Raw genomic sequence first — 57,208 nt, 5'->3', positions numbered from 1 at the left:
ACGGCGCAAGGCCGTAGGGCCAATATCCAAACTGGCACAAACATCGGGAACTGACTGGCCCTCGTCCAGCACCATGCTGGCGGCCTTGAGTTTGAACTCACTGGAATAAGATTTACGCATATCCAAACACCTCAGATTTGGGCGCCATCATAGCGCCCGATTGAAGTGTCCAAAATCATTAGGCCAGTTCAAGCTCGCTCCCACAAGGTTTGGTGTCGGACTCAAAAGGTGTGTACGACGCCCATCACTGTGGGAGCGAGCTTGCTCGCGATGAGGCCGGTCCAGTCGATGCAAATCCTTGGTCTAACTGCCGCTCTCACTCCGCCGACTACTCACCTCCGCCGGCACATCATCCCCGGCCATGCGTTTGCGGAACAGCGCCGCCCGGGCCAGCAGCAAGGTGGTCACGGGCACGGTAATCGCCAGCAGGATCGGAATCAGCCAGGCGTGCAAGACCGGCGCGGACTTGAGCGCCGAAAAATAGATGATCGAAGCCAGCGCCACGCACCAGGCCCCGAGCGTCGAGGCCAGGGCCGGTGGGTGCATGCGCTGGAAATAATCCTGCATGCGCAGCAGGCCCGTGGCGCCGATCAAGGCAAACAGGCTGCCGAGCACCAGCAGAATCGCCACCGGGATTTCCACCCACAACGACAAGGGCGTATTCATTCGATCACCTCACCACGCAGCAGGAATTTCGCCAGGGCGAAGGAACCGACGAAACCGAACAGGGCGATCAGCAGCGCCGCCTCGAAGTAGGTGTCACTGGCATAACGAATACCCAGCGTCAGCATCATCAGCATCGCGACGATGTACAGGTAGTCCAGCGCCAGGACCCGGTCCTGGGCCGACGGCCCTTTGAACAGGCGGATCAGGGTCAGGACCATCGTCAGGGAAAACAGGAACAGGCTCAGCAGGATCGCGTTCGCCAGCAAGGGGCTCATTCGAAGATCTCCATCAACGGACGCTCGTAGGTCGCCTTGAAGTGCTGGATGAACAGCGCCTCGTCGTCCAGGTCGAAGACGTGCAACAGCAGAATGCTGCGGTCCAGCGCCAGCTCCGACCAGACCGTGCCGGGCACCACCGTGGTGATCATCGACAGCGCGGCCAGGCCGTTGGCGTCACGCAAGTCCAGTGGCACCTTGATGAATTGCGAGCGTGGCGGACGGCGACCGGCATTGAGCACACCCCAGGCCACGGCGAGGTTGGACACCAGCACGTCACGCCCGACCAGCAGGACCAGGCGCAGGATCACCCCCGGACGACGGATGCGCACCGGTAGCGGACGCAACCTGCGCATCATCAGCGGCGCGCAGAACCCCAGCGCCGCACCCAGCAGCAGGTTGCCGGGGCTGGTCGACAGGTTCAGCAACAGCCACAGCAGGCACAAGGCCAGCGACAGCAAGGGTGCGGGAAACAGGCGCCTCATGGTTGCACCTCCTGCGGGACCGCCTTGGCCGTGGGGTTCGGTACGACGCGGGTGTCGAGTACCGCCATCACGTATTGCTGCGGGTTGTACAAGGCATCGGCGGCGGCCTGGGTGTAGCGCAGCAGCGGATCGGCCTTGAAGGTCAGCGCAATGCTCAAGCCCAGCAGCGCGAAGATCGGCACGCACTCCAGGCGTCGCAGCAGGGGCGATGGTCGTTCCGCCGGCGTCCAGAAGCGCTGGATGCCCAGGCGCGAGAAGGCGACCAGCGACGCCAGCCCCGACACAATCAACAACACCAGCAGGCCCCACGAGGCGTTGGAAATCGGTGTGTCGCCGCTGTTGCCCAGGCCCAGCGGATTGAGCAGGGCGCCGATCAACCCGAGTTTGCCGATAAACCCGGAGAGCGGCGGCATGCCGATGATCAGCAAGGCGCAGGCGATGAAGCTCAGGCCGAGAAACGCCATGGTCCACGGGATCACCTGGCCGACCACGGCTTTCTGATCGTCGTCGAGGTTGGTGCCTTTGGGGGGATGCAGGGATTCCAGAGGGCGGGGCAGCAGTTCGGCTTCATCTTCGAGCTGTATCTCGTTGGCCGAGCGCGAACGCTCGATCAGTTCGGCCAGCAGGAACAGCGCGCTCAAGGCCAGGGTCGAGCTGAACAGATAGAACAGCGCTGCGCCCACCAGGTTCGGCTGGGCGAAACCAATGGTCGACAACAGGATGCCCGCCGACACCAGAATGCTCAGGCTGGCCATGCGCTCCAGGCGTTGCGCGGCGAGGATCGCAAGGGCGGCGCAGACGATGGTCGCCATGCCGCCGTAGATCAGCCACTCCCCGCCAAAGAACGCCGATGCCCCGGCCTGGGCGGAGAACAGCAGCGTCCACAGGCGCAGCAAGGTGTAGACGCCGACCTTGGTCATGATCGCGAACATCGCCGCCACCGGCGCGCTGGCCGAGGAATAGGCCGGCACCAGCCAGAAGTTCAGCGGCCACATGCCGGCCTTGGCCAGAAACGCGACGGCCAGGATCCCCGCGCCAGCGTGCAGCAAGCCCCGGTCAGCTTCGGACACCAGCGGGATTTTCACCGCCAGATCGGCCATGTTCAGCGTGCCGGTCACCCCATAGATCAGCGCCGCGCCAATCAGGAACAGCGACGAGGCCAGCAGGTTGATCGAGATGTAATGCAGCCCCGACGACACCCGCGCCCGGCCCGAGCCGTGGAGCATCAACCCGTAGGACGCGGCCAGCAACACCTCGAAGAACACGAACAGGTTGAACAGGTCTGCGGTGAGGAATGCGCCGTAAAGCCCCATCAACTGGATCTGGAACAGCGCGTGGAAACTCGAGCCGGCGCTGTCCCAGCGGGCCATGGCGAACAGCAGGGCACTGACGCCGATGATGCCGGTCAGCACCAGCATCAGCGCCGAAAGACGATCGACCACCAACACCAGGCCGAACGGCACTTGCCAGTTGCTCGGCAGGTACACGCCGATGGAGCCGGGCACGCCGGTGGTTTGCGTCCATTGCAACAACGCCACGGCAATGCCCAGCCCGAGCAGGCTGGAGACCAGATTGATCCTGGCCTTGAGCGGCCGGTGCTTCTCGCCGAGCATCAGCATGATCGCGGCCGTCAGCAACGGCAGCAGAATGGGCGCGACGATCAGGTGGGTCATCGCCATCATTCCCTGGGCTCCCGGCCATCCACATGGTCGGTGCCGGTCAGGCCCCGGGACGCCAGCAGCACCACCAGGAACAGCGCGGTCATGGCGAAGCTGATGACGATCGCCGTCAGTACCAGCGCTTGCGGCAACGGGTCGGTGTAGTGCAACAGATCCTGCGGCACGCCGTCCTTGATGATCGGTTCCTTGCCGATGAACAGGCTGCCCATGCTGAAAATGAACAGGTTGACGCCGTAGGACAGCAGACACAGGCCCATGACCACCTGGAACGTCCGTGGGCGCAGGATCAGCCACACGCCGGACGCGGCCAGTACGCCGATGGCGATTGCGATGACTTCTTCCATCAGACGGCTCCCGTGGCGGCAACGGATTTAGGCTGGGCGGCGGTTTTGTGACCACGCACCGATTGGTGGGCGAGGGCGGTGAGGATCAACAGGGTCGAGCCGACCACAACGCCGTACACGCCGACGTCGAAGAACAGCGCGCTGGCCAGGTGAATGTCACCCAGCAGCGGCAACGAAAAATGCCAGGTATGGGTGGTCAGGAACGGATAGCCGACCAGCATCGCACCCAGGCCGGTGGCCGTGGCAATCATCAGGCCCGTGCCCATCCAGCGCAGCGGTCGCAGGCTCATTTGCGCCTCGACCCACTGCGTGCCGGCGACCATGTATTGCAGGATGAACGCCACCGACATCACCAGCCCGGCGACAAAGCCGCCGCCCGGTTGATTGTGCCCGCGCATGAACAGGTAGAACGACACCACCAGCGCCACCGGCAACAGCAGGCGCACCAGCACCGCCGGCACCATCATGAAGCCGAGCGCGGTGTCGCTGGCGTGACGCGGGTTGACCAGGTCGGTGACCACATCCGGTGCGAGCAAGCGTTGCTGGGCCGGCAGCTGCAGGCTTTCTTTCGGCGGACGGAAGCGGCGCAGCAGGGCGTAGACGGTCAGGGCCACGGCCACCAGTACGGTGATTTCACCGAGGGTGTCGAAACCGCGGAAGTCCACCAGCATCACGTTGACCACGTTGCTGCCGCCGCCTTCGGGCAAGGCGCGACTCAGGTAGAAGGAGGAAATGTCGTTGGGGGTCTGGCGCGTCAGCATGGCGTAGGACAGCAGCGCCATGCCGACACCGACCATGGTCGACAGCAGCAAGTCGCGGATCCGCCGCACCCGCGCCCGGCGCAGGCTGCCCGGCAACGGCGAGACTTCTTCGATCCGTCGTGGCAGCCAGCGCAGGCCCAGCAGGATCAGCACCGTGGTCACCACTTCGACCGCCAGTTGGGTCAGGGCCAGGTCCGGCGCCGAGAACCAGACGAAGGTGACGCAGGTCATCAGGCCGCAGACGCTGACCATGGTCAGGGCCGCCAGACGGTGATACTTGGCCTGATACGCCGCGCCAAGGGCACAGGCGATGGCCAGCAACCACAGGGTGACGAAGACGATCGACCCGGGGATCTTCGGCCGGTCGCCCCAGTGCAGGCTGCTGTGCAGCATGGGAATCAAGCCAGCCAGCACGGCGGCGAGCACCACCAGGAACAACTGCATCTGCAGGCGCCGGGTGCCAATCCGCGGCTCCAGGCGGCGGGCCAAGCGCATGCTTGCGACCAGTGCCCATTCGAACAGGTGCTTGCCGTCCAGGCGACCCAAGACGGGCGGACGGTTGAAGCGTCCGCGCTTGAATTGATTGCGCAGCAGCAGATAGAGCACGGTGCCGCAGGACAAGGCGATCAGGCTCATGATCATCGGCGCGTTCAGGCCGTGCCAGATCGCCAGGCTGTATTCGGGCAGGGCGCCGCCGACCACCGGTTGCGCCGCCGCGGCGAGCAGCGGGCCGACCACCTGCGCCGGGAAGATCCCCACCAGCAGGCAAGTGAACACCAGCAACTCGACCGGCGCGCGCATCCAGCGTGGTGGCTCGTGGGGGGTGTGAGGCAAGTCGGTCGCGGGCGGACCGAAGAACACATCCACGGTGAAACGCAGGGAGTAAGCCACGCTGAAGGTACCGGCGATCGTTGCCACGATCGGCAAGCTCAACTCGACCCAGCGCGTGGCATTGATGAACACGGTTTCGGCGAAGAACATCTCTTTGGAGAGGAAACCGTTGAGCAACGGCACGCCGGCCATCGAGGCGCTGGCGACCATGGCCAGGGTGGCGGTAAACGGCATCAGCTTGTACAGACCGCTGAGTTTGCGGATATCGCGGGTGCCGCTTTCGTGGTCGATGATGCCGGCGGCCATGAACAACGAGGCCTTGAACGTCGCGTGGTTGAGGATGTGGAACACCGCGGCGACGGCGGCCAGCGGGCTGTTCAGGCCGAGCAGCAGGGTGATCAGGCCGAGGTGGCTGATGGTCGAGTAGGCCAGCAGTCCCTTGAGGTCGTTCTGGAACATCGCGCAATACGCCCCGAGCAACAGGGTGCAGGCACCGGCGCCGCTGACGATGTAGAACCATTCTTCACTGCCCGAAAGCGACGGCCATAGCCGCGCCAGCAGAAACACCCCGGCCTTGACCATGGTCGCCGAGTGCAGGTACGCCGACACGGGCGTCGGCGCGGCCATGGCGTGGGGCAGCCAGAAATGGAAGGGGAATTGCGCGCTTTTGCTCAAGGCGCCGATCAGGATCAGGGGCAACAGGATGGGGTAGAGGGCATGGGCACGAATCAGGTCGCCGGCGGCCAGGACCTTGTCCAGGTCATAGCTGCCGACCACATGGCCGAGTAGCATGACCCCCGCCAGCAGGCACAAACCGCCCGCACCGGTCACCATCAGCGCCATGTAGGCACCGCGCCGGGCATCGGCGCGATGGTGCCAGTAGCCGATCAGCAGGAACGAGAAGAGGCTGGTCAGCTCCCAGAAAAACACGATCTGGATCAGGTTGCCGGAGATCACCAGCCCCAGCATGGCGCCCATGAAGGCCAGGAAAAACGCGAAGAAGCGCGGCACCGGATCGTTCGGCGACATGTAGTAGCGCGCGTACAGCGACACCAGGGTGCCGATGCCCAGCACCAGCAGGGAGAACAGCCAGGCGAAACCGTCCATGCGCAGGACGAGGTTCAGGCCCAGGCTGGGCAGCCAGGAAAACTCTTCGCGAATGACGCCGCCATGGGCGATCTGCGGGTACAGGAATGCGACCTGAACGCTGCCGATCAGGGCGATCAGGCCAGCCAGCAGGGATTCGGCGTTACGGGCATTGTGCGGCAACACGGCCGCCAAACAGCTGCCTATGAAAGGCAGAAGCAGTAGAACTATCAGGGACATAGGCTTCTAATCTGCGGAAGTTTGTGAAGCATCATACGTGCCAGCTCCCGGATCGCCAAACGCCAAGCTGTCGCAGAATCCTACACGGTAGACGGAAAAACCCTGATTCACATTGTTTCAGAGAGGGGGTGTCTGGACCGGCCCCTTCGCGGGCAAGCCCGCTCCCACAGTGTCCGCGTCGTACACAAGTTATGTGAACGCCTCTGAACCTGTGGGAGCGGGCTTGCCCGCGAAGGCGATTTATCTGGCGCTGCGGAAGTTGCGGTTTATCGCTGGGTTTCCTGCTCCAGTTCCCGCTCAGACGCCGCCTTACCCTTGGTCTTCAACTCGCTGACAATCACCGCCGCCACAATCAACCCGGCCCCGACCAGGGCAATCGCCGGCAGGCGTTCCCCGGCGATGCGCCCGACAATCCCGGCCCATACCGGCTCGCCGGCATAGATCAGCGTGGCGCGGGTCGGTGACACGCTTTTCTGTGCCCAGTTCATCGCCACCTGAATCGCCGCACTCGCCGCCCCAAGGCCCAGTGCGCTGCACAGCAGCAGCCAGGAGAAGTTCGGAATCGCCTCGTTGGTCGGCACCACCATCAGGAACGACAACACCGAAGTGACTGCCAGTTGCACCACCGTCACCCGGCGCACATCGACCTGGCCGGCATAGGTGCTGATCAGGATGATCTCGGCCGCAATGGCCACGGCGCTGATCAAGGTGGCGATTTCACCGGGGCTGAAGTTGAACGACGCACCGGCCGGCCCGGACAGCAGCATCAGCCCGGTAAAGGCCAGCATGATGCCGATGCTCGGCATCAACCCCGGACGCCGCCCCAGCACCAGCCATTGCAGCAATGGCACGAACGGAACATACAGCGCGGTGATGAATGCCGACTGGCTGCTGGGAATGCTCTGCAATCCGACTGTCTGCAAGCCGTAGCCGAGCATGATCGCCACGCCGATGAACGAGCCGGCCTTGAGTTCGAACAGGGTCAGGTCGCGCAGGTGACGCCAGGAAAACAGGGCGACGATGCTCGCGGCGGCGGCAAAGCGCAGGCCGACGAAAAACATCGGGCCGCTGACGGTCATCGCATGCTGAACCAGCAGGAAGGTTCCGCCCCAGACCATCGTGATCAGCACCAGCACGCATTCGGCCTTGCTGAACCTTGTGAAACGGGAGGAAGCCTTTGGGGAATTCACCGACGTCATGACCTTGCACGCTACTGGAGGGGGACGCACAATGCGCCGAATGTTGCGCAGTATACTGCCCAACCCCACTCAGTGAGCAATATAGTGCACAAAGATTCTACCCAACGGGCTTCGGTCCTCCAGCACGTCAGCCAAAATGTTCGTCGTTTGCGTCATGCCGCCGACCTGAGCCAGACCGCGCTGGCCGAAAAGTCCGGAGTCAGCCGCCGAATGCTGGTGGCGATCGAGGCGGGGGAAAAGAATGTCAGCCTGACCACCCTCGACCGCGTGGCCGAGGCCCTCGACGTTGCCTTCAGTGATCTGATCCAGGCTCCCGATGCCCGTGATCCCAGCCGTATCAATGAGCTGGCCTGGACCGGCACGATTCCCGGCAGTAAAGCGGTGTTGCTTTCCAAGGCTCAGGCCAGCCGCGAAGTCGAGCAGTGGGAGTGGTGCCTGCAACCGGGCGAGGTGTATCCCTCGGAGCCGGACGCCGATGGCTGGAGCGAGCAGATTTATGTCTTTGAAGGCTGCCTGACCGTTATGCTCGGCGACCGGCCACAGAATATTGCGGCGGGTGAATTCTTCATGTTCGCCAGCAATCAGCCGCACTGTTATCGCAATGACGGCACGGTAGCGGCGCGGTTTGTGCGTAATGTGGTGATCTGAACAGGGAGAGCAGGATGGGCCAGACCTTGAACAATGACGCCGATGTCCTGATTGTCGGTGGCGGCCTCAGTGGTGCGATGCTGGCGGCGCAGTTGATGCGATTGCCGGGCCGGCGTCGGGTGCTGGTGATCGAACCACGGACCGAGTTGGGGCGGGGCGAAGCCTACAGCGCGGTGGAGTTGGGCCATACGCTCAACGGCAACGCGGCGCGGATGAGTGTCGACCCGGACAACCCCGACGACCTGACCCAATGGCTCACCGACTACATTGCCGGCGGTGGCTGGCCGGAATCGGATCAGCAGCACGTGCCAATCAGCGAGCTGTTTCCCCCTCGGGGAATCTTCGGCCTGTACGCTCGGCAGCGCCTCGCAGAAGCCCAGGCGGTGGGTGCCTTGATCGGTTCGACGGTCGAGCATGTGCAGGCCGAGGTGGTCGATTTGCAAGCCGGTGCAGACGCGGTGCGTTTGACCTTGAGCGACGGCCGATGCTTGCAGGGCGCTTTTGCGGTGCTGGCCACCGGGATGTTCCCCGCTGCGCGCACGCCACAAACTCAATCCAGCGGATTGAATGCGGCGGCCCTCGATCCGTGGGACGTGGCAGCCATGCAGCAGCTCGATCCGCAATCGACGGTCATGATCATCGGCTCGGGCCTGACCATGGTCGACGCCGTGGTGTCCCTCGAACAGGCCGGACATCGCGGGCCGATCGAAGTGTTTTCCCGCCATGGGCTGCTGCCCCATGTGCGCCGCCAGCCTCCGGCCTGGGTGGATTTTCTCGCCGAGGATCAGGACATCCGCACACCTCGCCAGTTGCTGCGCGAATTGCGTCGACACTGCCGGGACGCCATCGCCCAGAGCATCGACTGGCAGGCGCCACTGGACACGGTTCGGGCACACATTGGACGCTTGTGGCATCAGGCAACGGATGTGCAGCGTCGGCAGTTCGTGCGGCATGTGCGGCCCTGGTGGGAAAGCCATCACCACCGCTCGCCACCCTTGAGTGCCGAACTGGTAGCGCGCTTGTATAAAGAAGGACGGTTACGTATTCACGCCGCGTCATACCAGGGCCTTGAGCCTTCGATCAATGGCGGGGTGAGCATCCGCCTTCGACGCCGCGGCGAGGCGCAGGCCTGTGTGGTCAGCGGTGCTGCCCTGATCAACTCCAGCGGTATTGAATACGACTGGCGCCGGGTCGCACGACCGCTGCCCCGGCAACTGCTCGCTCGTGGCCTGGTGCGACCGGGGCCGTTGGCCCTGGGCATCGCGGCAGAGGTCGATGGCGCGGTGCTGAACGCGCAGGGGCTGCCCGCCAGCCGTCTGTTTGCCATGGGCCCGCCGTTGCGCGGCATGTGGTGGGAAAGCACGGCCGTCACTGATGTGGCGAGCCAGGCCAAGGCGCTGGCCGAGCGACTGGTGCGCTAAGGCAGGCGAGCTAACGTTCGGCCTGATGAGTGGTGAAGAGCGTTTGTGTACGCCGATCCACTGTAGGAGCGAGCTTGCTCCGGGCGGCGTTCCGACGAAAAACCCGAGAGCACTGCGGGGTGTCAGGCTCCCCGCATCATCGTTGACCTCCATCGCGAGCAGGCTCGCTCCTACAGGCCGGGCGGCGTTCCGTTTTTCCAAAGTGACCCGCCGTACGGGCGGGACCAATAGTCGCCGTTACCTGTACACCTTCAAAAAATACCACCCGCACTGCAGATCCCCCCGATGAATATTTTTTGTCGGCCATCGCTTGCGTGTCGCGCTCGATAGTTGGGCAACGTGTCCGGGCTGAGCAAACCTGACCGGAGCCCAATAATGATAAAAAAAAGCTCGGCCACAGCCGGAGTCCGCCAACGACTTCACCGGCTTGGCCATTCCCGCCCGCAACCGCTTGCGTTGGCGATTGTTGCCATACTCACGGGGCCGGCCTGCGCCACCACCTTTGACCTCAACGAAGACTGGAGCCTGTCGACCAGGACCAGCCTGAGCCTGGGCAGCAGTTGGTCGACGCAAAACCCCGACAAAAGCCTGATGACCCGCGCCAATGCCTTGCAGGCCCAGGGCGTGAATGCCAATGGCAGCAGCGTCAGCGCCGATGACAACCGGCTGAACTTCGAGAAGGGTGATCCCATCTCGCAGCTTTTCAAGGGCCTCACCGATTTCAGTCTCGATGGCCAGGGCCAGGGCGCGTTCCTGCGTTTCAAATACTGGTACGACCACGCCTATGAAACCGGCAATGGCCGCTTCAAGGATTTCGACGATTCGGGCTGGGACGACTTGTCGAAGTTCAAGGGCTTCCAGGTCCTCGACGCCTACGTCTGGAAAGACTTCCAGGTGGCCGACCATCCGCTGAACGTGAAGGTCGGTAACCAGGTGTTGTCCTGGGGCGAGGCGCTGTTGATCCAGAACGGCATCAACGTGATCAACCCGCTGGACATCTCGGCGTTCAACCGTCCCGGCGTGGAAATCAAGGAAGGCCAGTTGCCGGTGGAGATGGTGTCCTTCAGCTTCGGTCTGACCGACACCACCAACCTCGAAGGCTTCTATCAGTACAACTGGCGGCCCAGTGTCCTCGACGGTTGCGGCACTTTCTTCGCCAGCAGCGACGTGATTCAACCGGGGTGCGGGCCGTTGTACCTGAGCCAGGTGCAGACCGATGAACAGATGCAGGCCGCGGGGTTGTACGCCACCTCTCGGGGCAATGAGTCGCCGTCCGATTACGGCCAGTTCGGCTTCGCCCTGCGCCAGATGATCCCGGCGCTGAACGATGCTGAAGCCGCGATCTACTACATCAACTATCACTCGCGGTTGCCGTATTTCACCCTCAACGCCAGGAACACTTCCTTGCCGGGCACCTTTCCCGGTGGCACCCAGGCGCCGAGTTATGCGGCGGCCTTCCCGGAAAACATTCACCTGTACGGCATCAGCCTCAACGGCGTCGAACCGGTCACCGGGATTTCCCTGGCCGGTGAGCTGAGCTATCGGCCGAACATGCCACTGGCGATCAACGCACCTGACGTCAACGTCGCCGTGATTTCCGGGCCGGGGGGCAGCTCCTGGGTGCAATTGCCGCCCGGTTTCAGCACCACCAATGGCAGTCAGTTCGATGCGTGGGAGCGCAAGGGTGTCTGGCAGATGACCGGTTCGGCCACCCAGGCCATCGACAACGTGCTGGGCGCCACGCGCCTGAGCCTGTTCGGTGAAGCCGGTGTCGTGCACATCGACGATCTGGGGGATGAGCGCCTTGGCCGTAGCGCCGCGTTCGGCCGCAGTGCTCCGCGCAACGGCACGCCGTGCAATACCGTGGCTTCCGGCGTCACCAATCAGTACTGCACCGACAAAGGCTTTGCCACCGAGTGGTCGTGGGGTTATCGCCTGCGCGCCAGCCTCGAATACAGCGATGTGTTGCCGGGCATCAACCTGATTCCGGCCGTCAACTGGCGGCATGACGTCGAGGGTTATTCCTACGATCCGCAAGGGCCGTTCCAGGAAGGCCAGCAAGCGCTTGGCGTGAGCCTGACCGGCGTCTACATGAACGATTACAGCGTGGAGCTGGCCTACAACGCCTTCTTCGGTTCCAACGACTACAGCACCCTCGACGACCGCGATTTCGCATCCGTCAGCTTCAAGGCAGACTTCTGAGGAGAACCGTTATGCGTATGCAATTGTGCGTGCTGGCCCTGGCCTGCACCGTCGGCCTGGCACAGGCCAAAGGCACCGATTCGGCAGCCCTGGGCAAGACCCTGACCCCCATGGGCTCGGAAATGGCAGCCAATGCCGACGGCAGCATTCCGGCCTGGACCGGTGGCCTGGCGAGCAACGCCGGCACCGTCGACAGCAAGGGCGGCTACAGCGACCCTTATGCGGCCGAGAAGCCCTTGTTCACTGTCACGGCGAAGAATGTGGCGCAGTACGAAAAGTTTCTCAGCCCCGGGCAAATCGCCTTGTTCAAGCGCTTTCCCGACACCTACAAGATGAACATCTACCCGACCCATCGCAGCGCCAACCTGCCCAGGGATGTGCTGGCGGCAAGCCGCGACAACGTGGCCAAGACCAGCATGGCCGATGGCGGCAATGGTCTGCATGACTACGCCAGGGGCATTCCGTTCCCGCTGCCCACCGAAGGCCTGGAGGTGATGTGGAACCACATGACCCGTTATCGCGGCGGCAGCTACGAGCGCATCAGCAGCGCCGCACTGGTGCGTGAAAACGGCGCCACCAGCTACGTGCGCAACCAGTCGCTGATCAACTTCGCCGACACCGTCAGTGGCCTGGAGGCGGGCTCCAACGTGCTGTTCATGTTCAAGAGCCGGGTTCTGGAGCCGGCGCGTCTGTCCGGCGAAGCGGTGCTGGTGCATGAGCCGATCGACCAGGTCGCCGAGCCGCGTTCGGCCTGGCAATACCTGCCGGGGCAACGTCGCGTGCGCCGTGCGCCGATGATCGCCTATGACAACAGCGCCCGTTACAGCAATGGCCTGATCACCGCCGACAACGTCGACGGCTACAACGGTGCGCCGGACCGTTTCGACTGGAAACTGGTGGGCAAGCAAGAGCTGTTCATCCCTTACAACAGCTACAGGATCGGCAGCCGCGACCTCAAGTACGACGCCGTGATCAAGCCCAACCACGTCAACCAGGACCTGGCCCGCTACGAGAAGCATCGGGTGTGGGTGGTGGAAGCGACCCTCAAGCCGGATGCCCGGCACATCTACGCCAAGCGCCGCTTTTATGTGGACGAGGACAGTTGGCAGATCGCCCAGTCGGACCAGTACGACAGCCGCGGTGAACTGTGGCGCAGCGGTGAACTGCATGCGATCCAGCAGTACGACCACGGCTTCACCTACAACGTGCTGGAAACCTCGTACGACCTGATCTCCGGACGCTACTACGCCGGCGGCCTGGCCAACGAAGAGACCGAACCGATGCGCGTGGGCTTCGCCGCCAAGACCGACGACTACACCCCGTCGGACCTGCGGCGCTGGGCCAAGTAACCCTTCGCCAAACCACCGCAAATCCAATGTGGGAGCGGGCTTGCTCGCGAAGGGGCCGTGTCAGTCGACATCATGAGTGAATGACACACCGCTTTCGCGAGCAAGCCCGCTCCCACAGTGGGCCGGTGTGCCGATGTTTATCTAAAGGAGATCTACCGTGCGCTACTGGATATCCGCTCTTGCCTTGGGCGCAAGCCTGGGTACCGTTCACGCTGCAACCCTCGATCAACCCCAGGCGAAGGCACTGGCCCAGGAGGCCTACGTGTTCGCCTACGCTACGGTCGAGCACGACAAAGTGCTCAGCGCCATCGCCGCGAAGCTGCCGTTCAACCGGCTCTACAGCGAACCGCGCTTGCTCGGCCCGCAGGACAACAAAGTGGTGTCGCCGAACAACGACACCTTCTATTCCCGAGCCTTGCTTGATTTGCGCAGCGAACCGATGGTGCTGGATGTGCCAGCCGTGCAGGGGCGCTACTACAGCTTTCAACTGGTCGACATGCGCACCGACAACCTCGATTACATCGGCACCCGCGCCACAGGTGATAAAGCGGGGCGCTACCTGATCGCCGGGCCGGACTGGAAGGGGGAAGTGCCATCGGGTTTCAGCGGCGTGATTCGCTCGCCGAGTCGCCTGGTGTTCCTGTTGGGGCGCACCGAGGTCAAGGGCGAAGCCGATCAGAAAGACGCCGCTCAAGTGCTGAAGGGCTACGCCTTGCAGCCACTGTCCACAGTGAGCGGCGGCGCGGCGCCTGAACCCTTGGCAACGCTGCAGCTTCCAGCGTATACGGACACCAAGCAGGGGGCGGCGCAGGCGCTGTTCAGCACCTTCAACGCCTTGGCGCCGCTGCATCAGTGGAGCGCCAGCGAGCAGGAAAAACTGGCCCGTTTCGCCGCTATCGGTGTGAAGCCGGGCACCACATTCCAGGCGCCGGCGGATTTGCACCAAGCCGTCGCCCAAGGCGCCGAAGCCGGTCGCGAGCAAGTGCGCGCCGCGTCCAGCCAGCTGTCGGTGGAACAGCAGGGCTGGTTGCCGTCGCCGTCCAACGTCGGCAAGTTCGGCGACGACGACCTGACCCGTGCCGCGGTTGCCTGGCGCTACATCTACGCCAACGATGCGGTGGAAGCGCTGTACCCGATGGCGCTGCACGATGCCCAGGGGCAGATGCTCAGCGGCCAGCACGCCTATCGCCTGCATTTCCCCGCCGGGCAATTGCCGCCGGTGAATGCGTTCTGGTCACTGACCTTGTACGACGGCAAAACCCAACTGCTCGCCGCCAACCCGATCCAGCGTTATGCCCTGGGCGACCGCAGCCCTGGTCTAAAATACGATGCCGATGGCGGCTTGACCCTGACCCTGCAAGCCGATGCGCCCAAGGATGCGCCGCAGGGCAACTGGCTGCCGACGCCGCAAGGTCCGTTCAACCTGCTGTTGCGCCTGTACCTGCCCAAGGGCGGGGCATTGGACGGGAGTTATCGGTTGCCGACGATTGCGAGGATCGAACCGTGAACCTGATTTTCAGTCGCCGCCGGGTGTTGGGCAGCATGGGGGTATTGGGAGGCAGCCTGATGTTTCCACGCTGGTTGCTGGCCGCTGATTCCGATGACCTTCGCCAGATAGCCAAGGAGGCGTGGATTTACGCGTACCCCATGCTCATGCATTACCAGACCATGGAAAAACAGGCGCTCAACGCGTCTGCGCCGGAGTACGTCGGCGGCTTCAACCGCTTGCGTCACTACGGCGAGTTGTTCACCCCGAGCAATCGCGACATCGTCACACCGAACAACGACACGCAGTATTCCTGGGCCTGGCTCGACCTGCGCAGCGAGCCGCAAGTGCTGAGTGTGCCGGCCGTGCCTGACGACCGCTATTACGTGCTGCAACTGGTCGACCAGTACACCCACAACTTTGCCTATGTCGGCGTGCTCAGCACCGGGCGCGATGCGGGAAATTACCTGATCGCCGGGCCCGACTGGCAAGGCCATACACCGGACGGCGTCACGGCCGTGCTGCGCAGCGAAACCGAAATCGTCATGGTGCTTGGCAGAACGGGCCTGAAAAACGCCGGGGACCTGCCGGCGGTGCGTGCCTTGCAGCAGCAATACGGTTTGCGTTCGTTGCATGAATACGTCGGCAGTGCAGCGCCCGTGGCCGCGCCAGTCATTGACTGGCAACCCTGGGACAGCAAGACCGGCTTGGGGCTTGAGTTTATCCCGGTGTTGAACCAGATCCTCAGCCTGTGTCCGACGCAACCGTCCGAGCAAGCCTTGCGCGCACGCTTTGCGCGGATCGGCATCGTGCCTGGCCAGGGCTTCGACCCGGCGACGTTGCCGCCAGCCACTCGCAAGGCACTGCTCGCCGGGATTCAGGACGCCCAGGCGCAACTGCAAACGGCGGTGAGCCAGGTCCGCACCACCCTCGGCCTGTTCGGCACTCGCGAAACACTGGACGGCAATTACCTCAACCGCGCTGTTGCGGCGAATGTCGGCATTTACGGCAACAGTGTGGAGGAGGCCTTCTACACCGGCACTCGCGTGGATAGTCAGGGGCAACCCTTGCAGGGCGGGCGAAGCTATCGCCTGCGTTTCGCACCGGGTCAATTGCCGCCCGCCAGTGAGTTCTGGTCGCTGACGTTGTATGACTTGCCGGACCGGCAACTGGTGGCCAACCCGATCAATCGTTACGGCCTGAGCAGTCGGGATCATATGCAGATGGACGCGGACGGCGGGTTGACGTTGATCTTGCAGAACACCACGCCGCCGGAGCAGAGCAACTGGTTGCCGACGCCGGCGAGCGGGGCGTTCACCCTGATCTTGCGCCTGTATGGGCCCGGGCAGCAGGTGGTCAATCAACGCTGGCAAATGCCGGTGGTTGAAGTGGTGTCTGCTTAAGCTGCACCGTCGCTCCTGCATTGGATCCCTGTGGGAGCAACTGTCTTCACCATGCCATTCGTCACCGCCTTTCGGTGCCGTCCCGCAACATGGCCTTCAGCCTGATCAGCAGGATTCGCATGCAGGCAAGAGCGTTTGTGTACGCCAACCCACTGTAGGAGCTGCCGAAGGCTGCGATCTTTTGATCTTGATCTTTCGTCCTTTCAACATCGTCAAAAATCAAAAGATCGCAGCCTGCGGCAGCTCCTACAGGGAAACCGGCCCCATCAACCAGCGTGGCTGATGGGGCGCGGGCTCAGTTGGCGATCACCGGCACCGTGCGCACGGAGCCTTGGGACGAGCTGATCGTGGCAGTCGGGTTGGCCGACGGAACCACCGTGGTGGTGTTGTTCAGCGTCAACTTCCAGCGCCCATTCACCGGTACGGAGGTGGTGCCCAGGGTGACCAGCCCGGCAGTGGTAGTGACCTTGACGGTGATGGTGTTGCCGGTGGTCACCGATGAGGTGCCGGCAAAGTCCCAGGTGAAGCGGTTGTTGGAGCGGGCTCTGACCGTTGCGGTGGTCACTGCGAAGGTTTCCGCAACAGGCCGCGGCGAGACTTGCACCGTGACCGTGGCCGGTGTCGTCGACACGGCGCCGAAGCTGTCCCGGGCGAAGTAGGTGAAGGTCGTGGTGAAGGCCGTGGGGACGGAGGCCGGTGGGGTGTAGGTGAGCACCGTGCCGCTGCTGCTGACGGTGCCGCGACCTGTCGGTGGTGGAGTGAAGCTGGCGACGGCCAGCGGCAGGTTGCCTTCCGGATCGGTGTCGTTGGCCAGCACGCTGATCGGGATCGCCACACCCAGTGTCGTGACGGCATCGGCGACCGCCACCGGAGGCCGGTTAGGCGCCACGGTAATGGTCACGGTTGCCGCGGTCGTCGAGGCCAGGCCTTTGACGTCCTGGGCCTTGTAGGTGAAGGTCGCGGTCAGCGGCGCGTTGACCACGGCGGGAGGTGTGTAGACCACCGCCGTGGTGCCGCTCAATGCCACGGTGCCCTGGCCGGCGGCCGGTGGGGTCAGCGCGGTAATGCTCAGCGGCGTGTTGCCATCAGGGTCACTGTCGTTGGCCAGCAGATTGAGGGTGATCGGCACGCCGAAGCTGGTGGTGCCGGTATCGGCGACGCTGATCGGTGCCTGGTTCGCGCCGGTGTCCGGTGCAGTGCCGACGACTGCGACCGGCTCGGTGTCACTGCCGCCGGCGGCGGATTTCACCGTGACGGTTGCAGGTGGTTGGGACAGGTCAGCCACCGTCAGACGTTGCAGGGTGCCGGTTTTCGACAGCCGTCCGTAACCCTGGGCGACCATGTCCGGTACCACCACTTCGTCTGTGGAGGTGGCCTCGATCAGCAGGCTGTGATTGCTCCAGCTATAACTGGCGGTCTGGATTTTCACCAGGTCCGAGAGCTTGCTCGACACCGTGGTCGGGCGGGTGGTGCCGGCCGGGTTGGTGGCGGTGACCACCACGACCGGCGGCACGGTGCCGTTGGCCAGCAGATGCTGGGCGAAGAATGTGCCGTTGTCATCGCTCACCATGTTGGTTTGGCATGGCGTCGGCGGCGGACCGGGCACCAGGGCGATGCTTTCGCGAAAGCACAGGGTCGAACCATTGTCGGCTTTGGCGAACACTTCGACCCGGGTGTTGTTGCCCCCCGTGCCGGCGGTGCGCCGGTAGGTGGCACGGCTCATGTCCACCGCGGTTTGCGCGCGGCTGTCGAGCACCTTGCCGGCCACGGTGAAGAGGTTGGTCTGCAGGGTCCCGGCCGGGCCCTGGATGCGTACGAAGTTGGTGTTGTTGGGGCTGCCGGTCACGGTCTCGGTGAGGTTCGGGTCGCCGATGAAGGTTTCGATGGCGCCGGTGTCCGGATTCACCGCGGTGTAGGGGCCGTTGACGCTGCGCAGGAACGGCCCGATCGCGCCGTTGACCGCACCGCTGAAAACCCCCGGTGCACCGATGCCGACGTCCCTGGTGATGTTGATCGCACGACGTCCGGGAGTGGTGACGTTGACCGTTTCCACACCATAGGGGTGGGTAATGGTGTAGGTCCCGGCAGTGGGAACATTTATCCGCATGCGAATTCGCGCGAAGCTGATCTGGTCGCCGTCGACCGGGTTGCCGCCGGCAAATGCAGCCTCGATCCCGGCGACATAAGCGTCCATGCCATAGCCGGCGGCATTGTCGGGGATGCTGGTCTCGGCCAGGTACCAGAAGGCTTCGTCCGGCCAGTTATCCGGGAACACCATCGGCTGGGTGTCGTCGAAAATCCCGGGTGTCGGCAGCAGGGTGCACATGTACGCCGGTGGCACACTGGCAGCGACCCGTGTGCTGACGGCGCGGGACTGGCACAGCTCCATCGACAGCTGATTGTTGTCCTGATACCAGATGGGGAATTTCCCGGTGGCAAAGGTGTAGGGGCCGGGATCGACGGCGGCGAGTTGCGCGAAGGCACTGCCGGACAGCAATAGAGTCAGTCCCAGGGCGTTGACCGCCAGGCGTGGCCATTTGTTCATGATGCCTCCTGATGAGGATCCGGGCATGTGGGCGTTCATTGCACGATGACCACTTCTTCGCTATCGCTGCCGCCATTGGATGACGTCACGCGAACCTGGGCTGGCGGAATCGGCGTGATGCCGGTGGCCAGGCTTTTCACGGCGCCGTCGCCACTCAGGGCGCCGATGGCAAGACCGGAGCCGGTGGTAGCGGTGAGCACCGGTGGTGAGGTTTCGTCGCTGGTCGAGGCCGTGATGCTGATTTGCCCGGTGCTCAGGCTGTACTCGGCACGTGAGATCGTCACCAGGTCGGTCAGCGGCATGGGCAAGACGGTCGGCGTGCTGCTGGTGATCGCCAGGTGGTTGTCGGCGGTCACCTGCAAGGTGCTCGGCAGGGTCGGATTGTTCGGCGACTGCGCATACCAGTGGCCGGTGGTGTTCGCTTCGGAGAAGCTCAGGATCGGGTTGTTGCTGGTCAGGGTCACACTGGCCGGTGGCGGTGGGGCCAGCACGAACACATCCTGCTGGGCCACCGGTGCGCTGGCGCCGGCATGTCGCGAGTAGGTGCTGCGTTCGGCGATCACCGGGGTCGGCCGGACCACCGATGACAACTTGCCGGAAACGGCGAAGAGGTTGGTACGCAAGTCCAGGCCATTGGGGCCTTCGATACGCACGTAGTTGGTGTTGAACGGGCTGCCGGTCACGGCTTCGTTGAGGTTCGGATCGCCGACGAATATTTCCGCCTGGCCCGTGCTCGGGTTGGTCTCGGTGTAGGGGCCGTTGACGCTGCGCAGGAACGGCCCGACGTCACCCTTGAGCGCGCCGTCATAGGTTTTTGGCGCACCGATGCCGATGTCCCGGGTCATGTTGATCGCCCGCCGGCCGGGGGTGTCAATATTGAATACCTCGACGCCATAGGGGTGGGTGATGACATAGGTGCCGGCGACGGGCACGTCGACGCGGATACGGATACGGGCGAAGCTGATCTGCTCGCCCTCCAGCGGATCACCCCCGCTGAAGGCGGCTTCGAGCGCCGAGACATAGGTCAAGTCGATGCCTCGGGCGGCGTCGACGATGGTCGTTTCGCCTGTCGCCCAGAACGCTTCGTCGGGGAAATTGGTCGGGAAGACCAACGGTTGGGTGTCGTCGAAAATCCCGGGGTTAGGGATCAAAGAGCACATGTAAGTCGGGGCGCCAGGCGCGCTGGTAACCCTGGAACTGACAGCCTTTGACAGACACAGATCAAGTGTTCGGCCGTGGGCATCTTGATACCAGGCGGCGAAATTGCCATTGGCTGGCAGGTAGGGTCCGGGGTCTACAGCAAACAGCGCTGCCTGGGCGATGCCTTGGGCTAGAGCGATCACGCCCAGCGCAGTCGCGGTTTTGCACAGAAAAGGGTGCATGGGTATTCCCTCTGTCGAAGTACCTGCCCTTTGGGGATGGGTCAGCTGACAGCGAGGGGCAACTTCCATACCAATCAGCGAAAACGCCCGGCAGAGGCCTGAACGAAGGCGCTGGCGCAGTCGCGGCCGATAGACCGGGAAGTGATCAAACGGGCGGTTGTCCCCAACATTGGGGCAAAGGAGGCGCAGGGACGCAGGGGAACCGCAGTCCCCAGGTTCGGGCAAACTGTCTTGGGTGGGCTATAAACCAATGGAGGGTTACCGGGAAGGTGTCCATGACCACAATCGCTAAAGTGCTTGCGAGCGAAAGCGAAGTCCGCTTGAGAACGCGCAAGCAGCCGTTCGATCTGCTGCGCTGGTTCTCGCTGATCAGCATGGCGGTGATCGGCACGGTGGTGGTGGCGCTGGGGGCGGTGTCCACGCGGTTCGTGATTACCGAAAGCGTGCAGCGCGATGCGCTGTTGACCTCGCAGTTCGTTCAGTCGATTGCCTTGGCCGAGGTACGTCATGTATCGATTCCCAACGTGCGGACCATGGGCGAGTTGCTCGACCCACGAACAGACAAGGACTTTCCCGACGTCGACCCGCTGGCTCGGGCCAGTGCCCGTGGTGAATTCCTCGACCATATCGAAAAGCTGCCGGACGTGATCCTGGCCAATATCTATGCCCCCGACCGCATGGTGATCTGGTCCACCAATCCGTCCTTGATAGGCACCACGATTCATGACAATGAAGACCTCGAACGGGCATTCAACTCCAGGATTTCCGTGTCGGCCAGTTACCACGATGTGGACAAATCCCGCATGGAGCAGAAGTTCGTGGTGCCCCCCAAATTCATCTTCCTCGAGAATTACATTCCCCTGTTCGACGCCGATGGCACCACCGTCACGGCGATGGTCGAGATCTACAAGGAACCGCAGGACCTGATCAACCGCATGGCGCGCGGACTGGTGCTGATCTGGCTGGCGACCGCCCTGGGTGGCGCTCTGATTTACCTGGGCCTGTTCTGGATCGTGCGGCGTGCGGCGATCCTGCTGGCGACGCAGCAGAAGCAATTGATCACCAACGAAACCTTCGTCGCGCTGGGGGAGATGTCCTCGGCGGTCGCCCACAGTCTGCGCAATCCGTTGGCGAACATCCGTTCAAGCGCCGAGCTGGCGATAGAGTTCGACGACGGTCCGGCACACGGCAACATCAACGACATCATTGGACAGGTCGACCGCATGTCGAATTGGGTACGGGAGTTGCTCCAGTCCCTGCGACCGCTCAATGACGAGGCTGAACCGGTGAACCTGGTGGCTGCACTGCACGACAGCCTGCTGGCTTACGAGCAGCAGATTCGCAAGGCCAGGGTCAACGTGGTGTTCGAGCCGGACCAGACGCCCATGGTCCTGAGCGAGCACGTGCAACTGACCCAGATCCTCAACAGCCTGCTGTCCAACGCGGTGGAAGCCATGGACAACGGCGGAACACTGACCATCCGGATCGAGCCGCGCGAAGCCCAGCGTGTCAGCGTGACGGTCAGCGATACCGGCAAAGGCATGAGCGAAGAACAGCGCACCATGGCCTTCCGGCCGTTCTTCACCACCAAGCAGGGCGGGCTGGGCGTCGGGTTGGTGCTGGTCAAGCGGATCATGGAGCGTTTTGGCGGGGCAGTGACCCTCGATAGCCGTGAAGGCGAGGGCACCACCGTCCGGCTTTCATTTAATCTCGTCCCCTGAAAATGGGGATGAACTATCCCCGTTATCGGGTCAAATCCCCAGTCATTTCCCCGGTCGTAGCGCATTGATGTTGATAAGCCATTGTTTATCAAATGTTAATGACTTTGCATAAAACAGTTACAGAACTGGCGAGATCCTTGCAAAACCATCATCACCCCCCTTCACGACATCAAGGCGGCTGGTGATGGAAAAAAAAGCGCAGTGCAGCGAAGAATTCTTCGATTTGCCTGACGGGGTCAAAGACTCACGCAACACCGCGCGGGTGCAGAACGCTCTGTTGCCTGGAGTGCAGGCCCGTTTTGCTTACCCCACCACGCCAGCGGCGCCCTTGCCGTTTCCACCGACGGCCATTGGCCCGTTGCGCCGCACTGCCAACCTTCCTCAATCGCAACGGCTTCAGTCCTGAACTTGAACAGGGAGGGTGTCGACATGAACATGAAGACGCATTCACCACGCTCACGAGCTTTGGGCATGCACCTGGTGCTGATGTTGGTGACCGGTTTGCTGGCCAGCCAGTTGCTGGTCGCCAGCCAGCCATTGTCGACGCCCGCACCGGCTCCGGCAGCCGCTGCCGAATCCGCTGTCGTTGAGGACGCCACCCCGTGGGGCGGCGACTATTTCCCCAACACCCTGCTGACCGACCAGAACGGTAAGCAACTGCGTTTTTTCGATGACATGATCAAAGGCAAGGTGGTGGTGATCAATTTCATCTTCACCACGTGCAGCGACTCCTGCCCCCTGGAAACCGCGCGTCTGCGTCAGGTGCAGAAACTGCTGGGAGACAGGGTCGGCAAGGACATTTTCTTCTACTCCATCAGCATCGACCCCTTGAGCGATACCCCCGAGGTACTCAAGGCTTATGCGCAACGCTTCCAGGTCGGGCCCGGGTGGAAATTCCTCACCGGGGAATTCGCCGACGTCACCGAGCTGCGGCAGAAACTGGGCCTTTTCATCGACGGCGTCGATAACGGGCGCAACAAGGACCACAACCTGAGCCTGATCGTCGGCAACCAGGAAACGGGCCGCTGGATGAAAGCCTCGCCGTTCGAAAATCCGTGGATTCTGGCCGACCAACTGGCCAACACCCTGCAGAACTGGAAGCAGCCCAGCGTGGAAGAAAGCTACGTCGATGCACCGGAAATTCGTCCCCCTAGTAATGGCGAAGAGCTGTTCCGCACCCGCTGCGCGTCTTGCCACAGCCTCGGCCCAACGGACGGGCAGGGCATTGGTGTGCGCAGCATCGGCCCGGACCTGATCGGCGTGACCCGTCAGCGCGATCCGGCCTGGCTCAACCGCTGGATCCGCGAACCGGATCGCATGCTGGCGGAAAAGGACCCGATAGCGATGCAGCTGTTCGAAAGCTACAACAGGATCTCGATGCCCAACCTGCGGCTGGACAAGAAGTCCGCCCAGTCCATCATCGACTTCCTGCAAGAAGAAACCGACCGTCAGCATCCGCCAGTGGCGCCACTGGCCAGTGGTAGCGAGGAACCTGAACAGCATCACTCAGTCGCGCAACCGAACGTGCCCCAAATGCAATAGCGTCGAAATAGTTTCGTGGGCCGGTCAATTGCTATCAATGTTACCTACACTGACTGGATACATGGCTGCAAAGGCTGGTTTTCAAGAACTCAGGACAGACCCCATGCAGATACTGGAACAACAAAAAGTACCTGCGCCGCAGGCCCCGGCCGCTCCGCGCAAGGGGTGGCTGCCCCAGTTCAACTTGCTGCGCTGGTTCTCCCTGGCCAGTTTTTTCATCATTGGCGTGGTGGCGCTGGGGCTGGGTTACATCTCCACGCGCTTTGTGGTCGATGAAAGCATTGAGCGCGATTCGATGCTGACCGCGCAGTTCATCCACGCCATTGGCGAGGCCGAAGTCCGTCATGCCGGGATTTCGCCGGGCAGGACCATGGGTGAAATGCTCGACCCGCGACTGGACCATGCCTATGCCGACGTCCCTCCCGAATCCCGGGCCACCGTACGCTCCGAGTTTCTCGACCATGTGAAGCATCTGCCGGACATTCTGCTGGCGACGGTGTATGCCCAGGACCGCACCGTGGTCTGGTCGACCAACTCCGAGTTGATCGGCGTGCGCATCGAAGGCGACGATGAGCTGGATGAATCCTTCGAAATGAAATCGCCGGTGTCCACCAGCTACCACGAGATCGATGAAGAGCGTCCCGAGCAGCGCCTGTTGCGCGAACCGGAATACCTGTTCGTCGAGAACTACATCCCGATGTTCAACGCCGACAAAAGCAAAGTGATTGCCATGGTGGAGATCTACAAGGAACCGGTGGACCTGGTGGGTCGCATCCAGCGTGGCTTCAAGGCGATCTGGCTGGCGACCCTGATTGGCGGGGCGGCGATCTACCTGGGGTTATTCTGGATCGTGCGGCGTGCGGCGATGCTGTTGCAAAGCCAGCAAAAACAGCTGATCGCCAATGAAACCTTTGTCGCCCTGGGTGAGATGTCCTCGGCGGTCGCCCACAGCTTGCGCAATCCACTGGCCAATATCCGTTCCAGCGCCGAACTGGCCCAGGTCATCGCCAGCCAGCCGGCACAGAAAAACATTGGCGACATCATCAATCAGGTCGACCGCATGTCGCGTTGGGTGCGCGAGTTGCTGGTGTCGTTGCGGCCGATGAATGACGATTTTGAAACGGTCGACCTGGTGCTCGCCATCGAAGACACCCTGAGTGCCTTCGAGTCCCTGATCAAGCGCTCGAACGTCGAAGTGCGTTTCTCTCCCGCCAGCGTGCCACCGGTCGTCAGCCACCAGGTGCTGCTGACGCAAATACTCAATAGCCTGTTTGCTAACGCACTGGAAGCCATGCCCAAGGAGGGCATGCTGACGATCGAGATCGATTCCTCGGTGCCCGGCTACTTGAGCATGATCCTGACCGACACCGGCAAGGGGATGTCCAAACAACAACAACAAATGGTCTTCAAGCCGTTTTTCACCACCAAACAAGGTGGATTGGGTGTGGGCCTGGCCCTGGTCAAAAGAATAATGGAGCGGTTTGACGGCTCGGTCGAACTGACCAGCCGGGAGCAGGAGGGAACCCGCGTTTGTCTCAATTTCAAAGTGGCAACGGGAGGGGTATATGGAGCACAGCATTCTGCTGGTCGAGGATGACGAGATCCTCGCCGAGAATATTCAGACTTACCTGGAGCGCAAGGACTTCGAGGTGACCGTCTGCCACTCGGCTGAAGATGCACTGGAGCAATTGGGTTCTTTCGCACCTGACGTGGTACTGACCGACAACTCGTTGCCGGGCATGAGTGGTCACGACCTGATCCAGAAGCTGCGCATCAGCGCGCCGGATCTGAAAGTGATCATGATGACCGGTTACGGCAACGTCGAAGACGCCGTGGTGGCAATGAAAGAGGGCGCCTTTCACTACGTCACCAAACCGGTGGCCCTGCCAGAGCTCAAGCTGCTGCTGGACAAGGCCCTGGCGACCGACCGCATGGAGCGCACGCTGTCCTTTTATCAGGAGCGTGAGGCCCAGAAGTCGGGGGTGCAGGCACTGATTGGCGAGTCGGCGCCGATGGTGTATCTCAAGGGCACCATCAGCCAGTTGCTCGACGCCGAACGGCGGATGGCCAACAGCGATCTGCCGCCGGTCCTGGTGGAAGGCGAGACCGGTACCGGCAAGGAACTGGTGGCCCGGGCACTGCACTTCGACGGCCCGCGCAGCAAAGGCCCGTTCATTGAATTCAACTGTGCTTCGATCCCGTCCAACCTGGTGGAATCAGAGCTGTTCGGCCACGAGAAGGGCGCCTTCACCGACGCCAAGGACCGTCGCATGGGGCTGGTGGAAGCGGCCGATGGCGGCACGCTGTTCCTCGATGAAATCGGTGAAATGGACCTGCTGTTGCAAGCCAAGCTTCTCAAGCTGTTGGAAGACCGGACCGTTCGCCGGGTCGGTTCGGTGAAGGAGCGCAAGGTCGATCTGCGGGTGATCAGTGCCACCAACTGCAATCTCGAACAGATGGTCCAGCAAGGCAAATTCCGCCGCGACCTGTTTTTCCGCCTGCGCATCATTTCAATCAAGGTGCCGCGCCTGTACGCCCGTGGCGCCGATATCCTGCTGCTGGCCCGGCACTTCCTGGGGCTGCATGGCAAACGCTACGGCAAGCCGAACCTGTATTTCAGCAACCAGGCCGAAGAGTTGCTGCTCAGCTACAGCTGGCCAGGCAACGTACGCGAACTGCGCAACATGCTGGAGCAAACCGTGTTGCTGGCGCAAAGCGACACCATCGCTGCCCATCAATTGAACGTTTGCCTGAGCCTGGTGGATGAGCCACCGATGTTTCATCACGAGCCGCAACATTTCAGCGAACAGCGTCCGCCCTACAACGGCGGCGAATCCATGAACCTGCCGGAAGTGGAGCGCGACATGGTGCGCAAGATGCTCGACAAGACAGACTGGAACGTCACCAAATCGGCACGCCTGCTGGGTCTTAGCCGTGACATGTTGCGCTACCGGATCGAAAAGCTCGGTCTTGCCCGCCCGGACAAACGCCAGTGGTAGAGAACGCCCCTGGTGTTCACTGCAATACCGGGCCCTGTCTCAGGCAGGACATCATGCAAGCGGGATTCTCGACTTCCTGGTTCACATACACGCCACGCTCCGGATCGTAGGAGCGGATAAACACCCGGACCGTGGCATCGGCCACGGTTGGCAGGCGCGAGTCGGAAAACACATGCTCGCTGGAAACCGGAATGAAATCCCCGGGCGCGGTCGGGATGTATGAGCCCGGCGGGATGAAGTTCATGGACGGTGGTGCGGGGTGGGCGAAGGGTTGGTCGGCGCCGTAATAATTGAATTCACTGCTGTATTGAGTGGTGTTTGGAAAGTCGTCGGCGTGGGCAGCAGCGGACACGCTCAGGAAGAAGGGGAGCAAAAGCGTCAGGTCGGTCTTTTTCATGGCAACACCTGCTAAATCGGTTTAACCACATTTCCCCCATGGTCATTAACTATAGCTGGCGCCGTGAGCAGGCGTCGACGCTGCGCGAATTACAAGTTCGCAACAGCTGTCAGTATGGGCTTGATCTAGACTTCGGCCGGTCAATTCGACAACCCGAACCCTGGAGCGTGCAATGGAACTGCCGACAAAAGAACAAGCCATCGCCAGCAACCGCGAGGCCTGGAATGACTCCGCCCGTCACCACCAAGACTCCAACGAATGGCACGCCTTGTTGAAGGGCGTGGAACAGGCGGATTTTTCCTGCCTGGACGACACCCTGACCGCGTTGCTGGCCCAGACCGGTGTCGACGGCAAGGAGGTGCTGCAACTGGGCTGCAACAACGGCCGCGAAAGCCTGTCGCTGTTTGCCCTGGGGGCGCGCAGCGTGGTGGGCGTCGACCAGTCCGGCGCATTTCTCGAGCAGGCACGGGAACTGGCTTGCCGCTCGCCCCATGCGCCGCAATTCATCGAAGCGGACATTCACCGCTTGCCCGCGCAACTGCAGGAGCGCTTCGACCTGGCGCTGATCACCATCGGGGTCCTGAACTGGATGCCGGACATCGGCGAATTCTTCCGCCATGTGGCGCGTACCCTGAAGCCGGGTGGCGCGCTGGTGGTGTACGAAACCCACCCATTCCTGGAAATGTTCGACCCCGAGGCAGCCGATCCTTTTCGTCCGGCCAGTTCATACTTCCGTCGCGAACCGTTCGTGCAGCACGAACCGATCGTCTACGAGGGCAAGATCGAACAGCCGGCCGCGCCGTCCTACTGGTTCGTCCACACCCTGGGCGACCTCTTCGGCGCCGCCATTGCCGCAGGCCTGCAGATCCGTCACTTCAAGGAATACCCGCACTCCAACCGCGAAGAACTCTATGACCGCTATCAGCAGCAGGTGGCGCAGTTGCCGTTGTGTTTTACCTGGGTGGTGGTGAAGCCAGTGACATAACGCGCGGAATCAAATCAGAGATTTGAGTGATTGACCGTGTGCCCTGGCTGCGCGCAGAGATCTATGCCCAGGGCATGAATGACCTTCAGGACCGTATCAAAACGTGGTTTTGCTCCGGGCGCGAAGGCTTTGTAGAGGCTTTCGCGACCCATTCCCGAGTCTTTGGCAATCTGTGTCATGCCACGGGCTTTCACCACATAGCCGATAGCGCGAAGAAACTCCTCGTTGTCACCGTCCGCCAGTACCTGAGACAGGTACTCGCTAATGGCTTCATCACTGTCGAGCAGTGCCGCCATGTCGAAATTCGTCAAAGTCTGGCTCATGGTCAAACCTCCTTTGCCATTTTTTTTGCGCGTTTGATATCGGCGGTTTGAGATGACTTGTCACCCCCGGCCAGCAAGACAATGACGACACCGCCTCGCATCGTGAAGTAAACCCGGTATCCGGCACCCACGTCCACGCGCATTTCAGAAACGCCATCACCGACCGGTTTGTTATCGCCGAGATTACCCGCAGATGCTCGGTCAATGCGACGAGCGATAGCTAGCTTGGCCCGCAAATCGCGAACTGAGGCGTGCCATGCTGCGAAAGTAGTGGTTTGCTGGACAAGATAATTCATTACTCGAATGTATCCAAATGGATACAGATGAGCAGTCAGACATTTCCGTGATCAGGTGGTTTTTTTCTGAGGAAGTTGTAGGCGACTCTTTCGCGAGCAAGCCCGCTCCCACACCGGATTTGTGAACGACACAGATCAAATGTGGGAGCGGGCTTGCTCGCGAAGGGGGCGACACGGTAAAGCGGATAACCCCGGAATCAAGCCTCGGCCTGCGCCTGCGTCACCACCGGCCGCCCCGGTTTGCGTAGCGGATCCAGGCGTGATCCGCTGTAGCGGGTTTCGCGGAAGAAGCGCCAGCGGCCGAACAGGCCGTAGACGTGGGTGACGCGGCCCTGCTCCTGGTAGCCCATGCGGATGTGCAGTTTCAGGGCCGGGATGTTGTGGGTCTCGCAGACGTCCACCACCTTGTTGCAGCCTTGCAGCGCCATGGTTTCCCAGAGGGCCACCTGGACATCCACGGACAGGCGGGTGCCGAAGTAGGCGCGGGTCATTTCGCCGCCGAATTCGAAGAACTCGCCTTCCTTGACCGGGAACAAGCAGCCGTAATAGTGACGGTCGAAATAATCCCGGGTGCTGGCCCAGATGAAGCCGATCGCATGGCCTTCGTCATCCAGGTACATGAGTCCGGTATGACCTTCGGCGGCGAGCTCGGCCATGGTCCCGACGCGGTCGCCGAAGTGCTTGGCAAACGCCGTGGCGTTTTCCGGGGTGATGGTCACCTGGCGGACGGGAGGATAGGGCCGCAGCTTGTGCGGCGGTACCGGGCTGACCAGGTCGCGCTCCATCCACAGCAACTCCCAATGGAAGAATACATAGCGCTTCCACAGCGTACTGAACGTGCGACCCAGACCCTTGCGCTTGATGTGTTCGTGAAGCTTGTCGAGTACGCTCATGAAGCCCTCCTTTAACCGAGGATTGGTGGTGTGTGGTGAAGGTATTGATGGGTATAGATCACCAGTGGCAATTGCATGGCCGTGTCCTTGCCATCAATATATTTCAAGTTGTGTATCAGTCTTGACACAGTTTTCAGGCGTCAAAATGCTGCTGATCCTGAAGGCTTTCGGAGCTTTCAAGGGGCAAGGAAAAACACCAAACCTGTGGGAGCGGGCTTGCTCGCGAAGGCGTCAGTTCAGGCATCCATGATGTCGCCTGACACGGCCCCTTCGCGAGCAAGCCCGCTCCCACAGGGGGGATTACGGTTCATTCGAGAACAGCCTCGCCAGCGGCGGTATAGGCCACCCGCGGCACACCCGGCAAACGCTGTTGCAGCAATTCACTCAACGACTCTCCCGGTTCCAGATAGGCATCGCCGAAGTCGACGCCGAGCCGGTTCGGGTGGGCGACGATTTCCAGCAGTCCGTCGGGCGGCGGCGCGGCGTTGCGCAGATCCACAGGGGTGCACACGTAGTCGGCGGTGGTGCCGGCCAGGTGGCTCAGGCGACGGTTGAGCAGGTCCTTGAACACGCGCTTGGGCAGGCTGAGGTTTTGCCCCAGGTTGCGCGCCAGACGCACGGGCACTCCCTGGCGGGCGGCGAAGCGCGCGACGATCTCGCCGATCGGCCAGATGTTGTGCACGTGTTGATGGGAGTCCAGGTGACTGGGGCGCAAGCCGTTGTCCAGGCAGCGTTGCCACTGGGCTTCGAGTTCTTCGAGCACGGCGTGGCGATCCCGGCGCCCGAGCCAGAGGCGGGTGCGGCGCAGGTTGAGGTCGAACACGCCGGCGCCGTCGCAAAAGGTCGGGCGCTGCACAATGCTCTGGCTCAACGGACGGCCGTAGGTCAGGTTGAAGTGCAGGCCGATGCGGCCTTCGAGCAACGGGTGCCGGGCCAGGACACAGGCCGCTTCGAACGCCGGCATGTTGGCCATGGCGGTGGCGGAGCTGATGAGCCCGGCCTGGAACGCGCCGAGGATCACCGCGTTTTCGCAGGCGCTGAGGCCGAAGTCGTCAGCGTTGACTATCACTTGCCGGGGCATGTTCAGCCTCCTTGAGTTTTTCCGTAGGCGCAGGCGTTTTGACAGCCGCTGTCGAGATGGGCGCCGGGGTTGCGACCGCAGTCGCCGCGCGCCGGGCGCGCCATTGCTGCAATCGGGGTTTGAAGCGTTGCCAGACCCGCAGGGCCAGCCCCAGCACCAGTCCGCCCGGGCGCCAGGAGTAAAAACTCCAGCGCCAGTGTTCCAGTTGTCCGGTCATGCGTTCGTGCAGTTGATGGCTGGAGTTTTCCAGGCTGACCCGCGACGCATCGATCCACTGCCAGTGCTCTTCCAGGCCCCAGCGAATCCACTCTTCGAGCAGCACCCGGCCGCTGCCCAGGTCGGCATATTGCGGCAGGAACGCCAGGTTGTAGTCGTACAGCCGACCCTGTTCCAGCAAGCCGAGGCGATAGCTGATGCAGCGCCCCTCCAGCTCCAGCACCACCACGCGCACCAGGCCGCGGGCGGCCAATGCGGTGAAGGCGCGGTCCATCCACTGGCGATGGCGTGCATCGGAAAAAATCCCGACCCCTTCATCGCCTTTCCAGCTCACGGCTTCGACTTCACTGATTTCCTGCAACAGCGGCCCCATGGTCAACGCGTCGGGGGTAATCCGCCGCACCCGGGCGCCACAGGCGGCGATGCGTTTGCGTGCGCGGCGCAGTTTGTAGCGCGGATCGCCGGAGACTTCCTGATGGTCGGCCTCGCTGATCAGGTGCACCGGTACTCGACAGCTGAGGCGTTGTTCGGCGGTCGAGCTCAGCGACTGCCACGGTGCCAGGGCCTGGGCCGTGGCACCGGCCAGTTCGTTCAATTGCAGCAAGGCATGGGGCAGGCGCTGGCGGATTTGCCTCAGCGCCTTGCCTGAAGCGTCGCCGTCCAGCCTGGTCAGCAGCGCGAGGCGGTCGGCGAGGGGATAGCCCAAATGATGCAGGACCCGAAATGGCACACGCGCAAAGCGCTCCACGGACGCCACCAGCGGTAGGCACAGCGCCAGTTCGTCACCCTGCCAGCCGAGCAGCACGTGCAACTGCTCGCCGGGTTTGAGTGCCTGTTCCGATGCGCATAGCCAGGCCAGGGTGTTGAACGGCGTGTGGTCCGTCACGCACTGGCGCAACGCTTCGTAAGCCGCAGCGGGAAAGTCGTGGCTGCACAGCGAGGTGTGCCATTCGAATCGTAGCGTCATGGGATCACGTCGCCTCGGCAGTGGCAGGTTTACTCGCCGGTTTGCGCAAGGATTCCAGGCGCGAGCCGGTGTAGCGTGTTTCGCGGAAGAAGCGCCAGCGGCCAAACAGTTTGTAGATGTTCATGATCCGTCCCTGTTCGCTGTAGCCGGTGCGTATATGCAGCTTGAGTGCCGGGGTGTTGTGCCACTCGCACACGTCCACCACCTTGTTGCAGCCCTGGGCGTGCATGGCTTTCCACAGCTCGGTTTGCAGGTCCATCGACAGCCGGGTACCCCAGTAAGCCCTGGTCAGTTCACCACCGAACTCGAAGAATTCCCCTGGCTTGACCGGGAACCAGCAACCGTAATAGTGCTTGTCGTGATAGTCGCGGGCGGCGCCCCAGATGAAGGCCACCGCGTCACCCTTGTCGTCCAGGTGCATTTGCCCGGTGTAACCCTCGCGGGCCAGTTCGGCCATGGTCTCTACCCGGTCGCCAAAGTGACGGGTGAAGGCCACGGCGTTCTGCGGGGTGATGTTGACGACCCGCAGTGGCGGGTAGGCCTTGAGTTTGTGCGGTGGCACGGGGCTCACCAGGTCACGTTCCATCCACAGCAGTTCCTGGTGGGAAAACACGAAGTGCTTCCAGATTTTTTTCAGGGTGGCGCTCAGGCCTCTTTGCTTTATGTGTTCGCTGAGCTTGTGTATTGCACTCATGTTGTTGGCTCCTGACGGGATTACCCGTGAGTGGAGTGATTCCTGCGCGCGACGAAATGCCGACACGGCCAAGCACAAGGGGGCGGTCATGAGGCGATCCAGCTGAGGGCGAACAGGGTTTGCCCGGGCAGTTCGAAGCTCACGCGACCGTCCCGGCAGTTGAAGGGCGCGTCGCGGCTGCGATTGTCAGCACCGAAGTAACGCAGGGCGCCCTTGCCCAGCGGGCAGGCCACACCGTTGAGGTCGACACGCTGCAAACGCGTGCCCTTGTTCACCCCCAGCAGCGTGCGCTTGAGGTCGTCGGCCATGGCGAGCACATCGACTTCGAAGGCATCGTTGTCCAGGCGCACCACCTGGTGCAGCCAGTGTTGCCGGATGAACTGCTGGGCCAGGCCGACGGGTTTGAGCTCGAAATGTTCATCGCCGAGCACCCGCAGCATGCCCTTGGGGTACTCGGGCTCGTCCGCGGCCTGGAACCAGCCGAGCATGTCGAGCAGACCATCCTGGGACGCGTTGATCACCACCGAGGCCCACCACAGCGAGGCGTAGTGGGTTTCCTGATCGTAAGGGCTGAGGCTGGCACCGCTGGACATGTTGGTCTGGTCGAGCAACAAGGCCTTGCGCGGCCGACCCTGGGCGTCGAGCCCCACCAGTTCGGCGGCACGGCGCACGCTGTCACGATAGACACGGGTCGCGAGCAGGTCGCGGATCATCCATTCGTGCCAGGCCAGGGCGTCAATCTGCTCGCCGTTGTCTTTGAGCAAGCGCCGGGCCCAATCGATGCCGCGCCGCTCGCTGGCGTGGTCAGACAACGGGCCGTTGATAAAGCGCGAGCTGGCCGGGATGGCGATGCGCACACCGGCCCTGGCGTTGTCGGGGTTGCCGCGTACCTGCCGGGCCATGCTGTTGAACAGGGCCTGGAAACTGGCGTAGTCCGGGTAATTGAGGTTCGGCTCATCGGCAAAACCGATGTAATGCGTGCCCTTGCCGCCCAGGGCGCGGGTCGCGGCCAGCCAGGCCTCGAGGCCGCCATGGCTGGTGCTGTCGAGGTGCAGTTCGGCCTGGCGCTGGCTGCCGGCCAACAGGGTGATGTCCTGGGTGATGCCGAACCGGTCCTGGTACAGGCGACGGAACGCGTCTTCGTAGTGCGGCCGCGTGGCCATGATGTCGACGAGGCTGTAGTAAGTCGCCGCCTGCGGTTTGAGCGCATCGAGCACGGCAAAGCTGGCGGGCGGCGGCATCACGTAGGGCAGGGCGATGCCCAAGTTCGGCGTGTTGCCGAGCAGGTCCTTGTGCAGGGTCAACCGGGTCCGGCCATCGTCCTCGCGCAGCGGCTTGAGCTGTTGCGGATTCTGCGCGAACAGATTGGCCGTGCCATCGAGCCAGAACGCCGCCTTGCCGGTGCCTTGCAGGCGCAGGCGCCAGACCTGGTCGCTGTCGGCGACCGGCAGCTGGGCCTTGTCGAATTGCCAATAGGCGCGGTAGGGCTTGAGGGGCAACGTCAGTTGCTTGCCATCGCCCACGCGCTGGGCTTGCAGGGCTTCGACGCCATCGTGGAACTTGCCGGCGAGGACGGCGTGTTCTCCGGCCGCGACCTTGAAATACAGCTCGTCGCCGTCACGAGTCTCCGCGCTGAAATGCACCTTGGCCGGTGCGAACAGCGCCACCGTGTGCTCATCGTGTTCCACGCGGTAGCGGCGGAAGCTGTAGCCCGGTATCTCCAGGCGATAACTGCTGGCACCCGGTGCCAGTGGCCAGCGCTGGCTGCCCTGGGTCTCGGCGGCGGCAATCGCCCGTTCGCCCGCCAGCTTGCCCTGGCCATCGAGCAGATACAGATGTTCTTCGTTGGCCCCGGCCTGCCACGCCGGCACCCATTGCACCTTCAGGGTGTCGGGGCGATCCGTTTGCAGGTACAGGCTGCCGTCGCGAATATCGGCCCAGCGCATCGGCCCGGCGTAGGCGTCGACGCTCAGGCCAAGGCTCACCAGCAGCGCGAAATACTTCATGCCGACTTCCGTTGCAGTACCAGCAGCATCGGCGCGATATCGCTGGGCAGGATGATCAGGGTTTGCCAGAGCGGCACCTGGCTCAGGCGGCAATACATCACCAGCAGGGCGACCGTCACCGCCAGGTAGGCAATGGACGAGGCCGCCGCCGCGCCGACGATGCCGTAGGCCGGGATCAGCACCAGGTTCAGCGCCAGGTTGAGCAAGGCACCGAGGCCCATCAGCAACGAAATCGAACCGGGACGATTCTTGCCCAGCAAGTCCAGGCGCAGGATGCTCGCGTAGCACAGCCCGAGCAGGCCTGGCAGCAGGGCGAGCAACGCCGGATAGGCCGGTTGGTAGGCCACGCCGAACAGCGTGACGATCAGCCATTCACCGATCAGCGCCATGCTCAGGCAGGCGCCGAGCATCACCGTGGCCGTCAGGCGCAAGGCCAGCGGCGTGACTTTGTCGATGCCTTCTTCCTGTTGCAGCAGGCGTTTCATCAACGGCGTGGTCACCGCTTCCGGGACGATCAGCAGCAACTCGGCGGCGGCGCTGGCCATGGCGTAGTGACCCAACGCGGTGCTGCCGAGCAGGGCGCCGATGAACAGGTAGTCCGAGCGCAGGATCACTTGCTGGAACAGCAGGTCCGGATGGCTGCGGGCGCTGTAGCGCAGCAGTTCGTTCTGGCTGGCGCGATCCCATTGCAGGGTCAGTGGCTGGTTGCGCTTGAGCCACACCCAACCGACCAGCACCACCAGGCTGATGCCTGCCAGCCAGCTGATCAATGCCGCTTCCAGCGCTGCGCTTTGCCACATCCAGAACAAGGCGAGAAACAGCAACAGCGGCACCAGCGATTCGATCAGGCGCAAGACATTGAATGCGACCACGCCGCCCGAGGCATTGTGCAAGGTCAGCAAACCGCTTTTGAGCACAGTCAGCGGCACCGCCAGCAGCAACAGCCAGGCGAGCAGGCCCAATTGCGTGGTGATGTCCAGCTCACTGCCGAACTCGCGGGTCAGCGCCACCACCAGCAGGGTCAGCAACGCCGCCAGCAGGCAACCGAACACCAGCACCTGGCTGAGCAGCAATCCCATCGGTCGTTGCTTGGCCGCCTGATAACCCACCGCGGAGTTCAAGCCGCCGCTGGTGGCCGCGCTGATCAGGTCGGGCAGGGTGCTGAGCAAGGCAAACAGGCCGCGCTCGCTGGGGCCGAGAATCCGCGCCAGCAGCACGTTGCGCAGCAAGCGCAAGGCGATCATCGCAAGTTTAGTGCCCATGCTCAGGGCCAGATGCTTGAGGTAGTGGCTGCGGCTCATGGACGTGCCCCACGGTAGATGCGCCAGGACAGCAACTCGGGATTGCGCGCGGTACGCTGGCTGACGCCGAAGCGCGGCAGGGCCAGCGGATCTTCGGTCCCTCGATAAATGCCGGTGCCGGTGCCCAGGGCAAACGGGAAGTCATGCCTGGCCACCTGTTGGCGCACCCGCGCATCGTTGTCGCCATTGGGGTAGCAGTAAACCGGCAACGGCTGGTGGCAGCCGTGGAGCAGCGCGTCGCGACTGCGGCGCAGTTCTTCGTCCAGGCGTTGATCGTCGAGACCGGTGAGGATCGCGTGGCTGGCACCGTGGGGACCGAAGCGCACCAGGCCGGACGCTTCGAGCGTACGCACCTGCTGCCAGTCCAGCGCCTGGGGCAACGACTCCTGCGGGCAGTCGTCGGTCAGGCGATTGAGGTCCGGCGGCGACAGGGTCTTGAGGCTCTGCAGGAAATTCAGCAACGCCAGGCTGCGGCGCTGCTCGTCCGGGTCATCGCACAGTGTCGGCAGCGCACGCCCCGCGAGCTGCAAGCGTTCGATCAGGTGCCGGCGTGCCTGTTCGCCATGGCTGTTCCACAGGGTTTCGCCGATGCTTTCCCACCAGAACCGCTGGCGGCTGCCGATGAAATCGGTGGACAGGAAAATGCTCGCCGGCACCTGGTATTCCTGCAGCAACGGGAAGGCATTCACCGCGTTGTCGCGCCAGCCGTCATCGAAGGTCAGCGCCACTTTCGGACGGTCCGAGCGCGGCGTGCCGGATTGCAGAATGTCCATTAGCGGCACGCAGTCGAAGTGTTTTTTCAACCACGCCAGCAGGTGTTCAAACGCCTTTGGCCCGACGCACAGTTCATTGCGATGGGGCAGAGCGGCGGCCCGGTCGCTGGCCAGCACCCGGTGCAACATCAGGATCACCCCGGCGCCGTGCAGTTGATTGCGCCCGACCGGGGAATTGAGGTACAGCCAGCCACTGGTGCGTTTTAACAATTGCTTGATCGCCATGGCGCGCGCCTCTCATCGATTTTGCTCGGGGTTCCATTGGGCGTAACGCTGACCGCGCAGGAACTGCCACAGGCCGATGCTCATCCCGGCAAGGGTCACCAGAAGGAACGCGGCGAGGCGAAAGGGTTTGGGCAAGCGGTGTTGCGAATCCAGCAGGCCGGCAATGGCCACCGTGTAGCCGAGCAGTTGCGCGATCAGGCTCAGGCGATAGAAGCCGTGGTCTTCCCACAACCAGAAATTGCTCAGCAGCAACGGCAGCAACAGGATCGGCGCCATTCGCCGGATCAGCTTGTGGCTGATCAGGGCAATCGCATACAGGCCGTGGGTCAGCGGATTGAGCAACTCGCGGCGCTGGGCCAGGCTTTGCAGGCCACCGACCGTGACCCGCTGACGGCGGCGGAACTGCTTGTCGGCTTCATCCACGCCCTGGTCGATGACCCGGGCCTGGGGCACGTAGACAATCTTTTTGAAAGCCGCCGGCGCGCAGGTGCTGATAAAGAAGTCGTCGTTGACCTCCGCCGGCACCTTCTGGAACAACTCGCGGCGCAGGGCGAGCAATGCGCCGTCGGCGGAAACCATGCAGCCGGTGCGATTTTCCACGTAGCGCAGCCAGCCTTCGTAATGCCGATACAGGCTGTCGCCAATGCTCAGGCCCTTGCCGGTCACCGGGATCACCATGTGCCCGGCGCAGCCACCGACCTGCGGGTCGTTGAGCGGTGCAAGCAGATGGCCGAGGGTGTCGCCGGACCATTGGTTGTCGGCGTCGGTGAACACCAGGATCTCACCGCTGCTGATCGCGACCCCGGCATTGAGCGTCGCCGCCTTGCCCTGGCGGGGCAGGTCGAGCACGCTGATGCGCGGGTCATCGACCCTGCGTGCGCAGGCCACGGTGTCGTCGGTCGAACCGTCACTGGCGAGGATGATGTGCAGCGAGCGGGCCTGGTAGTCCTGGGCCAGCACGGTGCGCAGTTTTTCTTCGATATGCCGCGCCTCGTTGTGTGCGGCAATCACGATGCTCACGTCCATCGGTTGAGCCGGTCCATGACGCGGTGCCCGATAAAGGGGTGCCAGCAACGTCAGTAACAGGGGATAGCCGAGGTAGGCGTAGACCGGTAGCAACAGGCACAACCAGAAAATGAATTCAGCCACGGGCGGGCCTCCTGGCATTCCAATGACAAAGGCTGAGGACCAATCCGGCACCCGCCAGGTGCAGGCGCACCCAGTGCAGGCCCCAGAGTTGCAGGGTCAGACGCATGTCGTGGTGTTTGGCACTCTGGCGCAGGCTCAAGCCCAGGGCGGGCAGGACAGTCAGCATCAGCATCAGCACCGCATGGTGGGGGAAGCCGTCGAGCAGGGCGGAAATGGCCAGGAAGTCGATCCCCCAGGCGGCCATCGACAGCAGCGGAAAACGCAGCAGGCGCAGGCTCGGGCCATGGGTGCGCAGCAGTTGCAGATGACTGCCCTGGCGCCACAGTTCCTTGCCCATCCATTCGCGCCAACTGCCTTCGTAGCCCCAGTGCAGCGCCACGCTCTGGTTGACCGAGCACAGCCTGGCGCCGGCGTCGGCCAGGCGCATGGTCAGCTCCTTGTCCTCGCCGGTGCGCAGTTGTTCATTGAATCCGCCGACCTTGTCGAACCAGCGACGGCGCATCAGCAGGTTGGAACTGGGCAGCCATTGCACGACTTGCAACGGCTGCGTATCGGGGCGCAAGGTGCGGCGCTGCCAGGCATCGGCGTACCACGGCGCTTCGGCCGGGGTGTGCAGGTCAAGCCCCATGACATCGGCCTGGCCGGCGGACTCGAGGTCGAACAGCAGCTTGAACCAGTTCTCCGGCATCTCGATGTCGGCATCGATAAAGGCCAGCCATTCACCACGGGCGATCGCCGCTCCGCGATTGCGCAATGCGCCGATGAGCAGGCCGGGCAGGACCAGCACCTGGGCGCCGAACTGCCTGGCGATGTGCGGGCCCTGGTCGTCGGAGCCGTTGTCGACCACGATTAACTCGCATTCCACCCTGGCCGCATCGGCGGCATGTTGTGCCGCGAACAGGGTCCTGGCGATGTGCCGGGCTTCGTTGTACATCGGGATGACGATACTGATGCGGTTCATGCCCTGGCCTCCGTCAACGGGGCTTCTTCGGCCTTGGTGCGCAGTACGCTGGTCAACGCGAGCATGATCCACAGGTACTTGTGGTTCGGTGCGCTGAGGAACATCAGGAACAAGGTCAACGACAGAAAACTCATGCTCAGGTGCGTCATCACATCGGCCTGCGCTGCGTTCCCTCGCAACAGCCAGATCCGGCGGGCGCGAAGCAGGTTGTACAACCCCAGGGCCAGCATGCCGACGAACATCAGGCCGGCGGGAATTCCCAGTTCACTGACGATCTCCAGGTAGGTGTTATGGGCACGCCGGTACAGGTCTTGCGTCTCGCCTTTGATGGAAAAGGCCTTGGCGTAACCGGTGGTGGCGTAGTGCAGAGGGAACGTGCCGGGGCCGCTGCCGAGCAAGGGGTTCTCGGCGATCATCGCGCCGCCGACCACAATGTAGGAGGCGCGACGGCCCAGGGACGGGTCCTGGCTCTTGGCCCCGGAACCGAGGATGCTCAGCGACTGGATACGCTCCACGTAACCGGCTGGCATCGCATAGAACCCCAGTGGAATCACAATCGCCAGGCCGAGCATGGCAAAGCCCAGGTGACGCGGGCGAATGCGTGGCAACTGCGCACGGTAATGCCACGCACCGATCAACAGGCTGAGGAACAGCACCACCAGCCCCGAACGGGAATCGGTCTTGGTCATGCCGCCCAGCAACAGGAGGGTGCAGCCGCCCCAGAACAACCGGTGCAACAGGTTCGGGCTACGCACCACCAGCAACAACGCCATGGGCACGGCGAAGGCGATCAGCAGGGCAAAGTTGTTCGGGTCCTTGAGCAGCCCGGAGGCGCGTCCCGCGTCCTGGTATTTGGTGGAGAACATGGCCATGGCGCAGGTCACCGCGACACTGATGGCGACCAGCCGGGCGAACATGTCGAGGTTCAACTCACGCGCCACCAGCAGGGTAATGACAAACAGGATCAGGCCGACGCTCAATTCGCGCAGGTGGCCCAGGGAGATGCCCATGTCGTCGGTGTTCAACAGGCTCAGCAGGTACAGCAACATGAACCCGACCAGCAAACGCCAGATATTGCTGCGCAGGCGATCGGCCGGTATCTGATGAATCGCCAGTTGCAGCATCAGGATCAGCGCCAGCGAGGCCCCGAGGAACTTGGAGCCCGACAGCGAGTTGGCCTTGAACAGCCCCTCGAACGGCAGAATGGCGACAATACCCAGAAGGCCCCAGGCAGGCTTGCGGTACAGCACCGCGACACCCACCAGGCCCAGCACCGCTCCCGGCGCCAGGTACGGATAGGGACTGGCCAGCAAACCGAGGCAGACCAGACCGAGCAAACTGACGATCGAGAGTGGAAAGATCACGCGCGTGCCTCCCGTGCAGTGCGGATGTAAAGCTGCGACCAGCGTTCGGCCAGGGCCTTGAGGTCGTAGCGATCCCGTTGCGTACGTTTTGCGTTGTCGATCAACTCGCCGGCCAGTGCCGGGTCACGCACCAGCGTGCCGATCTGGCGGGCGAGGGCGGCGCTGTCGGCGGGCGCGGCGAGCAGGCCGTTGTGGCGGTCCTGCACGACATCGGGAATCCCGCCAACGCCAAAGGCCACCACCGGCACCCCGGCCTGCATCGCTTCGAGCAGAATCATCGGCGTGCCTTCGGTGCGCGAGCTGATCACCAGCGCATCGAGTTGCCGCCACCAGGCCCGCATGTCGGTCTGGTAGCCCGGCAACGTGATGCGTGCCTGCAATGCGGCCTCGTCGATGCGCGCCTGCAGGCTTTCGCGCTCCGGCCCGTCGCCGAGCATCACCGCATCCAGTTGCGGATACTGCTGACACAACGGGATCAGCGCATCGAGAAACAGGTCAGGGCCTTTTTCACTGCTCAGGCGCCCGACGTAACCGGCCAGCCAGCGCTGATGTGCGCCGCTGTGCGGCAGCAGGTCGTTGGCCGCCGGCAGGCCGTTGGGGATCACCTGCAACTTGTCCGTGCGCACGTTGGCCTGGCGATGCAGCGCCGCAATGCTTTCGGCGACACACACCACCCGGTCCACCGAAGCCGTGCGGCACAGTTGCAGGCTCAGCCAGGTGTAGAACTTCTGCTTGCGGCTGCGCGGGGTGAAGCCGTGCTGGGTGATTACCAGGGGCAGGCGCAACAGCGTGGCGCCGACCCAGCCGAACAGCAGGCCCTTGAAGTTGTGCGTATTGATCAGTGGCCGCCGGTCCCGACGCTGGCGCAAATGCCCCAGCAACGCGCCCAGGCCCGCGCAGCCCAGGCAATCGACACCGGCCTGGCGAAAACGCGCGATCAGCTCTGGCGGCGCATCGAGAAACAGCACCTGGTGCTGCCCCGGCGTCGCCAGGCAATGGTCCAGCAGCATCCGCTCGGCCCCATAGAAGCCGCCGCTGCTGAGCAAATGAATGATCGGCAGATCGCGGGTGGTGCCGAGCGCCGCGTTCAATTGCGCACCCAATGCACGAGGGCCGGAACGCTCCAGTTCCTGTGCGGATTGTTTGGCAGGGTGTTTTGATCGTTGAGCACCAGCAGCACCGGCAAGCCCAGTTCATGGGTGATTTGCGCAGGGTGCTTGAAGCGGTGGTCAAAGAACTCACGCACGTAGACCAGGGCAATCGCCAGCAGCAGACCGGTGAACAGCCCGAACGGAATGATCAGCAGCGGTTTGGGGAACGCAGCTTCAGTCGGTTCGAACGGCGGGCTGAGCACCCGGGCGTTGGACAGGTCGTTGTCCAGCGCGCGCGCGGTGCTGCTTTCGGCGAAGCGCTGGGCATAGGTGGAGAACGCCGCATGCAGCGCATTGATCTCGGTGTCCATTTGCCGCAGCTTGCTCTGGGTTTCCTGCAACTGGTGGATGCGGTTCTTGAACTCGGCAATGCGCGCGGTTTTCTGGTTGATGATCGAGCTGACCGTCGCCAGGTCGCTGGTGCGCTCCTGGATCCGGTTGCTGACAATCTTCAGGAACTGCCCACGGGTGCGGGTGATTTGCTCTCGTGCCAGCAGCATTGGCTCACTGCTGGGCTGAAAGATCGCCAGGTCGCTCATGTAGCGGCTGACCAGGGTCGTCAGTTGCTCACCCAGTTGCTTGATCTCGCGGTCTTCGAAAGCGACGTTGTCGACCGTGGTGGTGAAGGTGTAGGGGAAGGTGTAGTCGTTGAACCTGGCGTTGTTGGCGGTGGCCAGGTTGGTTTTCAGGTATTCGAGCCAGCGCTGGCTTTGCAGCAACCGGTCCTGATACAGGTTGAGCGCTTGCTCCTCGGTGTTGATCGCGTTGAGGCGGAATGTGATTTCTTCCTTGGGATCGGACGAGCCGACGTTTTCGAGCAAGGCCAGGCGGTTGGCTTCCAGGCCATCGAGTCGCACCTGGTACTGCAACTTCTTGGTTTCGTAGAAGCTCTGCGGCAGGTCGATCGATTGCATTTCCTGGCGGTTGACCAGGTAGTTCTGCAGCAGGGCGGCGACGAACCGGGTGCCCTGGGCCGGGTCAGGGAAGCTGTAGACGATCGAGATCACGTTGGAGCCCGGCAAGGTTTCAACCTTGAGGTCGTCGGACGCTTCCTGCGTGAGCACATCGAGCTCGGTGTCGCGTACCGGATCGGTTTGCAGCCCCAGCATGTTGCGAAGCGGGTTGATCACCTGCTCGCGCACGGGATTGCTGACATACCGTTTGAACGGCTGCACCAGCAGTTTGTTGAAGACGCTCACGGGCGGTGTGTACTCCCCCTTTTCGCGCAACTGGCCGATGGTCTGGCGGATCAAGGCCGGCGAACGCAGGATATTGCTCTCGGTCTCCATGTCCGCCAGCGACGGCGGAATGAAGGAAGCGTTCTCCTGATTGAGGGTGCTGGTGGCATCCCCCTGGGAGAGTTTCTTGGACTGCACGATCACCTGGGCGGTGATATCGAAGCTCTGCTTGAGCATCAGCGGCAAGACCACGGCGATCACTGCAAAGATCAGGAATACTCGTTTCACCAATTGCTTGTTGGCGAAGAAGATCCTGAAGAACTCATGCAGGTAGTTTTCCTTTGGATTCATGGCGGTCACCTGTGAGTTAGTCGTTGCTGTCTTTGTTGTCGACGCGATAGCTGAAGCTCATGCCCACGCCCTGGAATAACACCACGTCCGCCAGTTGCCGGGCGAGTTCGCCGGCGCTGGCCAGTTTGGTCTTGGGCACGTACAGCATGTCGTCGGCCTGCAGGTAGGCGATTTGCGAGGCATCGCCGGACAAGGCTTTCTCCACGTCATAACGATGTGCGACCACCTGGTTGCCGTTGCGCCGCATGATCATCACCGAGTCCAGGCGCGCCTTGACGTTGGAGCCGCGTGCCATGGTCAGGGCTTCAAGCACCGACACCGGGCGGCGGATCGGGTAGGAGCCCGGCTGGCCGACTTCACCCAGCACAAAGATCTCGTTGCCGGCGGTGGACTTGAGCAGCACGTCCACGGTCATGCGGCCCGGCAAGGTGGCGTAGCGTTTGTTGAGGTAGGCCTCCAGTTGGTTGACGGTCATGCCTTGCAGCGGCACGGAGCCGATTTCCGGGAAGCTGGCGTAGCCGTCGGTGCCCACGGTGATTTCCCGGCTCATGCCGGTGCCGGGGTGGCTGAGCGTGGACCTGAGGTTCTGTTCATTGGTCAGCGGGCTCACCAGGTTCACCGACAGCTGATTGCGGTTGGGCTGGAACAGTTGTTTGCGATCGTAGGCGCGCTGAATCGCATCACGTGCCTGATCGCGGGTCAGCCCCTCGATTTTCACCGAGGTGTTGGCTCCGGGCAGTTCGATGGTGCCATCGGGCAGCACCAATTGGTTGCCGTTGAGCTGGCTGGCGGCGGTGAAGTTCAGCGAGATCATGTCCCCGGACTGCACGCGATAGGCGTCCGAACCACTGGTGCTGATGTGGAAAATCACGTCCAGTACATCTTGTGGCCGCAGGGTCTGCTCGACCTTGGGCACGTCGGTGGCCTGGGCGTTGGCCGGTGGAGCCGTGAGGATCTGCACCGGCATGCTTTGGGATTGGTCGGAGGAAGTGCTGGAGCAACCTGCAAGCGGCAGCAACAGCAGGACAAGCATCTTGGCGTTCATGGCGTCATCCTTATCTGATTGCTCACAGGTTTTTGTACAGCCACTTGGGCATGTAGTACTTGCGTCGGTTGAACACGCTGCCGACCAGTTTCGCGCCGGCCTGGCTCAGGCGTTGGGCCGCGGCCTGGGCCACTTCCCAGCGAGTGTCTTCAGAGCGCACGACCATGATCACGCCGTCCGCCTGGGTGCTGATGGCCAGGGTGTCGGAATCCGAATACACGGCATCGCCGTCGATCACCACGAACCGGTATTGACTGCCGAGTTGATCGAGCAGCGGGCCCAGGCGTTCGGGTGTCAGGTGTTCGTTGCCCCGGGAGTGGCGGCCGAACGGCAGGACGTGGAACGGCAGGCTGGACACGTCCACCACGCAGTCCTGCAACAAGGGCGGGTTCTGGGTGTTGAACAGCAAGTCGTGAAACCCCCGTTCCCTGGTCAGCCCCAACTGTTGCGTGAGGTTGGTCGCCGACTGGCTGGCGTCCACCAGCAGCACCAGGCCACTGCTCATCTGCGCCAGTTGGCTGGCCAGCGTCAGGGCGCTGGTGGTGGTGCCCGCGCCGGGGTTGGCGGCGGTCAGGAACAGGATCCGCAGGTCCTGGTCCAGCACGGTCGATGTCAGGTTGGACTCGCTCGGGCTGGCAATGCTGAGGCTTTTAGCAGTTGAACCGTCCATTTAACTCGCTCCGTGGCCGCTGAATACTTTGAAAGGGGTTTTCAACAGAATCTTCAAATCAAGCAGCAGGCTCTGTTGGGCGATGTAACGCATATCCAGCTCAACGCGCTGGTCGAAATCGATATTGCTGCGTCCGGAGATCTGCCACAGGCCGGTCATGCCGGGGTAGATGCTCAGGCGAACCAGGTGATTGTCCTTGTAGCGGTAGGCGTTGAACGAGGTGGGCCTGGGGCCGACAAGGCGCATGTCGCCGGTCACTACGTTGAACAGGTTTGGCAGCTCGTCGAGACTGGTGCGCCGCAGAAAGCCGCCGATACCGGTGATGCGCGGGTCCTGGTCGATCTTGAAATCGATGGCGTCGGCGCCGTGCTTGTTCAGGTGCCGCAGGGACTCCTTGAGCTCCTCGGCGTTGCTGACCATGGTGCGGAACTTGTACATGCCGAACAGGCGGCCGCGGTAACCGGTGCGCTTCTGCACGAACATCACCGGCCCCGGGCTGGTGCATTTGATGGCCAGCGCCAGACCCAGCAGCACCGGCGCAATCAGCACCAGGATCAGCAGCGCACCGCAACTGGCCAGCACGCGGTTGGTGCGTGACAGGGTCCAGGGTCGGCCACCGTCGCGACCGGTAATCCAGCCACGTCCCTGCCTGTGTATGGCGGCGTCCATGCGCATGCGGTGCTCGGGGTCCATGCGCTTGTCCCTGCGCATTGTGTCCAGGGACAGACTTTTCTCATGACCAGTCATAAATCCTCCGCAAAGTTCAGCCGCGTGCGGCGTGGGCGATAGGCAGTCAGTTAGTGTTAAACAAAGTATTGCTTGGTTAATTATTTTTGATCGCTTTGTTGCTTAGTTAATTGGTATTAATCAGTTAATTATTTGTTTAATTAGTGTTGATTGTTTAATTACTTAGTTAGTAGTAAGCACGGAACCAGGCAACGAAGCGCCCAAGTCCTTCATCCAGCTCGATGCGCGGCTGGAAATCGGTCGCGCGAGCCAGGTCGCTGGCATCGGCGCAGGTGTTGAGGACATCGCCGGGCTGCAGCGGCAGTAGCTCGACCCGGGCTTTGTGCCCCATGTGTTTTTCCAGCAGCGCCAGATAATCCTTGAGCGCTACCGGGTGCTGGCCGCCGATGTTGAAAATCCGCCAGGGCGCCATGCTCGTGGCCGGGTCCGGGTGTTCGCGGTCCCATTGGTCATTGGCTTGCGGTGGGCACTCGATCAGGCGCGTGATGCTCTCGATGATGTCGTCGATGTAAGTGAAGTCGCGCTGGTGCTCGCCGTAGTTGAACAGTTTCAGTGGCCGCTCTTCGGCGATGGCCCGGGCGAACTGGATCGGCGACATGTCGGGCCGTCCCCAGGGGCCGTATACCGTGAAGAAGCGCAGCCCGGTGCAGGGAATGCCGAACAGGTGGCTGTAGCTGTGGGCCATCAACTCGTTGGACTTCTTGGTCGCGGCATACAGCGAGAGCGGATGATCGACACCATCGCGCACCGAGTACGGTGTGTGCTGGTTGGCGCCATACACCGAGCTGGACGAGGCGTAGATCAAGTGTTTGACCGGGTGGTTGCGGCAGCTCTCGAGGATGTTCAGGAAACCGCTCAAGTTGCTGTCCAGGTACGCCCGGGGATTTTCCAGGGAGTAGCGCACCCCGGCCTGGGCCGCGAGGTGGATCACCACTTCGGGTTGTTCCTCGGCAAACAGCGTCTCGATGGCCGTGGCATCGGCCAGGTCAATCGTTGAGAGCGGGAAAGGGCGTGCCTGCTCCTGCACCCAGCGCACGCGATCGCGCTTGAGTTGCGGGTCGTAGTAGCTGTTGAAGTTGTCCAGGCCGAACACCTGGTGGCCGTCGCGCAACAGTCGCAGCACGCAATGGGCACCAATGAAGCCGGCCGCTCCGGTGACGAGAATCTTCATGGGCGTACGGCCTCGGGCACGATGTGGCGCAAGCCGATGCCGCTGTAGTGCAGGCCGGCAGCCGCCACCTGTTCCGGGTTGTAGAGGTTGCGCCCGTCGACGATTACCCGGCAGCGCAGTTTGCTCGCCAGCAGGTCGAAGTCGACCACGCGGAAGTTCTTCCACTCGGTGCAGATCACCAGGGCATCGGCGTCTTCGAGGGTGTCATCGCGGGTGGCGCACAGATGCAGGTCGTTACGGTAGCCGTAGAGGCGTCGGCATTCGGACATGGCTTCCGGGTCGTAGGCCTGTACGCTCGCGCCTTCGGCCCAGAGTGCCTCCATGAGATAACGGCTGGGGGCTTCGCGCATGTCATCGGTGTTGGGTTTGAACGCCAGACCCCACAGGGCGATGGATTTTCCGGCCAGCCCGCCGGGAAATTGCGCCTTGAGTTTACTGAACAGGATATGGCGCTGGTGCTCGTTGACCTCGGTCACGCTGCGCAGCAGACGCAAAGGCATGCCGCAGTGCTCGGCGGTGTGCAGGAGGGCGCGCAGGTCCTTGGGGAAGCAGGAACCGCCGAAGCCGCAACCGGGGTAGATGAAGTGGTAACCGATGCGCGGGTCCGAACCGATGCCTTTGCGCACCGCTTCGATGTCGGCGCCCAGCAACTCGGTGAGGTTGGCCAGTTCGTTCATGAAGCTGATGCGCGTGGCCAGCATCGCGTTCGCCGCGTACTTGGTCAGCTCGGCACTGCGATTGTCCATGAACATCAGTTTTTCGCGGTTGCGGCAGAACGGTGCGTAGAGCTCGTTCATCTGGCTGCGGGCTTCATCGTCGGCGGTACCGACGATGATCCGGTCCGGGCGCATGCAATCGGCCAGGGCACTGCCTTCCTTGAGAAACTCCGGGTTGGACACCACCCGAACCTTCAACGAACCTTTGCCGCGGCGCTGCAGCTCTTCGACAGCGGTGGCACTGACCTGATCCGCCGTGCCGACCGGCACCGTGGACTTGATGATCAGGGTGCGGTCGGCCTCCATGAAACTGGCAATCTGCCGGGCCACGTTCAGCACATGGCTGAGGTCGGCGGAACCGTCTTCGTCGGCGGGCGTACCGACGGCGATGAAGATCAGATCGGCATGCTCGACTGCATCGCTGGCCTGGGTGGTGAAGAGCAGGCGACCGGCCTTGATGTTTTCTTCAAGGGTGGCGCTAAGCCCTGGCTCACTGATCGGTGGCACGGCCTGTTGCAGTTGCCGGATCTTGTTCGGGTCGATGTCGACACACAGGACACGATGCCCGACATCGGCCAGTGCCGCTGCTTGTATCAGGCCAACATAGCCCGTACCAAATACGCTCACGTCCATATTGGCGTGCCTCGTAAGACGGTGGAGAGTCGAGAAGTGAAACTGTAAAAATGGGTATAGACCAGCCTCGGAAAACCGCGTCAACCGTCCGGCATGTTAAATGGGCAAGACACCCCAAATTCGGGGGGGCCAATTGCTATCAAACTCGCACCACTGTTGGGTTTGCCCCCGATTTTGAGCGTTTGGCGAGAGGCAAAGGAAAGCGATAAACGGTCGTAAGCCGCGAAATACAAGGGCTTTAACAGCTTGAGCGTGTCAGAATTGAGTCACCGGTTTATTGACGCTTTTCCCCAGACTCCGACAACTCTTACGCAAATGTGGCAATATGCCAGCGTCAAGAATCGACCGACAATCTATTGACAAGGGTGTCTTTGCGGTCATTGCAAAATTCGATGATCTGACAGGTTCACGGGGGCTGGCCATGGGCATTTTCACGAGTCGGGCGCGCCGATTGCCGGGCGCCCGTGAGCGGGGGAGGTGGTGTCAATTGACCACGCGGGCACCCAACCTGGCGTCGGCGGTTTGCGGTTTGGCCTTGGGGTCGTGCAGCAGGGAGAAGCCACGATCGAGCAAGGTCTGGCCGATAAACCGCGAGCCCACTTCGTTCAAGTGTGAGTCGTCCAGGTACAGCAACTGACCCTCGATGATCGGACTGCACACGCCGCCCGGGCATATCACCTGATTGGGGTCGATGAAGCGTATCTGCGGGAACCTGGCGCGCACGTCCGCCCAATAGGGCGCCAGAGCGCTCTGGGCGACCGAGCAGTTGCGCCCGGTGCCGAACATCAGCCGGCGAATCGGGCAACTCGCGGCCTTTTCGATGTGCTGGTTGCTCAGGATGACGATCACCTGGCCGCTGTTCTCCACCACCCGCCGCAGGCTCGCTTCGACCAGATCCCTGGCCCGGACATCCTTGGGCCAGATCGCCGCCAGTACCACGTAGCGATACTTGTTCTGCTCGATCAGGCTGAACACCCGTTCGTTGCGTTTCGCACAATGGGCCGCATACACCGGAGGCATTTCGGCGGTGTAGCCCAGGATCGGCGGGCAGGAGTCCATGGTGTAGTCCATGAGCATGATGTTGTTGGGCCTGGCCAGAATGTCGACCATGCCGGTGAAGTGATTGGCAAACGAGTCGCCGATCATGATGCCGTCCAGTGCCTCCTTGGTTGCCCCCAATCGGCAGCGCTCATTGGGTTCGGTCTGGTACAGCGCATTGGGCACATGGCAGCCGTTGCGGACCTCGGCAGGTTTGTTCAGGGTCATCGCTTCAAGCGCTGAAACGCCGGCGTTGAATCGTTGTGGAAAACCGTTGAACTGCAGGCTCAGCCCCGCCAGTACGGCCAGCCCCAAAGCCGGAAGGGCAAACCGGCGGTTGAACACCCGGGCAAAGTGCAGGCTCGCCCCGGTTCGGCGAAACGGCACTTCGACGTACCGCCAGGACAGCCACGAAAGCAGGACAGAGGCGGCAATCAGCAGCGCGCCCACGGGCAGGTCGATGGGGATTTCCACGTAGTTCAGGAAGGCAATCAGCGGCCAGTGCCACAAGTACAGCGAGTAGGAGATCAGGCCGATAAACACCATGGGCCGGCTGGTGAGCAGGCGTGAATGGCGTTCACCGCTGCCGGCCAGGATCAGCAAGGCAGCGCCCAGGCAGGGAATCAGGGCGTTGATCCCGGGAAAAGTGGAGTTGGGGTTCAAGGCAAACAGCGAGAAACCGATCAGCAGGTAGCCCGCCAGCGCATAGCCATGGGCCACCCGTTTGCCGATCACGCGCGGTGAATGGAGGTAGATCGCCAGCAGCCCGCCCAGCATCAGTTCGAAAAAACGCGTAGGCAGCAGGTAGTAGGCGGCCGTGGCGAAGACCCCCGTTGCGTACTCGGAAACCCCCACCGCCAGCACCACGCCGATGGCCAGCACGGGCAACACGTAACGCGGCGCCAGGCGATACAGCAACACGATGAACAGCGGCCAGATGACGTAGAACTGCTCTTCGATACCCAGCGACCAGGTGTGCAGCAAAGGCGCTTCGCTGGCATCGGCGGCGAAGTAGTTACCGTACTTGACCCAGATGTAGATATTCGAGACGCCCAGCAGCGAGAACAGGGCGCTGACGTTGAGCCGGACCAGGTCGACCGGTGACAGGATGAAGGCGCCGGCGATCACGGTCGCCAGCAGCACCGTCGCCAGCGCCGGCACGATGCGGTTGATGCGCCGCTGATAAAAGCCCTTGAGCGAGAACGCATTGCGCTTGACCTCGGAAAACACCTGGGACGTGATCAGGAATCCCGAGATGACGAAAAAGATGTCGACGCCCACGTAGCCGCCGGGCAACAGGCCGGCCTTGAGGTGATGCAGCAGCACTGCAATCACCGCGACAGCGCGCAGCCCATCTATGTCGGAGCGATACTTGCCTTGAGCCATGCGCCTGACCATCCGTAAAACCGCAGCCATCCATCGACGTCCGAGCCGTGACAGTTGCTGTCAGGATTGCGGACACTCAACCCACCCTTCATTTGTAGCTGGAAACCGGGGGGACGCAAAAAACCAATGGCGTCCGTGGCGCACGGGCGTGGTTTTTTTGTGGCTTTCACCGCGCGGGCACGGTCCCTTGTGGGAGCTGGCCTGCCAGCGATGGTCGTTAACGATGACGCGTATGAACCGGATGAACGTGGGTCCCCTGTAGGAGCTGGCTTGCCAGCGATGGTCGTCAACGATAACGCGGGTGAGCTGGATGAACGCGGCGCATTGGAGTCCATCGCCAGCAAGCTGGCTCCTACAGTTTCCCGGGAATGAGCAAAGAACCTTTTTGTTGTCCCTGCCGGGCTCGCCAGGCGCCCGGCGCGCACCCCAGCCACCGCAGGCATGCACGGTTGAAGCTTTGTACATCGCTGTAGCCCAGGCGGTCGGAAATCTCCACCAGCTCCAGGTCCGTCCCCTGCAAAAAGTCTTCGGCCCGGTAGCGGCGGTACTCGTCGAGCAACTCGGAAAAACTCCAGCCCAACGCTTTCAAGCGTCGGGCTGCGGTGCGCTCGAGCAGGTGCTGGGTGCTACACCATTGCTGCCAGTTGGCTTGTGCGAGGTCGACGATCAAGTGGTCGCAGACTTGCTCCAGCAAGGTCGGCTCGCTGTTGCGCCGGGTCTGTTCCAACAGTTCGACCAGTGTCTGCTCCAGTTCATGATTGCCCGGCGTCAACGGGATGACGAACAGCTGTGGATCGAGGCGGATCGAGTGTTGCGCCTGTTGCCACTGCGCGGGGGCGCGGAAGGCTTGCTCGTGATCCTGCGGGTTGGCGGTGCAGGGCCCGGTCAGCCCGATGCCCAGCACCGGATCGCGCTCCAGGCCGCTGGCGAGGAACTTGCGCCGCAACATGCTGCACAGGCTGATGAGGATGTAATCGGCGGTGGCTGCGCTGGCTTTCACGCTGCCGCAATCGAGCAGACGCAGTTCGACGTTGTCGCCGCCGCGCACGATCTGCGCCTGGAAGTGCCCGTTGAAAAACGGAAAGAAGCGCACGAAATACTGGCAGGCGCTGTCCAGTGAGTCGGCCACGTCGAACAGGTACGTCAGGCCATTGGTGGCGGTGGAAACGAAACGCCGACCGGCCGCCAGGCCGATCAACGGATCGCCGGTCTGTTCCAGGGCGAACGCCCAGAAGCGCCGCGACATGAACAGCGCAACGCGCATGAAGGGCGTGCGCAACTCGAACAGGCTGCGACGGAACAGGCCTTCAATGCTTTCCCGGTCCACACCGCGGGCCAGCAACTCTTCGATGGCCGGCAGCAGGGTCGGCGCGTAGAACGCATTGGGTATGGATTGATCGTGCAGTGGCTGATCGCTTTTTGTCATGTAGGGCTCACAGCTTGTTCCGGAACACTGGTTAGGCTGCCCGACGTTAAGCGATTTGCCGGAGCAAGACCATGCTTGATTTACGCCAGCTCGATTTGAACCTGTTGCTCGCCTTCGATGCGATTTACCAGCAGCGCAGCGTCACCCGTGCCGCCGAGGTGATGTGCCTGTCGCAACCGGCCATGAGCAATGCGTTGCGTCGCCTGCGCGAATTGTGCGGCGATCCGCTGTTCATCAAAAGTCGCCTGGGCGTGACGCCGACACTGGTCGCCCATCGTCTGGCCGACTACGTGCGTGCGGCGCTCGAGTCATTGCGCGATGGTTTGCGCATGATCCCCGCCGCGCGGCAGAACAATCCGTTGCTGCGCATCAGTTGCCTGGATTGCCTGCAGCCGGTGCTGCTCGATGCCTTGCTCGAATCGCCCCATGCCGATTGGCAGGTGCGTTATTTCCAGCCCCGGCGTCGCGACGCCTTGCAGGACCTGGCCAGCGGCAAGCTGGATATCCTGATCGACCTCGACCAGCCGCTGGCCGGGCTTGCCGGCCTGCACAAACAGGCATTGCCCGCCGACCATTACGTGTTCGCCTATGGCGCCGCGCTCAAGGTGCCGCCGCGCACCCTGCAGGAATATCTGGAGCAACCGCAGATTCAGGTCTCGAGCCGCCGTGACGGACTCAGCCCGGTGGACTTGCAGCTTGGCTTGAAAGGCCTGCGCCGCCATATCGCGATGAGCACCCAGAGCACCCTGGCCGCGAAGCTGATCGCCGACCGCCATCCGCTGGGCATCAGCCTGCCGAGCCGGGTCGCCAGCGTGCTGGGCCTGCAACAGGTGCCGCTGCCCCTGGACGAACCCGTGGAGTTGAAACTGGCGCTTTACATCGAGTCCCGCTATCGCTTCGAGCGCAGCCGTGAGGAGGCGATGCATTGCCTGCTGCGCGCGCTCGGTGAGCCCCGGGCATTGCAGGCGCTGGCGCGGCGTGCGTGAAACCCTGTGGGAGCGGGCTTGCTCGCGAAAGCGGTGTATCAGACAACAATGTCGTCGACTGACACTCCCTCTTCGCGAGCAAGCCCGCTCCCACAGGGATCGCATGCAGTTCAGATGCACCTAATTCGACGCCAACAAACGCCGGTCAACCGTCAGCACCGCCTCGACCATCGCCAGCGCCGCCGGTGTCAGGGAGTGGCCGGCGCGGCTGACGATGCCGTAGTGCAATTGCAGGCCGGGATCGTCCTTGGGCACATCGGCAAACTCCAGCAGGCGGATCAGGCCCTGGTCGACCAGTTCGGCAAGGGCCTCGATGGTTGCGATGCCCACCGCGTCGGAGCGCATCACCACGCGGCGGATGGCATCGAACTGCGCGCATTCCACACTCGGGTTGAAGTCCGCCTCGCCCTGCGCGTCGGCCAGGATCTTGCGGATCATCGGCGGTATGCGCGTGCCGACCACCGCGTAGTCGAGCAGGGCGCGCAGGGACAGGTCCGGCTGTTGCGCCAGGGGATGACCGACACGGCAAAAGAACCGCCCGCGTCGGGGGCGCAACAGCTGTACCTGGTATTGCGGGTCGCCGGTGAAGTACCGCGCGTCGGCCACGAGGAATTCGATCTGCTGTTCACGGAGCCAGACCGCCAGTTGTTCCCAGTCGCCCTGGTGGAAACTGATGCGGATCGCCGGGTGCGCCTGGATGAATTCCGCCAGCGCCTCGGGCACCAGCAACTGTGCCGGATACGGGCCACAGCCGAAGTGCAACTCGCCACCGGTCAGGCCGTTGTATTGCGTGAGTTCGTTGTGCAGGGCCTGGCTGCCGGCGAGCAGGCGCCGGGCATGTTGCAGCACCAGTTCACCCTGGCCAGTCAGGCGGAATTCGCGACTGCTGCGCTCCACCAGCACGCAGTCGAGGTCGCGCTCCAGGGTCTGGATGCTACGACTGAAGGCCGGTTGGCTGAGATTGATCGCCTCGGCGGCGCGCCCGAAATTGCGGTAATCGGCCAGGGCGACAAGGTGGCGGAGTTGTCGTAAATCCATCATGCGTCTCCTGCATTTGGCGGATACTTTTAATGCATTGGATCGATAACACAGGGGCTGGCATAAGTACACGCCTGTCTTCTCGTCGTAACGTGCCATGACCTGCCAACCGTTCATTTCCAGCGCCTTCACCCGCACCATTCTCAGCCATGCCCGGCAGTCCGGCCTGTGTCAGGACCAACTGCTGCAACGGGCCGGCATCTGTCTTTCGTTGCTCGAAGGGCAGGATCTGCACGTGCCTGCGCACCTGGTCGAGCGCCTGTGGAACGAATGCGAACGTGCGGGCGCGGGGGTGTCGTTTGGCTGTGAACTGGTCAATGGCATGGCGACCACCACGTTGCGGGGGTTGAACATCCTGCTGGACTCCGCCGCCACCCTGCGCGCGAGCCTGGCGTGTTTCACTGATTTCCTGCCACGGGTGACCAACTATGTGGTGGCGGAACTGGAGGAGGGTGACGGGCAGGCCCGCCTGCACTTGCGCAGTGCTGGCCGGCAGGCGCATTTTTTCGGCCTCGATGCGGCGACCCTGACGTTGGTGCGCAACATTGCCCGACGCTTGGGGCGGGCGCCGGCCGAGGTGTTTGTCTGCGTTCACCTGACGCCGCAGCAGGCTGCCGGGCAGTGGTTGCGTAGCGTTGGCATCGAGGTGCTGCAGGGGGCACATCCGTGTTTGAGCCTGCCGGCGGTTAGCCTTGATGAGCCGTTGCTGGGGGCCAATGCGTTTTTGCATCAGAGCATGTTGCGGCATTGGCAGACTGCTGCGACGCAACAGAGTCGTAGCGACAGCCTGGAGTTGGCGCGGCACTGGTTGACTGCCGGCGATCAGCCGATTGAGCGGATTGCCGAGCGGTTGGGGTATCGGCAGGCCAGTAATTTTATTCGGGCGTTTCGTAAGCGGTTTGGGGTTACGCCCAAGCAGTTTCGTCTGGGGGTGTAGGCTTGGTTTTTTGGTTGAGTACATATCCGTTATTTAGGTAACGGCGGCTTATGGTTTCGCCCTTACGGCGAGTCCCTTTTGGCAAACGCCCCAAAAGGAACCAAAAGGTCTCGCCCCTTACGTACGGCCCCTCGCTGAGGCTCGGGGTACCTTCGCTCCGGTATTCATCCGGGGGCATTGCCCTCCGGTCGGCTTCGCTTCGACCTACATGCAATGAGTTCGGCTGCGCCGAACGGCGCTGCGCGCCCATCCCCGGATGAACACCTGCGCTCAGCCTGCCGAGGGGGCGGGTGGATCAAGATCACAAGCTGCAGGCGAGCTAACGCTCGGCCTGTTGAGTGGTGGGGTTGTACGCGGGCGGCCTTATGGCCGACCAATTTCTTTCGGCTAAATGCACTCCCCCTGTAGGAGCGAGCCTGCTCGCGAAAAACCTGAGAGCACCACGGGGTGTCAGGCTCCCCGCATCATCGTTGACCTCCATCGCGAGCAAGCTCGCTCCTACAGGCCGGGCGGCGTTCCGTTTTTCCAAGTACGCAGTCAAAAGCAAAGACGAATCAGCGAATAAAGTGAATCTTCCCGCTGTCATCATTGCCCATGTAAATGCCATACACCCCGGCCTGCCGCTCCTCGATATAACGCTCGAGAATCTGCCGGATCGCCGGATAATAAATGCTGTCCCAGGGAATCTCTTCAGGCGCGAAGAACTTGTAGTCGAGGGTTTCCGGCCCATACTGCCCGGTGATCTCCAGCGCGATGGCGCGGAAGATGATGTACACCTCACTGATCCTGGGCACGCTGAAAATCGAGTAGGGCGAGACGATTTCCGCACGCACGCCACTTTCTTCCCAGACCTCGCGCAAGGCCGCCTGTTCGGTGGTCTCGCCGCTTTCCATGAAGCCTGCGGGCAAGGTCCAGGTGCCGGGGCGCGGGGGAATCGCGCGCTGGCACAGGAGGTACTTGCCGTCCTGCTCGATGATGCAGCCCGCGATGATTTTCGGATTGATGTAATGGATGTAGCCGCAACCGCGGCACATCAGGCGCTCGTGCGTATCGCCCGGCGGCAGCTGCTGACCGAGATCAGCGCTGCCGCACTTGGGGCAAAAGCTCGGGCTGAACATTTCAGCGACCTATGCGCGGTTCTTTCAGCGCGATGGGCAGGGTGATCGCCGGGATGTCGCCGGTTTCTTCCTGCTTGCGCTTGAGGTAGTCCAGGGCCACGGCAGCGGCCGCGCGCACGTGGTCGACGCAAGCCTGGTGGGCGGCCAGCGGGTCACCGCCCTTGATCGCCTCGACCATGCGTTCCATTTCCTGGTTGCTGGCGCCGCGACGGTTCTCCTGGGACACCGAGGTCGCGCGCAGGTAGCTGATGCGTGCCTGCAACTGGCGCAGCTGGGTGGCCGCGACATGGTTGCCCGAGCCTTCGAGCAGTACGTCGTAGAAACCCTGCACCGAATCGATGACCTGTTGCAGTTCGCCGTCCTTGAGTGCCTTGCGGTTTTCTTCGAGGGCTTTTTCCAGGGCCTTGATGTCCTTGGCCTTGGCGCGCAGGGTGAACAGTTGCACGATCAGCCCTTCGAGCACGCAGCGCAGCTCGTAGATGTCCACGGCGTCGGCCAGGGTAATGATCGCGACACGCGGGCCCTTGGCATCGGCGAATTCCACCAGGCCTTCGGATTCCAGGTGACGCAAGGCTTCGCGCACGGAAGTACGGCTGACGCCCAGGCGATCGCACAGATCGCGTTCGACCAGACGGTCTCCCGGCAGGAGCTGGAAGTTCATGATGGCGCTTCGCAGTTTATCCAGCACGATTTCGCGCAGGGTGACGGGGTTGCGATTGACCTTGAAGCTGTCGTCGAGTGGCAGGCGTTTCATGGGGTCCGCTCTGATTGTGGCTGTCCATGCAAAAAGAGCACTTCGATTACGGGAATCCCTGTGCTCGGTCGGATCAAACAGCCAAGGGTTAACTGGAGGCCTCGGCATCGGCTTCGGCGAAGGCTTCACGGGCGAGCCGGAAACTGTCTACGGCAGCGGGGACACCGCAATAAATGCCGACCTGAAGCAATATTTCGCGTATTTGCTCACGACTCAGGCCGTTACGCAAGGCGCCGCGCACATGCAGCTTGAGTTCATGGGGCCGGTTGAGGGCCGAGATCATCGCCAGGTTGATCATGCTGCGTTCCTTGAGCGACAAACCCTCACGGCCCCAGACATGACCCCAGCAATACTCGGTGACCATCTCCTGCAAGGGGCGGGTGAAGTCGTCGGCGTTCTCGATGGAGCGCTTGACGTAGGCCTCACCCAACACCTGGGTGCGGATCTTCAGGCCTTTTTCGTATTTTTCGTTGTTCATTTGCGTCGCTCCCGTGGGCTCAAAGGCCGCCCATCAAGGTGTATTTAAGTTCCAGATAATCCTCGATGCCGTACTTCGAGCCTTCACGGCCCAGCCCCGAGGACTTGATGCCGCCGAAGGGGGCGACTTCGGTGGAAATCAGCCCTTCGTTGATCCCGACCATGCCGTACTCCAGCGCCTCGCTCATGCGCCAGGCGCGGCCCAGGTCGCGGGTGTAGCAGTAGGCGGCGAGGCCGAATTCGGTGTCGTTGGCCATCTCGATGGCCTGGGCCTCGGTGTCGAAACGGAACACCGCGGCCAGCGGACCGAAGGTTTCATCGCGGGCGACTTTCATCTGTGGGGTGACGCCTGTGACCACGGTCGGCTGGAAGAAACCGTTGCCCAGCGCATGACGCTCGCCGCCGCACAGCAGTCGTGCACCCAGGGCCAGGGCGTCTTGCACGTGCTCTTCGACCTTGGCCACGGCGCGCTCGTTGATCAGCGGACCCTG

General features: G+C 62.5%; 51 protein-coding genes (2 of these 51 only partly in view). 14 read left to right on the top strand and 37 right to left on the bottom strand.

What is annotated here, in order from left to right; genetic code table 11:
* The 8 genes from ACXX83_RS13670 to ACXX83_RS13635 form a co-directional block, all read right to left on the bottom strand.
* Positions 1-120 carry the 5' end (the start) of a transposase gene (locus ACXX83_RS13670; RefSeq protein ID WP_458548453.1) on the bottom strand. It extends 183 nt beyond the left edge of the window, so only the first 120 of its 303 coding nucleotides appear in the window; it begins with the start codon at positions 118-120; its stop codon lies off the left edge, out of view.
* 183 nt (positions 121-303) lie between these two features.
* A complete protein-coding gene (locus ACXX83_RS13665) occupies positions 304-666 on the bottom strand; it encodes a Na+/H+ antiporter subunit G (RefSeq protein WP_007995227.1) in 363 nt (120 codons plus the stop codon).
* Entirely contained in the window at positions 663-941 is a 279-nt protein-coding gene (locus ACXX83_RS13660; protein WP_015094510.1) for a K+/H+ antiporter subunit F, read from the bottom strand. The genes ACXX83_RS13665 and ACXX83_RS13660 overlap by 4 nt, the downstream gene beginning before the upstream one ends.
* A complete protein-coding gene (locus tag ACXX83_RS13655) occupies positions 938-1,426 on the bottom strand; it encodes a Na+/H+ antiporter subunit E (protein ID WP_015094511.1) in 489 nt (162 codons plus the stop codon). Before ACXX83_RS13655 ends, ACXX83_RS13660 begins: the two co-directional genes overlap by 4 nt.
* On the bottom strand, positions 1,423-3,108 hold the full coding sequence (locus ACXX83_RS13650; RefSeq protein WP_458548771.1) for a monovalent cation/H+ antiporter subunit D: 1,686 nt from the start codon (positions 3,106-3,108) through the stop codon (positions 1,423-1,425). The genes ACXX83_RS13655 and ACXX83_RS13650 overlap by 4 nt, the downstream gene beginning before the upstream one ends.
* The gene (locus ACXX83_RS13645; RefSeq protein ID WP_007973781.1) at positions 3,105-3,449 is read right to left on the bottom strand and encodes a Na+/H+ antiporter subunit C; all 345 of its coding nucleotides are present in this window, start codon (positions 3,447-3,449) and stop codon (positions 3,105-3,107) included. Before ACXX83_RS13645 ends, ACXX83_RS13650 begins: the two co-directional genes overlap by 4 nt.
* Positions 3,449-6,367, bottom strand: a complete 2,919-nt coding sequence (locus ACXX83_RS13640) for a monovalent cation/H+ antiporter subunit A (protein ID WP_458548769.1) — start codon at positions 6,365-6,367, stop codon at positions 3,449-3,451. The genes ACXX83_RS13645 and ACXX83_RS13640 overlap by 1 nt, the downstream gene beginning before the upstream one ends.
* Before the next feature lie 266 nt (positions 6,368-6,633).
* Positions 6,634-7,635, bottom strand: a complete 1,002-nt coding sequence (locus ACXX83_RS13635; RefSeq protein WP_458548767.1) for a DMT family transporter — start codon at positions 7,633-7,635, stop codon at positions 6,634-6,636.
* 15 nt (positions 7,636-7,650) lie between these two features.
* Between ACXX83_RS13635 and ACXX83_RS13630 the strand changes: the two genes are divergently transcribed.
* The 6 genes from ACXX83_RS13630 to ACXX83_RS13605 all read left to right on the top strand — a co-directional run bounded on the left by ACXX83_RS13630 (position 7,651) and on the right by ACXX83_RS13605 (position 16,075).
* A complete protein-coding gene (locus tag ACXX83_RS13630; RefSeq protein WP_102701434.1) occupies positions 7,651-8,214 on the top strand; it encodes a helix-turn-helix domain-containing protein in 564 nt (187 codons plus the stop codon).
* 14 nt (positions 8,215-8,228) lie between these two features.
* Positions 8,229-9,635 (top strand): FAD/NAD(P)-binding protein, encoded by a 1,407-nt coding sequence (locus ACXX83_RS13625; protein ID WP_458548766.1) that lies wholly within the window; start codon positions 8,229-8,231, stop codon positions 9,633-9,635.
* Between the two features lie 375 nt (positions 9,636-10,010).
* Positions 10,011-11,837: a DUF1302 domain-containing protein gene (locus ACXX83_RS13620; protein ID WP_458548765.1), complete on the top strand. Its 1,827-nt coding sequence runs from the start codon at positions 10,011-10,013 to the stop codon at positions 11,835-11,837.
* 11 nt (positions 11,838-11,848) lie between these two features.
* Complete coding sequence (locus ACXX83_RS13615) at positions 11,849-13,186, top strand: DUF1329 domain-containing protein (RefSeq protein ID WP_458548763.1); 1,338 nt, start codon at positions 11,849-11,851, stop codon at positions 13,184-13,186.
* Between the two features lie 157 nt (positions 13,187-13,343).
* Positions 13,344-14,693, top strand: a complete 1,350-nt coding sequence (locus ACXX83_RS13610; RefSeq protein WP_458548762.1) for a DUF1254 domain-containing protein — start codon at positions 13,344-13,346, stop codon at positions 14,691-14,693.
* Complete coding sequence (locus ACXX83_RS13605; RefSeq protein WP_458548761.1) at positions 14,690-16,075, top strand: DUF1254 domain-containing protein; 1,386 nt, start codon at positions 14,690-14,692, stop codon at positions 16,073-16,075. Before ACXX83_RS13610 ends, ACXX83_RS13605 begins: the two co-directional genes overlap by 4 nt.
* Before the next feature lie 295 nt (positions 16,076-16,370).
* On the opposite strand, the gene ACXX83_RS13600 is transcribed toward ACXX83_RS13605, so the two are convergent.
* Positions 16,371-18,620 (bottom strand): Ig-like domain-containing protein, encoded by a 2,250-nt coding sequence (locus ACXX83_RS13600; RefSeq protein WP_458548759.1) that lies wholly within the window; start codon positions 18,618-18,620, stop codon positions 16,371-16,373.
* Positions 18,621-18,655: 35 nt separating this feature from the next.
* A complete protein-coding gene (locus ACXX83_RS13595; protein ID WP_458548758.1) occupies positions 18,656-20,002 on the bottom strand; it encodes a hypothetical protein in 1,347 nt (448 codons plus the stop codon).
* A gap of 275 nt (positions 20,003-20,277) precedes the next feature.
* On the opposite strand from ACXX83_RS13595, the gene ACXX83_RS13590 reads away from it, so the two are divergent.
* The 5 genes from ACXX83_RS13590 (at position 20,278) to ACXX83_RS13570 (ending at position 26,264) form a co-directional block, all read left to right on the top strand.
* Positions 20,278-21,723, top strand: coding sequence for a sensor histidine kinase (locus tag ACXX83_RS13590; protein WP_458548757.1), 1,446 nt, complete (start codon positions 20,278-20,280; stop codon positions 21,721-21,723).
* A gap of 184 nt (positions 21,724-21,907) precedes the next feature.
* Entirely contained in the window at positions 21,908-22,129 is a 222-nt protein-coding gene (locus ACXX83_RS13585; RefSeq protein ID WP_458548756.1) for a hypothetical protein, read from the top strand.
* Positions 22,130-22,152: 23 nt separating this feature from the next.
* Positions 22,153-23,265: an SCO family protein gene (locus tag ACXX83_RS13580; RefSeq protein WP_458548755.1), complete on the top strand. Its 1,113-nt coding sequence runs from the start codon at positions 22,153-22,155 to the stop codon at positions 23,263-23,265.
* A gap of 103 nt (positions 23,266-23,368) precedes the next feature.
* The gene (locus ACXX83_RS13575; protein WP_015094524.1) at positions 23,369-24,862 is read left to right on the top strand and encodes a sensor histidine kinase; all 1,494 of its coding nucleotides are present in this window, start codon (positions 23,369-23,371) and stop codon (positions 24,860-24,862) included.
* Complete coding sequence (locus ACXX83_RS13570; protein WP_458548754.1) at positions 24,831-26,264, top strand: sigma-54-dependent transcriptional regulator; 1,434 nt, start codon at positions 24,831-24,833, stop codon at positions 26,262-26,264. The genes ACXX83_RS13575 and ACXX83_RS13570 overlap by 32 nt, the downstream gene beginning before the upstream one ends.
* 16 nt (positions 26,265-26,280) lie before the next feature.
* Here the strand turns inward: ACXX83_RS13570 and ACXX83_RS13565 are convergent, their stop codons facing one another.
* Complete coding sequence (locus ACXX83_RS13565; RefSeq protein WP_015094526.1) at positions 26,281-26,661, bottom strand: hypothetical protein; 381 nt, start codon at positions 26,659-26,661, stop codon at positions 26,281-26,283.
* A gap of 172 nt (positions 26,662-26,833) precedes the next feature.
* On the opposite strand from ACXX83_RS13565, the gene ACXX83_RS13560 reads away from it, so the two are divergent.
* Positions 26,834-27,646 carry a class I SAM-dependent methyltransferase gene (locus tag ACXX83_RS13560; RefSeq protein ID WP_458548752.1) on the top strand — a complete coding sequence of 271 codons (813 nt, stop codon included), beginning with the start codon at positions 26,834-26,836 and terminating at the stop codon, positions 27,644-27,646.
* Between the two features lie 14 nt (positions 27,647-27,660).
* On the opposite strand, the gene ACXX83_RS13555 is transcribed toward ACXX83_RS13560, so the two are convergent.
* From ACXX83_RS13555 to ACXX83_RS13455, 21 genes are all read right to left on the bottom strand, one after another.
* A complete protein-coding gene (locus ACXX83_RS13555) occupies positions 27,661-27,969 on the bottom strand; it encodes an addiction module antidote protein (RefSeq protein WP_007973802.1) in 309 nt (102 codons plus the stop codon).
* Positions 27,970-27,971: 2 nt separating this feature from the next.
* Positions 27,972-28,265: a type II toxin-antitoxin system RelE/ParE family toxin gene (locus ACXX83_RS13550; protein WP_015094529.1), complete on the bottom strand. Its 294-nt coding sequence runs from the start codon at positions 28,263-28,265 to the stop codon at positions 27,972-27,974.
* Between the two features lie 197 nt (positions 28,266-28,462).
* Positions 28,463-29,158 (bottom strand): GNAT family N-acetyltransferase, encoded by a 696-nt coding sequence (locus tag ACXX83_RS13545; RefSeq protein ID WP_015094530.1) that lies wholly within the window; start codon positions 29,156-29,158, stop codon positions 28,463-28,465.
* 307 nt (positions 29,159-29,465) lie between these two features.
* The gene (locus ACXX83_RS13540) at positions 29,466-30,239 is read right to left on the bottom strand and encodes a ChbG/HpnK family deacetylase (protein WP_458548750.1); all 774 of its coding nucleotides are present in this window, start codon (positions 30,237-30,239) and stop codon (positions 29,466-29,468) included.
* Complete coding sequence (locus ACXX83_RS13535; protein WP_458548749.1) at positions 30,211-31,422, bottom strand: GNAT family N-acetyltransferase; 1,212 nt, start codon at positions 31,420-31,422, stop codon at positions 30,211-30,213. The genes ACXX83_RS13540 and ACXX83_RS13535 overlap by 29 nt, the downstream gene beginning before the upstream one ends.
* A gap of 4 nt (positions 31,423-31,426) precedes the next feature.
* A complete protein-coding gene (locus ACXX83_RS13530; RefSeq protein WP_458548748.1) occupies positions 31,427-32,116 on the bottom strand; it encodes a GNAT family N-acetyltransferase in 690 nt (229 codons plus the stop codon).
* Positions 32,117-32,202: 86 nt separating this feature from the next.
* The gene (locus tag ACXX83_RS13525; RefSeq protein ID WP_458548747.1) at positions 32,203-34,122 is read right to left on the bottom strand and encodes a hypothetical protein; all 1,920 of its coding nucleotides are present in this window, start codon (positions 34,120-34,122) and stop codon (positions 32,203-32,205) included.
* Positions 34,119-35,423 (bottom strand): lipopolysaccharide biosynthesis protein, encoded by a 1,305-nt coding sequence (locus ACXX83_RS13520; protein ID WP_458548745.1) that lies wholly within the window; start codon positions 35,421-35,423, stop codon positions 34,119-34,121. Before ACXX83_RS13520 ends, ACXX83_RS13525 begins: the two co-directional genes overlap by 4 nt.
* On the bottom strand, positions 35,420-36,421 hold the full coding sequence (locus ACXX83_RS13515) for a polysaccharide deacetylase family protein (protein ID WP_458548743.1): 1,002 nt from the start codon (positions 36,419-36,421) through the stop codon (positions 35,420-35,422). The genes ACXX83_RS13520 and ACXX83_RS13515 overlap by 4 nt, the downstream gene beginning before the upstream one ends.
* A gap of 12 nt (positions 36,422-36,433) precedes the next feature.
* A complete protein-coding gene (locus ACXX83_RS13510) occupies positions 36,434-37,570 on the bottom strand; it encodes a glycosyltransferase (RefSeq protein WP_458548742.1) in 1,137 nt (378 codons plus the stop codon).
* Entirely contained in the window at positions 37,563-38,531 is a 969-nt protein-coding gene (locus ACXX83_RS13505) for a glycosyltransferase family 2 protein (RefSeq protein WP_458548740.1), read from the bottom strand. The genes ACXX83_RS13510 and ACXX83_RS13505 overlap by 8 nt, the downstream gene beginning before the upstream one ends.
* Positions 38,528-39,895: an O-antigen ligase family protein gene (locus ACXX83_RS13500; RefSeq protein WP_458548739.1), complete on the bottom strand. Its 1,368-nt coding sequence runs from the start codon at positions 39,893-39,895 to the stop codon at positions 38,528-38,530. The genes ACXX83_RS13505 and ACXX83_RS13500 overlap by 4 nt, the downstream gene beginning before the upstream one ends.
* Positions 39,892-40,986 carry a glycosyltransferase family 4 protein gene (locus ACXX83_RS13495; protein ID WP_126046253.1) on the bottom strand — a complete coding sequence of 365 codons (1,095 nt, stop codon included), beginning with the start codon at positions 40,984-40,986 and terminating at the stop codon, positions 39,892-39,894. Before ACXX83_RS13495 ends, ACXX83_RS13500 begins: the two co-directional genes overlap by 4 nt.
* The gene (locus ACXX83_RS13490) at positions 40,983-42,575 is read right to left on the bottom strand and encodes a GumC family protein (RefSeq protein WP_458548737.1); all 1,593 of its coding nucleotides are present in this window, start codon (positions 42,573-42,575) and stop codon (positions 40,983-40,985) included. The genes ACXX83_RS13495 and ACXX83_RS13490 overlap by 4 nt, the downstream gene beginning before the upstream one ends.
* Positions 42,576-42,591: 16 nt before the next feature.
* Positions 42,592-43,620 (bottom strand): polysaccharide biosynthesis/export family protein, encoded by a 1,029-nt coding sequence (locus ACXX83_RS13485; protein ID WP_217835596.1) that lies wholly within the window; start codon positions 43,618-43,620, stop codon positions 42,592-42,594.
* Between the two features lie 22 nt (positions 43,621-43,642).
* Positions 43,643-44,290, bottom strand: coding sequence for a CpsD/CapB family tyrosine-protein kinase (locus tag ACXX83_RS13480; protein ID WP_458548735.1), 648 nt, complete (start codon positions 44,288-44,290; stop codon positions 43,643-43,645).
* Positions 44,291-45,037 carry a sugar transferase gene (locus tag ACXX83_RS13475; RefSeq protein WP_126046249.1) on the bottom strand — a complete coding sequence of 249 codons (747 nt, stop codon included), beginning with the start codon at positions 45,035-45,037 and terminating at the stop codon, positions 44,291-44,293.
* Between the two features lie 166 nt (positions 45,038-45,203).
* A complete protein-coding gene (locus tag ACXX83_RS13470) occupies positions 45,204-46,208 on the bottom strand; it encodes an NAD-dependent epimerase (RefSeq protein ID WP_458548733.1) in 1,005 nt (334 codons plus the stop codon).
* Entirely contained in the window at positions 46,205-47,557 is a 1,353-nt protein-coding gene (locus tag ACXX83_RS13465; protein WP_217835593.1) for a UDP-glucose dehydrogenase family protein, read from the bottom strand. Before ACXX83_RS13465 ends, ACXX83_RS13470 begins: the two co-directional genes overlap by 4 nt.
* A gap of 483 nt (positions 47,558-48,040) precedes the next feature.
* Positions 48,041-49,981: an acyltransferase family protein gene (locus ACXX83_RS13460; RefSeq protein ID WP_458548732.1), complete on the bottom strand. Its 1,941-nt coding sequence runs from the start codon at positions 49,979-49,981 to the stop codon at positions 48,041-48,043.
* Positions 49,982-50,333: 352 nt separating this feature from the next.
* The gene (locus ACXX83_RS13455; protein WP_458548731.1) at positions 50,334-51,407 is read right to left on the bottom strand and encodes an AraC family transcriptional regulator; all 1,074 of its coding nucleotides are present in this window, start codon (positions 51,405-51,407) and stop codon (positions 50,334-50,336) included.
* A 71-nt stretch (positions 51,408-51,478) separates the two neighbouring features.
* Here ACXX83_RS13455 and ACXX83_RS13450 point away from each other — a divergent pair, with 71 nt between their 5' ends.
* The gene (locus ACXX83_RS13450) at positions 51,479-52,393 is read left to right on the top strand and encodes a LysR family transcriptional regulator (RefSeq protein WP_217835590.1); all 915 of its coding nucleotides are present in this window, start codon (positions 51,479-51,481) and stop codon (positions 52,391-52,393) included.
* A 120-nt stretch (positions 52,394-52,513) separates the two neighbouring features.
* On the opposite strand, the gene ACXX83_RS13445 is transcribed toward ACXX83_RS13450, so the two are convergent.
* The gene (locus ACXX83_RS13445) at positions 52,514-53,434 is read right to left on the bottom strand and encodes a LysR family transcriptional regulator (RefSeq protein WP_458548730.1); all 921 of its coding nucleotides are present in this window, start codon (positions 53,432-53,434) and stop codon (positions 52,514-52,516) included.
* Positions 53,435-53,528: 94 nt separating this feature from the next.
* Here ACXX83_RS13445 and ACXX83_RS13440 point away from each other — a divergent pair, with 94 nt between their 5' ends.
* Positions 53,529-54,368 (top strand): AraC family transcriptional regulator, encoded by an 840-nt coding sequence (locus ACXX83_RS13440; protein WP_458548729.1) that lies wholly within the window; start codon positions 53,529-53,531, stop codon positions 54,366-54,368.
* Positions 54,369-54,922: 554 nt separating this feature from the next.
* On the opposite strand, the gene ACXX83_RS13435 is transcribed toward ACXX83_RS13440, so the two are convergent.
* From ACXX83_RS13435 to ACXX83_RS13420, 4 genes are all read right to left on the bottom strand, one after another.
* The gene (locus ACXX83_RS13435) at positions 54,923-55,486 is read right to left on the bottom strand and encodes an NUDIX hydrolase (protein WP_015095668.1); all 564 of its coding nucleotides are present in this window, start codon (positions 55,484-55,486) and stop codon (positions 54,923-54,925) included.
* Between the two features lies 1 nt (position 55,487).
* Positions 55,488-56,240 (bottom strand): GntR family transcriptional regulator, encoded by a 753-nt coding sequence (locus ACXX83_RS13430; RefSeq protein WP_015095667.1) that lies wholly within the window; start codon positions 56,238-56,240, stop codon positions 55,488-55,490.
* Positions 56,241-56,328: 88 nt separating this feature from the next.
* Positions 56,329-56,718 (bottom strand): carboxymuconolactone decarboxylase family protein, encoded by a 390-nt coding sequence (locus ACXX83_RS13425; RefSeq protein ID WP_104447626.1) that lies wholly within the window; start codon positions 56,716-56,718, stop codon positions 56,329-56,331.
* A gap of 19 nt (positions 56,719-56,737) precedes the next feature.
* Positions 56,738-57,208 carry the final stretch of an NAD-dependent succinate-semialdehyde dehydrogenase gene (locus ACXX83_RS13420; RefSeq protein ID WP_458548728.1) on the bottom strand. 981 nt of this gene lie beyond the right edge of the window, so 471 of the gene's 1,452 nt are visible here — the last part of the coding sequence; its start codon lies off the right edge, out of view; the stop codon is at positions 56,738-56,740.

The sequence above is a fragment of the Pseudomonas sp. GNP012 genome (assembly GCF_054343835.1).
The sequence above is the reverse complement of the archived record's forward strand: the minus strand, read 5'-3'. Positions and strand labels throughout refer to the sequence as shown.

What these genes read in the sequence shown, in the direction of transcription:
- ACXX83_RS13460 (WP_458548732.1), bottom strand. Translation starts at nt 49,981, where the DNA reads ATGGCTCAAGGCAAGTATCGCTCCGACATAGATGGGCTGCGCGCTGTC.
- ACXX83_RS13535 (WP_458548749.1), bottom strand. Translation starts at nt 31,422, where the DNA reads ATGACGCTACGATTCGAATGGCACACCTCGCTGTGCAGCCACGACTTT.
- ACXX83_RS13600 (WP_458548759.1), bottom strand. Translation starts at nt 18,620, where the DNA reads ATGAACAAATGGCCACGCCTGGCGGTCAACGCCCTGGGACTGACTCTA.
- ACXX83_RS13655 (WP_015094511.1), bottom strand. Translation starts at nt 1,426, where the DNA reads ATGAGGCGCCTGTTTCCCGCACCCTTGCTGTCGCTGGCCTTGTGCCTG.
- ACXX83_RS13620 (WP_458548765.1), top strand. Translation starts at nt 10,011, where the DNA reads ATGATAAAAAAAAGCTCGGCCACAGCCGGAGTCCGCCAACGACTTCAC.
- ACXX83_RS13640 (WP_458548769.1), bottom strand. Translation starts at nt 6,367, where the DNA reads ATGTCCCTGATAGTTCTACTGCTTCTGCCTTTCATAGGCAGCTGTTTG.
- ACXX83_RS13490 (WP_458548737.1), bottom strand. Translation starts at nt 42,575, where the DNA reads ATGAATCCAAAGGAAAACTACCTGCATGAGTTCTTCAGGATCTTCTTC.
- ACXX83_RS13665 (WP_007995227.1), bottom strand. Translation starts at nt 666, where the DNA reads ATGAATACGCCCTTGTCGTTGTGGGTGGAAATCCCGGTGGCGATTCTG.
- ACXX83_RS13585 (WP_458548756.1), top strand. Translation starts at nt 21,908, where the DNA reads ATGGAAAAAAAAGCGCAGTGCAGCGAAGAATTCTTCGATTTGCCTGAC.
- ACXX83_RS13660 (WP_015094510.1), bottom strand. Translation starts at nt 941, where the DNA reads ATGAGCCCCTTGCTGGCGAACGCGATCCTGCTGAGCCTGTTCCTGTTT.
- ACXX83_RS13595 (WP_458548758.1), bottom strand. Translation starts at nt 20,002, where the DNA reads ATGCACCCTTTTCTGTGCAAAACCGCGACTGCGCTGGGCGTGATCGCT.
- ACXX83_RS13505 (WP_458548740.1), bottom strand. Translation starts at nt 38,531, where the DNA reads ATGAACCGCATCAGTATCGTCATCCCGATGTACAACGAAGCCCGGCAC.
- ACXX83_RS13515 (WP_458548743.1), bottom strand. Translation starts at nt 36,421, where the DNA reads ATGGCGATCAAGCAATTGTTAAAACGCACCAGTGGCTGGCTGTACCTC.
- ACXX83_RS13455 (WP_458548731.1), bottom strand. Translation starts at nt 51,407, where the DNA reads ATGACAAAAAGCGATCAGCCACTGCACGATCAATCCATACCCAATGCG.
- ACXX83_RS13450 (WP_217835590.1), top strand. Translation starts at nt 51,479, where the DNA reads ATGCTTGATTTACGCCAGCTCGATTTGAACCTGTTGCTCGCCTTCGAT.
- ACXX83_RS13625 (WP_458548766.1), top strand. Translation starts at nt 8,229, where the DNA reads ATGGGCCAGACCTTGAACAATGACGCCGATGTCCTGATTGTCGGTGGC.
- ACXX83_RS13650 (WP_458548771.1), bottom strand. Translation starts at nt 3,108, where the DNA reads ATGATGGCGATGACCCACCTGATCGTCGCGCCCATTCTGCTGCCGTTG.
- ACXX83_RS13465 (WP_217835593.1), bottom strand. Translation starts at nt 47,557, where the DNA reads ATGGACGTGAGCGTATTTGGTACGGGCTATGTTGGCCTGATACAAGCA.
- ACXX83_RS13575 (WP_015094524.1), top strand. Translation starts at nt 23,369, where the DNA reads ATGCAGATACTGGAACAACAAAAAGTACCTGCGCCGCAGGCCCCGGCC.
- ACXX83_RS13645 (WP_007973781.1), bottom strand. Translation starts at nt 3,449, where the DNA reads ATGGAAGAAGTCATCGCAATCGCCATCGGCGTACTGGCCGCGTCCGGC.
- ACXX83_RS13550 (WP_015094529.1), bottom strand. Translation starts at nt 28,265, where the DNA reads ATGAATTATCTTGTCCAGCAAACCACTACTTTCGCAGCATGGCACGCC.
- ACXX83_RS13555 (WP_007973802.1), bottom strand. Translation starts at nt 27,969, where the DNA reads ATGAGCCAGACTTTGACGAATTTCGACATGGCGGCACTGCTCGACAGT.
- ACXX83_RS13435 (WP_015095668.1), bottom strand. Translation starts at nt 55,486, where the DNA reads ATGTTCAGCCCGAGCTTTTGCCCCAAGTGCGGCAGCGCTGATCTCGGT.
- ACXX83_RS13540 (WP_458548750.1), bottom strand. Translation starts at nt 30,239, where the DNA reads ATGCCCCGGCAAGTGATAGTCAACGCTGACGACTTCGGCCTCAGCGCC.
- ACXX83_RS13545 (WP_015094530.1), bottom strand. Translation starts at nt 29,158, where the DNA reads ATGAGCGTACTCGACAAGCTTCACGAACACATCAAGCGCAAGGGTCTG.
- ACXX83_RS13445 (WP_458548730.1), bottom strand. Translation starts at nt 53,434, where the DNA reads ATGATGGATTTACGACAACTCCGCCACCTTGTCGCCCTGGCCGATTAC.
- ACXX83_RS13430 (WP_015095667.1), bottom strand. Translation starts at nt 56,240, where the DNA reads ATGAAACGCCTGCCACTCGACGACAGCTTCAAGGTCAATCGCAACCCC.
- ACXX83_RS13615 (WP_458548763.1), top strand. Translation starts at nt 11,849, where the DNA reads ATGCGTATGCAATTGTGCGTGCTGGCCCTGGCCTGCACCGTCGGCCTG.
- ACXX83_RS13560 (WP_458548752.1), top strand. Translation starts at nt 26,834, where the DNA reads ATGGAACTGCCGACAAAAGAACAAGCCATCGCCAGCAACCGCGAGGCC.
- ACXX83_RS13520 (WP_458548745.1), bottom strand. Translation starts at nt 35,423, where the DNA reads ATGAGCCGCAGCCACTACCTCAAGCATCTGGCCCTGAGCATGGGCACT.
- ACXX83_RS13425 (WP_104447626.1), bottom strand. Translation starts at nt 56,718, where the DNA reads ATGAACAACGAAAAATACGAAAAAGGCCTGAAGATCCGCACCCAGGTG.
- ACXX83_RS13580 (WP_458548755.1), top strand. Translation starts at nt 22,153, where the DNA reads ATGAACATGAAGACGCATTCACCACGCTCACGAGCTTTGGGCATGCAC.
- ACXX83_RS13565 (WP_015094526.1), bottom strand. Translation starts at nt 26,661, where the DNA reads ATGAAAAAGACCGACCTGACGCTTTTGCTCCCCTTCTTCCTGAGCGTG.
- ACXX83_RS13530 (WP_458548748.1), bottom strand. Translation starts at nt 32,116, where the DNA reads ATGAGTGCAATACACAAGCTCAGCGAACACATAAAGCAAAGAGGCCTG.
- ACXX83_RS13485 (WP_217835596.1), bottom strand. Translation starts at nt 43,620, where the DNA reads ATGAACGCCAAGATGCTTGTCCTGCTGTTGCTGCCGCTTGCAGGTTGC.
- ACXX83_RS13525 (WP_458548747.1), bottom strand. Translation starts at nt 34,122, where the DNA reads ATGAAGTATTTCGCGCTGCTGGTGAGCCTTGGCCTGAGCGTCGACGCC.
- ACXX83_RS13480 (WP_458548735.1), bottom strand. Translation starts at nt 44,290, where the DNA reads ATGGACGGTTCAACTGCTAAAAGCCTCAGCATTGCCAGCCCGAGCGAG.
- ACXX83_RS13590 (WP_458548757.1), top strand. Translation starts at nt 20,278, where the DNA reads ATGACCACAATCGCTAAAGTGCTTGCGAGCGAAAGCGAAGTCCGCTTG.
- ACXX83_RS13475 (WP_126046249.1), bottom strand. Translation starts at nt 45,037, where the DNA reads ATGACTGGTCATGAGAAAAGTCTGTCCCTGGACACAATGCGCAGGGAC.
- ACXX83_RS13440 (WP_458548729.1), top strand. Translation starts at nt 53,529, where the DNA reads ATGACCTGCCAACCGTTCATTTCCAGCGCCTTCACCCGCACCATTCTC.
- ACXX83_RS13470 (WP_458548733.1), bottom strand. Translation starts at nt 46,208, where the DNA reads ATGAAGATTCTCGTCACCGGAGCGGCCGGCTTCATTGGTGCCCATTGC.
- ACXX83_RS13570 (WP_458548754.1), top strand. Translation starts at nt 24,831, where the DNA reads ATGGAGCACAGCATTCTGCTGGTCGAGGATGACGAGATCCTCGCCGAG.